Raw genomic sequence first — 56,195 nt, forward strand, 5'->3', positions numbered from 1 at the left:
ATGCTGGCTTCGAGCGCTATGTCGCCTCTGACATTGTTTCGCAAAAGTACAAATCCGTCCTTCCCGATTGCGACCTGATCGTGGGAACAGAAGAAGAAGTGCTGATCGCTTCGGGTGAGGCGGACCTGCTTTCCGCTCTTAAGACCATCCGGTCCGTCTCTTCGGCGACCATCGTCCTCAAGCGCGGACCCATGGGCTGCATCGTTTATGACGGCGCCATTCCGGACAATCTGGAAGACGGCATTGTCGGCAAGGGCTTTCCCATCGAGGTCTACAATGTCCTTGGCGCCGGCGACGCCTTCATGAGCGGCTGGCTGCGCGGCTGGCTCAAGGGCGAACCGCATGCCACCAGCGCCACCTGGGCCAATGCCTGCGGTGCGTTTGCCGTGTCGCGGCTCCTCTGTGCGCCGGAATATCCGAGCTGGACCGAGCTCAATCATTTCCTCCAAAAAGGGAGTCCCGAGAAGGCCTTGCGTCGGGATCCTGAACTTAATCATCTGCATTGGGCAACCAATCGGCGCCGGCAAATCCCGAGCCTCATGGCTCTCGCGATCGATCACCGCAGCCAGTTGGAAGAGCTCGCCAAGGGCGATGCCGCTGTCCTTGCACGAATTCCGGCCTTCAAGGCTCTGGCTGTCAAGGCGGCAACGCAGATCGCCAATGGTCGTCCAGGCTTTGGCATGCTGCTCGATGACAAATATGGACGCGATGCCCTGTTTGCTGCCGGTGCGGAGAAGGATTTCTGGATCGCACGGCCCATCGAGCTGCCGGGCTCGAGGCCCTTGCAGTTCGAATTTTCTCAAGACCTCGGCTCGCGTATCATCGATTGGCCGGTAGACCATTGCATCAAGGTGCTGTGCTTCTACCGTCCCGATGATGATGCCGAGCTCAAGCGCATGCAGATCGAAAAGCTGCGCGCAGCCTATGATGCAGCGCGCAAAGTGGGCCGAGATATCCTGATCGAGATCATCGCGGGCAAGCACGGCGATCTCGGCGACGACACAGTCAATCGTGCCCTGAGCGAAATCTACGATGCCGGGATCAAGCCGGATTGGTGGAAACTCGAGGCGCAACCCAGTGCAGCGGCTTGGCGCGAGATCGATGGGGTGATCGAAGCACGCGACCCGTTCTGCCGCGGCGTGGTATTGCTCGGGCTCGATGCGCCGCATGAAGTGCTCGAAGCTGGTTTCGCCAAGGCGCGGAGCGCGCGGACCGTGCGGGGCTTCGCTGTAGGACGGACAATCTTTGCCGACGCCGCCCGCAAATGGTTGGCCGGTGAAATGAACGATGAAGATGCCATAGCCGACATGGCGCGCCGCTTTGGCGCCCTGGTCGAGGTTTGGGAAAATCTGGGCAGGAACGCAATGGCCTGAGGGCCAGCCGACTTGCCCAAGAGGAGGATGCGGCGATGAGCCAGAAAACTGTTCGATTGACCATGGCGCAGGCTGTGGCGCGGTTCCTGACCATGCAGAAGACGGTCATCGATGAGCAAACCGTGCCGATTTTTGGCGGTGTGTTCGCCATTTTCGGCCATGGCAACGTGGCGGGTGTCGGCGAGGCGCTGCACGGGGTCAAGGACACGCTGCCGACCTATCGCGCGCAGAATGAGCAAGGCATGGCGCACGCTGCGATTGCCTATGCCAAGGCCAGCTTCCGCCGCCGCTTCATGGCATGCACCAGCTCCATCGGGCCGGGTGCGCTCAACATGGTCACAGCTGCCGCGCTGGCGCACGTCAACCGCATCCCTGTCCTCCTTTTGCCCGGCGATGTCTTTGCCAATCGGCTGCCCGATCCGGTTCTTCAGCAGGTGGAAGATTTCGGCGACGGCACGGTTTCGGCCAATGACTGCTTCCGCCCAGTCAGCCGCTACTTCGATCGCATCACTCGTCCCGAACAGATCATCCCAGCGCTGCGCCGCGCCATGCAAGTGCTGACCGATCCCGCCGAATGCGGGCCGGTGACGCTCAGCCTCTGCCAGGACGTTCAGGCCGAAGCCTATGATTATCCAGAGAGCTTTTTTGAGGAAAAGATCTGGCACGTCCGGCGCGTCATGCCCGATGCCGACGAATTCGCAGCGGCGGCAACCGCCCTGCTCCATGCCAAGAAGCCCGTGATCATCGCTGGCGGTGGCGTGCTTTATTCCGAAGCGAGCGCTGCCCTCATTCGCTTTGCCGAACGGTATGGCGTGCCGGTGATGGAAACTCAGGCCGGCAAATCCAGCCTGCCGCATGACCATCCGCTAAACATGGGTTCGGTTGGCGTTACCGGCTCGTCCGCTTCCAACCAATTGGCAGAAGAGGCCGACGTCGTGCTGGCAGTCGGCACGCGCCTTCAGGATTTCACCACTGGTTCGTGGGCGCTGTTCAAGAACGATGACTTGAAGATCATCGGGCTGAACGTGCAGCCGTTCGATGCACACAAGCATCAGGCGCTGCCGTTGGTGGCCGATGCGCGCGCCGGACTCGACGCCCTCAATACCGCGCTCACGGGCTGGCAGACTGATCCGGAATGGACGGAACGTGCCAGGGTCGGCAAGGAAGAATGGCTCGTGGCAGCCGATCGCGCCACAGCCTCGACCAATGCCGAACTGCCTTCGGACGCGCAGGTGATCGGCGCCGTGCAGCGTGCCCGCGAGAGCGCCACCCTGGTCTGCGCCTCGGGTGGCCTGCCAGGCGAGTTGCACAAGCTCTGGAAAGCCAGCGCGCCCGGCAGCTACCACATGGAATATGGCTTCTCGACCATGGGCTATGAGATCGCCGGGGGTCTCGGCGTCAAGCTCGCCAGACCAAATGACGATGTTGTCGTCATGGTTGGCGACGGTAGCTATTTGATGATGAACTCCGAGATCGTGAGTTCGATCATGATCGGCGCGAAGCTCACCATCGTCTTGCTGGACAATGCCGGCTTTGGCTGCATCAACCGGCTGCAGATGGCCACCGGCGGCGCCAACTTCAACAATCTGTTGAAGGACACCCACCATGTCACTCTGCCCGGAATCGATTTTGCGGCTCACGCGGCCTCCATGGGCGCCATTGCCCGCAAGGTTGGCTCCATCAGCGAGCTCGAAACCGCGCTGCAAGAGAGCGAGGGCAATGACCGCACGACGGTCATTGTCATCGATACTGACCCGTTGATCACCACCGAGGCAGGCGGTCACTGGTGGGACGTTGCCGTGCCCGAAGTCAGCGATCGTCCGCAGGTCAACGCCGCCCGCGAAGCCTATGTGAAAGCACTGCAGGCACAGCGGGCGGGTTGAGATTGCACCCCAAGGCGCAGGAGAACAGACTTTGAAAGCCAAACTCGGCATGTCGCCCATCGCGTGGTGGAACGACGATCTCGTGGAACTCAGCGATGACGTATCGCTCGAAGAATGCCTGCGCCAGTCGCGCTCGGCTGGTTTCACCGGCATGGAAAAGGGCCGCCGCTTCCCCGATGATCCAGAGATCATGCTGCCCATCCTGCGGGCAGCCGATGTGACGCTGTGCGGCGGGTGGTTCTCCGGCACGCTGGTGGACGAGGACATTTCGGTCAACAAGGACCGCATCGCGCCAATGATCGAGCTCTTCAAGGCCGTCAACGCGCCTTGCATCGTTTATGGCGAGGTCGGTCGCTCCATCCAGGGCAAGCGTGAGATCCCGCTGGCGCAAAAGCCGAAACTCTCGGATGACGAGATGAAAAGCTATGCCCGCAAGGTCACCGACTTCGGGGAATGGTGCGCCGAGCAGGGCATGCCTCTCTCCTACCACCACCACATGGCGGCCGTTGTCGAAACCGAGGCCGAACTCGACGCCTTCATGCGCAATTCGGGCCCCGGCATTCCGCTGCTGCTTGATGCCGGTCACTTGGCGTTTGCCGGTGGCGACGTGCTGCGCGCCATCGACAATCACCACGCTCGCATCAACCACGTCCACGTCAAGGACATCCGCCGCTCGGTGGTGGATGGGCTCGATCGCACCAAGCAGAGCTTCCTTGATGCCGTGGCGCTGGGAGCCTTCACTGTCCCCGGCGATGGCTCGCTCGATTTCGGCCCTATTGTGCAGCGCCTGGCCGATCATGGTTACGAAGGCTGGTTCGTGGTGGAAGCCGAGCAGGACCCAAAAGCCAACCCACCGCTGCGCATGGCGCAGGTCGGCCACAAGGAACTTATGCGCGTGATGACCGCCGCCGGCTACACTGTGGAAACGGAAGGCTTTCCCAAAGGGTGAGCTTTCCCCTACAAGGCGGGTCAGGTGCACGGAGGATAGCTGATTGGCCTTGAACAACAACGACGCGAGCTGGTTCCGCCCAATGTGGCGGCGCGTTTCCATTACGGTGTTTCTGGCGATCTGGCTCGCCTGGGAGATCGTCTGGAACCAGGACCAGTTCTGGGCCTTCCTGGTCGGGTTCGCCCTGCTCTACTCGCTCTACAACTTCTTCTATGCCTTTCCCAAGGAGGAGCCCAAGAATGGCGAACCAACAGAACCTGCGCCTGCGCCCCCAGGCGAAGACGGGCCTCGTCCATAACGTCACCCCGCAATCGGCCGGCTGGCGCTATGTCGGCTTCGCACTGCACAAGCTCGCTTCGGGGGAAGTGACCAGCGGCGAAGCAGGCGTCAACGAGCTCTGCCTCGTGCTGGTCAGCGGCAAGGCACGCATCTCTGTCGACGGCGTTGACATGGGCGAAATCGGCGAACGGATGAGCCCCTTCGAAGGGGCGCCCTGGGCGGTTTACGTGCCCATGGGAAGCGAGTGGGTTGCCGATGCTACCACGGATCTCGAACTCGCCGTCTGCGCGGCACCGGGCGGTGGCGACTACACGGCAAGGATCATCGCGCCCGGCACGCATCCGCGCATCACGCGGGGCAAAGGCGCCAATGTGCGCCATGTCTACAACATCATGCCCGAGGATGATGGCGCGGCCAATTCACTGCTCGTGGTGGAAGTCATCACTCCGCAGGGCAACACGTCGTCCTATCCGCCGCACAAGCATGACCAGGATAATCTGCCGCACGAGAGCGAGCTGGAGGAGACCTATTTCCACCGTCTGAACCCACCGCAAGGCTTTGCCATGCAGCGCGTTTATACCGATGATCGCAGCCTTGACGAGGCGCTGGTGATCGAAGATGGCGACGTGACGCTGGTGCCCCGTGGCTACCATCCTGTGGCGACCACCGCCGGCTATGATCTCTACTATCTCAACGTCATGGCCGGCCCCAAGCGCATCTGGAAATTCCACAACGCGCCAGAGCATGAGTGGTTGTTGACGTAAGCCGGAGCGCCCTGCTCTGTCCTCAAGCTGCCCCACCCTCGATGTCATCCCGGCCTTGAGCCGGGATCCATCTCGAGATCGTGTCACAGCCGCAAGGTGGCGGTATCTACACAAATCTCAGACGTTTCGACACCTCAGGATGGACCCCGGCTCAAGGCCGGGTGACACCGAGGGTGCGGCTAGCTCCGAGCAAGCCGGCGCAGCCTACCGCCCCTTGAACACACCCGCATCCGCAAGCCCGCCGGTGATCTCGCTCACCTTCACGGCCCGCCCCTCCTGCACCGACTTCACTGCCGCATCGGCTAGCGCCAGTGCAATCAATCCGTCCAAACCACTTGGCCTAGCGGGCGACTTGCTCTCTACCGCGTCGATGAACGTCGTGATCTCGCGGGCATAGGCTTCAGTGTAGCGCGTCATGAAGAAGTCGTGCAGCGGCGGGCGGGTATAGCCCGAAGCATTGGCGACCTCGATCGACACCGGCCGCTGGTTTTCGGCCGATACAGCGCCCTTGGAACCGTGCACCTCGATGCGCTGGTCATAGCCATAGGTGGCGCGGCGCGAATTGGAGATCGTGGCGTGCTTGCCCGACGCCGTCGAGAGCATGACAGACACCGAGTCGTAGTCACCCGCCTCCCCGATTGCTGGATCCACCAGCACGGAGGCCTGTGCGCTCACGCTGTCGATTTCTTCGCCCAGCATGAAGCGCGCCATGTCGAAATCATGGATGGTCATGTCGCGGAAAATGCCGCCCGAGCGCTTGATGTAGTCCACTGGCGGGGCACCGGGGTCGCGCGAAATGATGGTGACCATCTCCACATCGCCGATCTGGCCTTCGTCGATCGCCTTGCGCATGGCCATGAAATGCGGATCAAAGCGCCGGTTGAAACCAACCATCAGTGTGGCGCTTTCGGCATCCACCACCTTGAGGCAGGCCTTCACCCGCTCCACATCGAGGTCGATCGGCTTCTCGCAAAAAATCGCCTTGCCGGCGCGCGAGAACTGCTCGATCAGATCAGCATGAGTATCGGTCGGCGTGCAGATCACGACCGCGTCGATGTCGGCGGATTGGAGAATATTGTCCACGGTCCGGATTTCGCAGCCATATTGCCCGGCGAGGTCGCTCGCAGCTTTCTCGAAAGCATCCGCCACGGCAATAAGCCGAGCCTTTGGATTGGAGGTAATAGCCTTGGCGTGCACCTTGCCGATGCGGCCAGCGCCGAGCAGGCCGAAACGAACCGTCATTTGAGATCTCCGGATTGGATCCGGTGATGCAACATATCAACCAGCCGAATGTCAATGTGGAACGTTCATTCCAACACAGCTGAAGCAAGGCATTCTTGGAGCTATCAGGTTTCCCGCGCGCGTTCCAGGATGCGCTTGCATTCGAGCAGCTCCCGCAGGACGTCGGACAGCTTGTCCCGCGATTCCCGATCCAGCGCCGGACTGGCCAGCATCACGGCTTCTTCGATCTCCGCCTCATCGCCAACAGCCTCGGCTTCCTCGATCATGGGCAGGATGTCTTCAAGCGGCTTGCCTTCGCCGACGGCGATCACATAGCGGCTGCCCTGATCCTTGAGGATGCGCTGGACACCTTTGATGGTAAAGCCTTGATCATAAAGCAGGTGACGGATGCCGCGCAGCAGCATCACATCCTCGGGGCGGTAATAGCGACGCCCTCCACCGCGCTTGAGCGGCTTTATGGTGTTGAATCGCGTCTCCCAAAAGCGAAGCACGTGCTGGGGAAGGTCCAGCTCTTCGGCAGCTTCTGAAATCGTCCGGAATGCGTCTGGCGACTTGTCCACGGAGGCTGAGACTCGCTGGGATTGCTTATTTTCCAGCGTTGACCATAGATTTGTTGATCTTGGACTTCAACACATTGGAAGGTTTGAACACAAGAACCTGCCGCGGCAGGATCGGCACCTCTTCGCCCGTCTTGGGATTGCGCCCGATCCGCTCATTCTTGGAGCGGACCTGGAAGGACCCGAAGGAGGAAAGCTTCACATTGGCCCCCTCGATCAGCGCATCGGCGATGAGCTCCAGGACCCGCTCGACCAGTTCGGCCGATTCCGTGCGGGAGAGCCCAACCGTCCCATAAACTGCTTCGGCAAGGTCTGCTCGCGTTACGGTCTTTTGCGCCATTCGCACCCCCAAATTGCCTGAAGAATACCCTTCCGAACCGGCCTGCCCGCAACGCAAACCCGATCGGAACTGCTCTGGCCTTGTCCTTTGGAAAGGATAGGCCGCGCGTGGGAATTCTTCCCGTCGAGAGGCGCCCAAAACCGCGTCCAGCGGGATTGTGCCGCAAGGGGCTGGCGCCAGGTCCTCCACCCGAAACAGACACTAACGCCTTGATCCCACTAAGGTCAATGCGTCGGAGTGGCTTACCAGCGAATGAGCGAAGCGCCCCAGGTGAAGCCGCCGCCCATGGCCTCGAGCATCACCAGATCGCCGGACTTGATCCGTCCATCCGCAACCGCAACGCTGAGGGCCAGGGGAACGGAGGCCGCTGACGTATTGGCGTGAATGTCGACGGTCATCACCACTTTTTCAGAAGGCAGCCCGAGCTTGTTGCCGGCGCCTTCGATGATGCGCTTGTTGGCCTGGTGCGGCACGAACCAGTCGAGGTCCGCAACGGTGTAGCCAGCCTTGTCGAGCGTCGAATAAACCACATCGGTGATCTTGCCCACGGCATGGCGGAACACTTCGGGGCCCTGCATATGCACATGGCCGGCCGTGCCCGTGGTGGACGGTCCGCCATCAACATAGAGCTTGTCCCAATGATGCCCGTCCGAGCGCAAGGCCGATGCCAGAACGCCCTGCTCCGGCGCGTCGTCCGCCAGTTCGGCCTTCTCGATCACCATGGCGCCGGCGCCATCGCCAAACAGCACGCAGGTGGTGCGGTCGGTCCAGTCGATGATGCGCGAGAACGTTTCGGCGCCGATCACCAGAGCGCGCGTCGCGAGGCCGTTCTTGATGTAGCTGTCAGCCGTCGCCAGCGCATAAACAAAGCCCGAACACACTGCCTGGATGTCGAACGCCATGCCGTGGTGAATGCCCAGCTTCATCTGCACGATGGAGGCGGTCGAGGGGAAGGTGTAATCCGGTGTGGTCGTGGCCACGATGATAAGGTCGATATCGTCAGCCGATACGCCGGAGGCTTCGAGCGCCTTCTTGGCCGCTTCCAGCCCCAGATCGGAGGTGTATTGACCTTCGGCCGCGATATGGCGCTCCTTGATGCCAACGCGCTGTTGGATCCACTCATCGGAGGTATCGACCATGGCGGCCAGTTCCGCGTTGGTCAGTACCTTTTCAGGCAGGTAACCACCGACGCCGCGAATGATTGAACGCGTTTTTGTCACGCCGGTTTTGCCTCAGTTTCTGATTCTGGATTGGGTGCTACAGGCTTGACGGGAAAGCGCTTCATCGTGTCGCCGATCTTGTCCATCAGCTGAGAGTGGGCCATTTCATAGGACAGGTTCAAGGCGCTTTTAAAGCCGATCTCATCGGTGCCGCCGTGGGACTTGATGACGATGCCGTTCAGCCCCATGAACACGCCGCCATTGACGGTGCGCGGGTCCATGCGCTTCTGCAGGGTCTTGAGCGCCGACATGGCAAACAGCGCCCCGATGCGGCTCATCAGATTGGCTTTAAGTGCGTTGGACAGATACTTGCCAACCTGCCGGGCCGTTCCCTCGGCGGTCTTGAGCGCGATATTGCCCACAAAGCCTTCCGTCACCACGACATCCACAGTGCCCTTGCCGATGTCGTCTCCTTCAACGAACCCGTGGTACACAAAGCCCGCGCCGCTGGCATCAGCCAGGATCCGCCCGGCTTCCTTGATCGATTCGAGACCTTTGACTTCCTCGGTACCGACGTTCAGCAAGCCAACGGTGGGCGCCTCATGGCCAAACAGGCATCGCGCCAAGGCTGAGCCCAGAATAGCGTAATCAACCAACTGCTGGGCGTCGGCGCCGATGGTGGCACCCATGTCGAGCACAATGATGTCGCTGCGCAAGGTCGGCCAGATCGCGGCGATGCCGGGCCGCGCAATGCCGTCCATGGGACGCAAGCAAAAGGTGGACATAGCCATCAGGGCCCCCGTATTGCCGCCTGACACGGCTACATCGGCTTCGCCATCCTTGACCGATTGGACGGCCATCCACATGGAAGAAGTGCCCCGTCCCTTGCGCAGGGCCTGGCTTGGCTTTTCGTCCATCGCGATTACGGTTTCACAATGCCGGATTACCGAAACGGGCTTGAGCGCAGGAAATTCGTTGAGCAAGGGCGCAATCTGCTCCTCGCGCCCGTGAAAGATGAAGCGTGCGTTGGCATGGTCTTGCAGGGCAAGATGGGCGCCATGGATCACCGCCCTTGGGGCGTTGTCCCCGCCCATGGCATCCACTGATATTGTGATCGTGTCGGTCATTTCAGCTCGTTTTATGCCTTGGGGAAAGGCAAGCGCAAACATATTCCACACCCGAGCCTGTGCAAGCCCGGCCAAGGCGATGCGATGCGCCTATGTAGCATTGATGCGCCGAAATGACACCGCTCCTGGTGGATAATATGGCGATCACGCCTCTGGATCTTTTTCTTTTTTGAGCTTTGCCAACGCAGCAAACGGGCTAGGCTCTTCATCCTTGAGATTGACACCCAGGCTCTCGACGCTCTCTCCCCCGAGACGAGGATAGGGATCGATGGCCAGCGCAAGCGTTTCAATCAGCAGGGCACTGAGATCAACCTCGGGCCCGTCGATGTGATCGGGGAAGTCGTCGTCCTCGAGGTCAACAAAAATCTCAGAGCCAGGCGTGGGTTTGCGATCGGTTGGCTCGGGCAGGAACACCCGGTCGACGGGCTCATCGATATCCTGCGCGACGGGCTCGAAACTGACGACCGAAGGCTGGACGATACGCGCCTCAAGCCTACCCTGCGCCCGCAGCCCGCCCCGCAGTGGGGCGACCACGAGATTGGCTTCAAACCGCTCCACGGCGCTGATCTTGAGCAATTGGGCAAGTTCGGCGCGGGTCGGCTCGTCGAGCGAGACTTTCAGATCGCGTCCAGAGGCCGGAAGGCGATCGATGCGGACAATGGCATCAAACAGCGGGGCGTTCTCAGCTTTCACTTGGGGCCTCAAAAGCAATGCGGCCAGCAACGATGTCGCTAGCGGACTCTGTCAAAAGCGCACGATCCTGAAGCATCAGATATTGAGCAAGGGATTTCACGTGCTCGCCTGTGGCGCCATCAAAGATATTGCGCGACAGAACGGCCTGGAGCCCTTCGAGGTCGTCGCGATCCATGGGCTCGTTCAGCGCCGCCAGGAGCCCAAAGAAGATATTGCCCATTTTCTGGATGCGCTTGGGTACGCCCAGATCGCCAACGCCCATTTCGCGCAAGGAACGATCCATGTCACGAAAAAACAGGTCGAACACGGCCTGGCTGAAATCCTTGCGCCGACCGGTTTCGCTCCTCAGCCGGCGGAACAGGAGCGCCATATGGAGGCTGATCATGTCGAAACGGCCGGTGACCGTATCGGGAACCGACCATTCCGCGTAGAAAACAGGTTGCCGGGATTGCGCCACAATGGCGCTATAGACGGCCAAAACCGGTTCGGTTGCTGTGTTCTTGCGGAACAGGTTGAAGATCATGAAGTTGTGCTCAGCTTCGTGTTGGCCTCTTAGGCGGGCAAAACAGCTTGCTGAACTATTGCCAGCTTGCCAGACGGATATGTTGGCAGGTACACATTCCGCGCCCAACAAGGGCCGCCTCTTTGTTGTCGTGCCTATAGTCGTAAGCCATCGGGAAAGTCAAATTCATGCTCCTGCGTCACGTATCCGGTTCAGTCGCGCCGCTCGCGGCTGCCGCATTGCTGGCCCTGGTTGTGGCGGGCTGCTCCAGCAGCACATCGCTGATCAAGGCACGCACCCAAGGCTATGAAATTTCCGACAGCGCCATGGCGCAAATACGGCCGGGCCAGAGCGAGCAATTGGTGACGCTGGTGCTGGGCTCGCCGCAGACCACCAACACGTTCGGTGACCAGACTGCCTGGTACTACGTGGAAACCAAGGTCCGCCAGACCTCGTTCGGCATGACCATGGTCGATTCGCGCACCGTGCTTGCCGTGTATTTCGACAAGAACCGCAAAGTCGTCGACAAAGCCGTTTATGGCCTGCAGGACGGCAAGACGATCACCATCGAGACCCGCCGCACGCCATCCTTCGGCGAAGACCGCACCTTTGTGGATCAGATCCTGCAGTCGTTCTAACCAACCAACACAAAAGCCCCGCATCGACGGGGCTTTTCTTTTGGCCTATTTGGACTGAGCCAGATCCGTGCCTGCTTCGCGCGCAATCGCATCAAGCGAAGCGTTGACGAGCCCGGTCGCGTCGTCCTCGTAGAAAGCCTTGGCGACGTCCACATATTCGCTGATGACGACGCGCGGCGGGATGTCCTTGCGGCGCAGCAGCTCGAATGCGGCGGCGCGCAGGATGGCCCGCAAGGTGGCATCGATCCGTTCCACCGGCCAGCCTTCGGCCAGGGCACGATCCACCGCCGGATCAATTGCAATCTGGTGCTTGGCAACGCCCGAAACGATCTGGCGGAAGAAATCGGCGTCGGCGGGCAGGTATTGCTCGCCTTCGATCTCGCGGCCAAGATGGAAGCTGCCAAACTGGGCTAGCGTATCCTCAAGCGTCGCCCGGCCGACATCCATCTGGTATAGCGCCTGGACGGCCGCCAAGCGGGCTGCGCCACGCTGGTTGGCGGAGCGCTCGATATTGGGATTGCGTTTGGGGGCTTCAGCCATGGTGAATTCTCTCATTGGGCCGAAGCATCGGCAATAGGCAAGGGCTCACCCCCATACTGATGTCGGGGGCGAACTTCAACTCATTATGGCCGGAGCACAGGCATGCGCCCTGCGGTCAGTCGTCGCCGAGCGAAGGCCCCTGCCCCTCAGCCAGTGTCGCAAGGAAATTGCGGAAGTCGTCGGCAGCCGAGAAGTTCTTGTAGACCGAGGCAAAGCGAACAAAGGCCACGTCATCGAGGCTTTTAAGGCCATCCATGACATATTCACCGATCTGATCCGAGGTCACTTCAACATCGCCCTGGCTCTCGAGCTGGCGCACGATCCCCGAAATCATGCGCTCGATGCGGTCGGTTTCCACCGAGCGCTTGCGAAGCGCTGTGTAAACAGATCGTGCGAGCTTTTCGCGATCGAACGGCACCTTGCGGCCGCTCTTCTTCACCACGGTCAGCTCACGCAGCTGCACGCGCTCAAAGGTCGTAAAGCGGCCACCGCATCCATTGCAGACGCGGCGGCGGCGGATGGCGCCCGAATCTTCGGTCGGGCGGCTGTCCTTGACCTGCGTATCGTCATTGCCGCAATAGGGACAGCGCATCGAAAGCCCTATTGTGCGTAGATGGGGAAGCGATCGGTTAGAGCGCGAACCTTGTCGCGCACCTGGGCTTCCACAGCTTGATTGCCGTCCTCGCCATTGGCCTTGAGGCCATCGAGCACTTCGATGATGAGCTCACCCACGAGCTTGAACTCTGCCTCGGCGAAGCCGCGCGACGTGCCAGCAGGCGTGCCCAAGCGAACACCGGAGGTGATCGCCGGCTTTTCTGGATCAAACGGCACGGCATTCTTGTTGCAGGTGATGTGAGCCCGCCCCAGCGCCTGTTCGGTTGCCTTGCCAGTCAGGCCCTTGGGACGGAGATCCACCAACATCAGGTGGTTGTCCGTGCCACCGGTGACGATGTCCACGCCGCCCTTGACCAGGGTTTCGGCCAGCACCTTGGCGTTATCCACGACCTGCCGGGCATAGGACTTGAACTCTGGCTGCAGCGCTTCCTTGAAGGCGACCGCCTTTGCGGCGATCACATGCATCAGCGGCCCACCCTGGATGCCCGGGAAAATGGCCGAGTTGATCTTCTTGGCGATGTCCTCGTCATTGGTCAGGATCAAGCCGCCACGCGGACCACGCAGGGTCTTGTGCGTCGTGGTCGTCGCGACATGGGCGTGGGGGAACGGGCTGGGGTAAACGCCGCCGGCAACAAGCCCCGCAACATGGGCCATGTCGACAAACAGAATCGCTCCGACTTCATCGGCAATGGCGCGGAACTCTGCCCAGTCCATGATGCGTGAATAAGCGGAAAAACCTGCCACCAGCATCTTGGGCTTGTGCGTCCGAGCCAGCTCGCGCACCTGGTCAATGTCAACGCGCCCGTCCTGCTTGCGCACGCCATATTGAATGGCGTTGAACCACTTGCCCGATTGGTTCGGCTTGGCGCCATGGGTCAGATGCCCACCAGCGTCGAGGGACATGCCCAAAATCGTGTCGCCGGGCTGGATCAGTGCCTGGTAGACGCCCTGGTTCGCCTGCGAGCCCGAATTGGGCTGCACATTGGCATAGGCGACGCCAAACAGCTCCTTGGCACGCTCAATCGCCAGCGACTCGGCAATATCGACATATTGGCAGCCGCCATAATAGCGGCGCCCAGGATAGCCCTCGGCATATTTGTTGGTCAGCACGGAGCCTTGTGCTTCCAGCACGGCGCGCGACACAATATTCTCGGACGCAATCAGTTCGATCTCACCCTGCTGGCGACCAAGCTCCTGCTCGATGGCGCCTGCCAGTTCCGGATCGGTCTGACCGACGGAATTGGTAAAGAACGAGGGAAACAGCGGAACGGAAGTGGCTGCGCTCATGGGGCGTCCTCCAGGCAGTCCCAACATGTTGTGTCGGGAGGGTGATATGGGCGCAGCCTCTAGCACAAAGCATCGCGATAATCCAAGCGCTGCTGCACAGAGATATGAAGCCCACGCAACCAGAGCCCGCGATCTTGCATTAACACCCACAGACCAGACTTCCTGGCCGCGGGCGGCATTGGAGACAGAGATGAACATGAAACTCAAAGGGCTGACAGCAGCCGCAATCACCGGCCTCATGGCCATCAGCAGCGTTGTTCCAGCACAGGCCCAGATTCTGGCACCGAAGGGCTCGAGCGCCGACCGCGACCGGGTTGTGCAGAGCTATTGCGAGAGAAACCGTGGCGATCGTGACTGCCGCGACTTCCGTCGTGGACGTTGGAACGACAATGACTACAACCGCTTCTATCGCCGCAACCGCAGCGGCTTGGACAGCATCTCGTCCGGCCTTCTCGGCTTCGGCTTTGGGGCCCTTGTTGGTGGTGCGATCGCGAACTCGAACAACAATAATTACCGAGGCGGTGACCGCGTGATAGGTCGGGACTCCTACAGCGCCCATGTCGAGGCCTGCTATGCCCGCTACCGCTCCTATGACGAGCGCACCGACACGTTCCTGGGCTATGACGGCCGCCGTCACCGCTGCAACCTCTAGCAGCGCCAGAACCTGAATGCTTGGAGCGCCGTGCGGCTTTAAGGCTGCGCGGCGCTCAGTTTTTTGCGCAGCTTGGCCAGGGCGAGTTGCTGCATCTGGTGCTTGCTGGCCGAAACGGGCGCGATAATCACGACCTCCGTTCCGCTCACACTATCGATGGCAGCCACGCGCACCTGCTGCCCCATCTGCACGAACTCAAAAAGTACGTCGCCGTCGCTCATTGCGGCCCCTGCTCTCCCCAAAGAAAACGCCCTCCGCAGGGAGGGCGTTATCGCGATCATCTCAGGGAAAGCTTAAGCCTGTGCGAAGGAAACCTTGCCCTGCGCGTCGAACTGGTAGACGTCCTCGCGGAAGCTGACGGTTCCCTGCCGGTTAGCCCAGGCCGTGATGTAGGTCGTGTGGATCGGCACGCGGGCCTTGCACTCCACGTCCAGGCGCTGGAGCGACGCGAAGGTGGAATCCACCTTGTTCTGGTCCCAATCGCCATTGTCACGCAACAACCAGCTTACCAGCTGGTTCACGCCATCGACGCGCACGCAGCCCGAGGAATGGAAGCGAGCATTTTCGCCGAACAGCGCCTTGGAGGGCGTGTCATGCAGATAACAATCGTATGGATTGTAGAAGTTGATCTTGCAGTGACCCATGGAGTTGGCGGCTCCGGGCTCCTGCCGATACATGTAGTTGACTTCCCGGTCGCTGATATTGGCCCAGTTGATCGTGGACGGATCAACTTTGTTGGAGCCATCATAGATGTGGATGTTCTGTTCGGCCAGGTAGTTGGGGTTTTCCATCATGTACTTGGTCAGGTCCTTGCGGACCAGAGACTTGGGTACATGCCAATATGGATTGAAATTGATCTGGCTGATGTTGGACGCCATGATGGGGGTTGCGCGGTCCACCCGACCAACAACGGCCGTATGGCGCTGCTCGACCATGCCGTCATTGACCGCTTCAATTGTTGCAGCGGGGATGTTCACCACCACATAGCGGGGGGTCAGCTTGGCAGCCATGTTCTGAACCCGGGTAAAGTTCAGGTATAGCTGCTGCAAACGGTCCTGGGCCGGAACGTTCATGGCATACCAGGTTTGCTCGTCAACCTTCCCGTTCAGGACAAGGCCATGTCGCGCCTGGAACTTGCGGACACCCGCATCCGTGGCCGCATCGAACGTGTCGTTCACGTTTTCAACCAGCGGCATGTCGCCCGAGGAAATCAGGCGCCGCTTGAGCTGGATAACAGCCGGACGGCTGTTGCCCAGTGTGAGGCCATAAGCGTCCTGCGGGATTTGCTCCCAGCCGCCATTGGCAACAAAGGGTTCATACTGGGAGATGGCCAGCTGGAGATTGTAGAGCGTGTCATAGGACAGGATGGGCTCATTGGTCGCCACCAGAGCCTCGGCTGCCATGGTGTTCCCGCCCTGATCCGCCTCGCGTATGACGCGATTGTGCGAGAACATGTCGAAAATGGATCCGCCCTCTTGCGCGCGCAGCGCGCCAGGCAGCGCCAGCGATGCACCAGCAAGTGCCGAATACCGAAGAAGAGAACGTCGATTTAGCCGCATCAAGTCACCCGAAATTTCACCGCCTAAGCAGAGCCGGTTTTCACCAATGTCCTCAGCAGTCCACAGCGGCCAACTGCGCGTGAAGCTGTTCAGACTTTGCGAACCATAGATACTAGGGGAATGGTTTCTAACCACGTAACGAGCAGATCACTTTAGTTTGCGGCAGAAATGCGAACGTACTCAACGATAGGTTTCTTTGGAGCCACCGATGTTGCGGCTCTGCCACAAACATCTCGAGGCAAACGAAAAGGGGCGCCGAAGCGCCCCATAAAACATGCATCTGGTTTCGGCCTAGAGCTTGTAGAGGATCTGGTCGACCCAGAAGCGCTCGAGGCGAGCCAGGGCCTTGTTGAGACCGTCGAATTCGTCGTCGCCTAGGCCGCCGACCTTGTCGATCGACTTGAGGTGACGATCATAAAGCTCGTCAATAACTTCAGCGACTTCCTCGCCCTTGGGCGTCAGCTTGATGCGCACGGAGCGGCGGTCCGAACGGGAGCGCTCCTGGAAGATGTAGCCGGTCTCGACAAGCTTCTTGAGATTGTAGGAAACGTTGGAACCGAGATAGTAACCGCGCGAGCGCAGTTCGCCAGCGGTCAGTTCGGCGTCACCGATGTTGAACATCAAGAGAGCCTGAACGGGGTTGATGTCGTCCCAACCCATGCGGTCGAACTCGTCCTTGATCAGATCAAGCAAGCGCCGGTGCAGACGCTCAACCCGGGAAACCGCCTCGAGATAAAGCGGCTTCAGGCTCTGGGGACGGTCCGAAACGATGGCCTCGGCTGCGTTGGATTTGATCGCCATTTGTGCCTCACTGTTTGCTGCGTGTGCGATTTTTCGCATCTGATGGGGCCAAACTACGGCGCCCGAACTAAGATCAGCCTAAGCGGCGTGATTAAGAGCATCTTACTGGAAAGCAATGAGAATTTGGCTTTATTCTTCGTTACACCAGTAGAGAAAATTGTAACCTTACGGGTGTGTGAAGACGGCGCGGCCTCAATCGGCAGCCCTGGCGCGGTTGAGCCGCACGCTGAGTACGAAGATCACCAGGATGGATGCCAGCAACACCAGGCGCACCGCAAATCCAAAGGCGGACATGCGGATATCCGGGCTGCCGGAGAGATAGAGCGCCAGTTCGGCGGCGGTCGACCCGAGCAGCAGGACAGCACCCCAACTCGCCTTGATCCACAAGCCCACAGCTGCGCAGAGCCGGGCGGCAGCGAAGATGCCCAGATACACAAAGCCGGTCACGCCAAGAGTGGAGATTGGGCTGACGGCGCCTAGATTGACGCCGAGCAGGCGGCCGGCATCGTTGAGCCCTAGCATGAGGCTGATCAGGGCGACGATGCGAATATAGATGCCGATGGATGATGCGTTGAAGTCCATGCCGGTTTGTAGCCCCGGCATGCCGATGCGACAAGCGGGAGCTTGGACCAGCCGCCCGGCGCTGATAAACCGAGCGCAGATTGGAGAGTACGATGTCCGATAATTGGCACAAGCACGACATGGATTTTTTGGGTGGACGGCGGCTGCGTCGAGCGCGACGTACCGCCTGGAGCCGCGCCATGGTGCGCGAGACCGTGTTGACCCCCTCCGATTTGATTTGGCCGCTGTTCGTGATCGAGGGCCACAATGAAAAGACTCAGATCCGCACCATGCCCGGTGTCGAACGCCTCAGCGTCGACCTTTGCGTCGAGGCAGCCAAGGCCGCCCGCGACGTCGGCATCCCTGCCCTGGCGCTTTTTCCCAACACGCCCGATCACCTGCGCAGCGAAGATGGGCGGGAAGCCTACAACCCCGATAATCTGATGTGCCGTACCCTCAGCGCCATCAAAGACGCCGTTCCCGAGATTGGCCTCATCGCCGACGTAGCGCTTGATGAATATTCAAGCGACGGCCAGGACGGCTTAGTGCGGGACGGCGAGATCCTCAACGACGAAACCGTCGCCGTGATGGTTAAGTCGGCCCTGGTGCAAACCAAGGCGGGGGCCGACATCATCGCCCCATCCGACATGATGGACGGGCGAGTTGCGGCTCTGCGGGCTGCGCTTGACGGGGAAGGGTATGAGTCGACGCAGATCATGGCCTATGCGGCCAAGTACGCGTCCTATTTCTATGGGCCTTTCCGGGAGGCCGTGGGTTCGGGCAGTCGCCTCAAGGGCGACAAGCGCACCTACCAGATGGACTATGCCAATTCGGACGAGGCCTTGCGCGAGATCGAGCAGGACATCGCCGAAGGCGCCGACAGCATCATGGTCAAGCCTGGCCTGCCCTATCTCGATATTGTCCGCCGGGCCAAGGACAATTTCAACGTGCCCATCTATGCCTACCAGGTCAGCGGCGAGTACGCGATGATCGAGCTGGCCGCCGCTGCCGGGGCCATCGATCGCAAGGGGGCAATTCTGGAAAGCCTGTACGCGTTCAAGCGCGCCGGTGTTAACAGTGTGCTAACCTATTTCGCCCTCGAGCTAGCCCGAGACCTCGCTGGATAGGCCAATTCGGCCTCTCCCATCGCGGGAGAGGCCAAGCCTCTAAACCTGCGGCTTGCGCTTAGGCTTATGGTCCTTCGGCTTCTTCTTTTCAGCCTTGGGCGCCCCATCCGCAGCCTTGCCAGCCCACTTTGGCTTGCCCTTGTCCTTGCTCGGCGGAGCCTTGGAAACCTTGGGCACGCGCGGCTTGTCGAAGTCCGGCTTACTCGGTTTTTCAGTATTTGCAGCCGGGTCCCAGGCGCCCGTGGCAGGCGCTTCGAAATCGTCCGGACGCAGACCTGCCGAGCCATAGCGCTCCTTGCGGTCGGCACGCCCAGGTCTCGGTGCGTTGGGGTCGTACCGCTCGATGGGTCCCGGCGGACGACGCTGGGACGGCGGCGGACCGGCGCGACGCTCTCCCGGCCCATCCACAGGCGCAATGGTCACGCCGCGCTCGCCCGAACCGTTCTTCTCAATGCTTTTTGTAAAGGCATCAGCCTTTTGCGCTGCAACTTCGAAGATCGATTCCGTGTCGAAAATTCGGATCGAACCAATCGCCGTCTTGGTCACATTGCCGGCCTTGCACAGCATGGGCAGCAACCAGCGCGGCTCGGCCTTGTGCTTGCGCCCGACGGTGACCTTGAACCAAGTGCCGCCTTCGAACCGCTCGCGATTTCGGGGATCCTTGTCGCCCGGGCGATCCGGCACGGCGTTTTCCGTTACGTCTTCAGGTGCCGGCCGCGAGGCGAGTTGCTGGCGCAGGTAAGCAGCGGCAATGGCCTCGACTGAGTGCCTTTGCACCAACTCCGCAACCAGTTCCGCTTCGTCTTCGACAACAGGCCGCGTCAGGATCTCGGCCGACAGAATGCCCTCGCGATAGCGGGCTTCGATCTCGGCCGCGGTAGGCGCCGGCATCATCGACACATCGAGCTTGGCATTGTTGAGCATGCGCTGCGCGGCATTGCGACGATGCATAGGCGCAATAATCACGCAGGTGCCTTTGCGCCCTGCCCGGCCGGTGCGGCCCGACCTGTGCAGCAGCGTATCGGAATTGGTGGGAAGGTCGGCGTGAATAACAAGGTCCAGATTGGGAAGGTCAATGCCGCGGGCAGCCACGTCGGTCGCCACGCAGATGCGAGCACGGCCATCGCGCATCGACTGAAGGGCATTGGTGCGCTCGGCCTGGGACAACTCGCCCGACAGCGTCACCACATCGAAGCCGCGATTGTGCAGGCGTGCCGACAGGTGCTTTACGCCCTCACGAGTGGAGGCAAAAACGATCGTGTTGACGGCTTCAAAATAGAGCAACGTATTTATGATGGCATTTTCCCGCTCAGCGGCGGGAACCAGCATTAGCTTGTATTCGATGTCGGCGTGCTGCTCGTTGGCATTTGTCGCTGCGACGCGCAGGGCATCGCGCTGGAAGGTCTTGGCGAGCTGAGCAATGGGCCTGGGCACCGTAGCGGAAAACAGAAGCGTGCGCCGCTCTTCGGGTGCAGCGTCGAGGATGAACTCGAGATCTTCCCGGAAGCCAAGGTCAAGCATTTCATCGGCTTCATCGAGCACTACGGCTCGCAGCGCTGACATGTCCAGCGCGCCACGAGTGATGTGGTCGCGCAGGCGTCCGGGTGTGCCGACGACGATCTGTGCACCGCGTTCCAGCGCTCGGCGCTCGGTGCGCGCATCCATGCCACCGACGCAAGAGGCGATCTTGGCGCCGGTTTCGGCATAGAGCCATTCGAGTTCGCGCTGAACCTGGATGGCGAGTTCACGAGTTGGAGCGATCAGCAGCGCGAGCGGCGCACCAGCCTCGGTGAAATTTTCGGCATCGCCCAACAGCGTTGGCGCAATGGCCATGCCGAAGGCGACGGTCTTGCCGGAGCCGGTCTGGGCAGAGACCAGGAGATCCCGGCCGCTGGTCTCATCCTGAATGATGGCGGCCTGGACGGGGGTGAGTGTTCCATAGCCCTTGGCTACAAGGGCGCGGGCGAGCGGAGGCAGAATAGTTTCAGGCAGAGACATTTTGAGCTTTCTGGACGCCGCCAATCATTGGCGTCATGGCCGCAACAGCGGACCGGCATGGGAGGTTCCCGTCGTGTGCGGGATTGTTCTTGTGTTGATAACACAAGGAAAACAAAAGGCCGCCCGGCGGGCGGCCTCGACAACTACATAGTGCTAAAGCGCTTAGCCGACGAGTTCTTCATCCGAGAAGAAAAACTTGATTTCCTCGGCGGCAGTCTCGGGAGCATCCGAGCCGTGAACCGAATTTTCGCCGATCGAAAGGGCGAATTCCTTGCGGATCGTGCCTTCGGCGGCATTGGCAGGGTTGGTCGCACCCATGACTTCGCGGTTCTTGAGGATGGCGCCTTCGCCTTCCAGGACCTGGACGACGACGGGAGAAGCAATCATCTGCTCGACCAGTTCGCCAAAGAACGGACGCTCCTTGTGCACGGCATAGAAGCCTTCGGCCTGCTCGCGCGTCATGTGGATTTTCTTGAGGGCGATCGGACGCAGACCGGCTTCTTCGAACTTGGCGATGATCTTGCCGATGAGGTTGCGACGGACGGCATCGGGCTTGATGATGGAGAAGGTGCGTTCGAGCGCCATTGGATCGATCCCTTGGATGGAAACTGTTGGAAGATCGCGCCTTGTAGCGTCAGAGTTTGACGGAGGCAAGACTAGTGCTGCAGGGCAAGGCAGCCATATGGCAAAGCTGGTTGCCATGCGCGGCTGCAAACCTTATCCCATGTGCAACTTATATCGCCGTGCTGCCTGATGGCCCTTTCGCTGCCTGGGCACGGGCCCCTTTCCAAGATTGCCGCATTATGCTGACCATCAATAATCTTACCTATCGCATCCAGGGCCGCGGACTATTCGAGGACGCGTCGGTTGTGCTGCCGACGGGCTCCAAGACCGGTTTTGTGGGCAAGAATGGCACCGGCAAGACAACGCTGTTTCACCTTATCCAGGGTCATCTGGCAGCTGACTCAGGCAGTATTGAGCTGAACAAGAAGGCACGTATCGGTGCTGTGGCGCAGGAGGCTCCTGCGGGCGAGGAAAGCGTGCTCGATGTGGTGATGGCGGCCGACGAGGAGCGCACGGCTTTGATGGCAGAGGCCGAAACAGCGTCAGACCCGGACCGGATCGGCGAGATCTACATGCGCCTTGCCGATATCGATGCTCACACGGCTGAAGCTCGTGCATCCTCGATCCTAAAAGGGCTAGGTTTCGAACAGGACCGGCAGATGGCGCCCACGCGTGAGTTGTCAGGTGGCTGGCGCATGCGTGTTGCGCTTGCGGGTGTGTTGTTCAGCCAGCCGGATCTGCTGCTTCTGGACGAGCCGACCAACTACCTTGACCTTGAAGGCACGCTTTGGCTCGAGAAGTATCTGGCCACTTACCCCTACACCGTCTTCATGATCAGCCACGATCGAGATTTGCTGAACAAGGCCGTGAACTCGATCATCCATCTCGAGCACCGCAAGCTGACCTTCTACAAGGGTAATTACGACACCTTCGAGAACACGCGTCGCATGCAGATGGAGCTCAACAACAAGAGCCGCGAGAAGACGCTCGAGCAGATTGCGCATATGCAAAAGTTCGTGGATCGCTTCAAGGCCAAGGCCACCAAGGCCCGGCAGGCTCAGGCGCGCGTCAAGGCTATTGAGAAGCTCAAGCCACCAGCGGCCATGTTCGACGAATATGCAGCGCCATTCACGTTCCAGCAGCCAAAGGCCGAGCAGGCGACGCCAATGATCACGCTGGATGGAGTTTCAGCCGGCTATGGCAGCAAGACAATTCTGCGCAACATCAATATGCGGATCGATCCGGGTGATCGCATCGCGCTGATTGGCGTCAATGGCAACGGTAAGTCGACCTTTGCCAAGCTACTCGCAGGCGACATCAAGCCAATGGGCGGAAGCTTCGCCAAAGGCAAGAAGCTGGAAATTGCCCATTTCGCACAGCATCAGATGGATAAGCTCAAGCCCGAGTGGACGCCATTCGAGCATGTTGTCGACCTGATGCCGACCGAGAGTGAAGCGCGGCGTCGGTCGCGCCTGAGCCAAATGGGCCTGACGAAATCGCGCATGGACACCAAGGCCAAGAACCTTTCCGGTGGCGAGCGCGCGCGCCTGCTTATGGGTCTCATTACCTTTGGCGGCCCGGGCATGATGATTCTCGACGAGCCGACAAACCATCTCGACATCGACAGCCGTGACGCGCTGGTTCATGCGCTCAATAATTATGAAGGGGCCGTGCTGATCATCAGCCACGATCGCCATCTGATTGAAGCAACCTGTGACACGCTCTGGATTGCCGAAGGCGGTACCATCCGTGAGCTGGACGAGGATCTCGACAGCTACCAGCGCAGCATCACCTCCAGCAAGGACAACAAGAGCGGCGGCTCAAAGGCTGATCGGAAGGCTAGCAAGGCGGAGGCAGCCGCGCGCCGTGCCGAAGTCGCTCCGATCAAAAGTTCGATCAAGGACGCGGAAACAAAGATCTCCCGGCTTAAGAACGAGATCGCCAAGATCGACGCTCAGCTGGAAGATCCCAAGATCTACAATGGTCCAGCTGACCGGTTGATCGCCCTGGGCAAGGACAAGGCACGCTATGCCACGGACCTCGAAAAAAGCGAGGAAGAGTGGCTGGTGTTGAGCGCCCAACTGGAGGAGCTCGAGCGCGCATGAGCGAGCTGAGCGCCAGGGATGTGATCGCGAGACTTGGGCTTGAGCGTCATCCCGAAGGTGGCTGGTATCACCAGACCTTTGAGGATCAGGACAGGATAGATGGTCGTGCTCACTCCACCGCCATTTATTATTTGCTTGAAGCGGGTGATGTGTCGCACTGGCATCGCGTCGACGCCGTCGAGGTGTGGCACTTCTATGCCGGCGCTGCACTGACGCTCCGGGTTTCGGACGGAGGAAGCATCACGGAGCATCGTCTCGGACCTGAGATCGCGAGGGGCGACCGGCCGCAACTCATCGTGCCGCGGCATCATTGGCAATCGGCAGTCAGCACGGGCGCCTGGACATTGGTGGGCTGCACGGTTGCGCCCGGGTTTCAGTTCTCCGGCTTTGAACTTGCAGCACCCGACTGGGCGCCCGGGAAGCGGTAGGTGGCAGATCGTCCGGTTGACAGCCGGTGCGCTTCCATTCAGCTTTGACACCGCATGGGGTGGTTTCATTGATGATGCGTGTTTGGGGATTCAGGCTGGCATATGCTGCCATGCTCGGTTTGATCTGTTCAGCCCTGCCGGCACAGGCAGACGAATTTTCCAAACAGCACCGGGCGGAAATGCGTCGCTTTGCGGCGAACAACAGCCTGTTTGTCCTTTACCATGAAGTCGGACATCTCCTGTTTCACCAGCTCGAGTTGCCGGTTCTGGGGCGGGAGGAAGATGCGGCAGACAATGTCGCGACCTGGATATTGCTCAACAAGCGTTCAAAGCAAGCCGACCGCACGCTGGCTGACGCTGCGCGTGGCTGGATATATTCAGGCGTCGCCTACAAAAGCGGAGACAGCGAGAGCGACTATGCGACTGGGCATAGCCTGGACAAGCAGCGCGCCTATCAAATCGTGTGCCTCATGGTGGGCATGGATGAAAAGGCTTTCCGCCCGATTGCAGATGAGTACAGGATCGATGCGGCTCGCCAGGGTGCCTGCAACTGGGATTACAGCACGGTCAATCGTAGTCTGCGAGGATTGCTGAACCGCGGAGCCAATGCACCGACCGGCACGGAAGTGACCGTCACCTACCATGATCCAAATGGAGCCGAGGCGGCTGCGGATGCCTTCCAGTCCAGCGGCGTCTTCGATGAGGTGGCCGATTATGTCCGGCGCAATTACAGCCTGAGTGTACCCGTCGCTTTCAATGCGCGGAGCTGTGGCGAGGCGAATGCCTTCTATGATCCGAAAACCGTAGAAGTCATCTTCTGCTATGAGCTAATGGAAGAGTACATGAAGCTCTCCAAGGAGAATTTGGAGGCTGCCTCGGGGGTTGGCAGCGGCAAAAGCAAAATCCAGCGCTAGTGAGTGGATTTTAGCAGACGCGACAAGACCATCCCCACTCAACTGAAGCCGACATAGCGGCCGGGCTTGTGATTGAAGGCGATGATGAAGTTCAGCACCAAGGCGCCGGCGATCGAATACAGAACGCGATCAAATGGCAGGACGAACAGCGCTGCAACTAGGATCACGGCATCAACTGAAAGCTGGAAATAGCCGGCGCGTATGTTGAAATTGTCCTGCAGGTAGAGTGCAAGGATGTTGATGCCGCCGACACTGGCCTTGTGGCGGAACAGCGACAATATTCCGATCCCCATCAACCCACCACCGACTAGTGCAGCAAAGAGCGGGTTGATTTCCGAAACGGCCATCCAGGACGGTATGTTTGCTGTGAACAGGGACACCAGGCCAACACAGGCAAAGGTCTTGACGGCAAAGGGCCACCCCATGCGAAGCACGGCCAGAACATAGAACGGCAAGTTGATAGCAAAGAATAGCCAGCCAAAGGGGATTTGGGTGGCATATTGCAGCAAGAGAGCTAACCCCGCGGTGCTGCCAGTTGAGAGGGTCGCGTGGCTGTAGAGCGCCACTCCGAGCGAGACCATCATGGTGCCGATCAGCATAGCGAAGATATCTTCGTGCAGCTTATGCCGGCTCGGCGTCGACAGGTCTGGCGTCATGCTTTCTTGACCCAGCGGCCGTCCGCTTCTTGCTGCCAATAAGTGAGGGCGTTGCCTTCGCGCAGGGCTTTCCAAACCACGCGCGCTTCCGCAACAGCCTCAGGGTCGTGTCCTGAAAACATGTAGACGATGCGCTGATAACCATCGGTCGTCTGCGGAACGGCCCGATCAATGAAGAAACGGCATGCCGCTCCGTTGCGGTTTTCGGTACCCGTGGTGATCAGAATGGGCTGATGTTCTTCGCCCCCCTCTCCCTCCAACCCATGGGCAAGAAAGCTGTCGTCGCGATAGGTCCAAAGATGCGCATCGAGCGCTTCGGCGCGCTCGGTGGAGCCTACCTCGACAATGGCCCTCCAGCCGCGTTCAAGCGTTTTTTCCAGCAATTGGGGAAGCACCGCTTCAAGCGGGCGCGCTTCAAGATGGTAAAACAGAACTTCCGACACTTGCAGGCTCCCAAAGAACTAGGACTGATCCGCCGTTACCCCTCGTAGTAGTCGCGAACCAGTCGGTCGAGCAAGGCTACGCCGAAGCCCGGCGCCCAGGAGGTATTTGTCTCTCTGTTGCTCGCACCAAAAGCGGTGCCCGCTATGTCCAGATGTGCCCAGGGAATTTCATTGACGAAGCGCTGGAGGAACTGCGCGGCCGTTATGGAACCCGCTGGCCGGCCAACGGAATTGCGGATGTCGGCGAACTTGGATTCGATCAGCTTGTCGTAAGCGGGTGAAAGCGGCATACGCCAGAGCTTTTCGTTTGCGTTTAGACCGGCATTGAGAAGCTGTATGGCAAGTTCGTCATTGTTGGAGAAGAGGCCGGCATGCTCATGGCCTAGAGCCACAATGATAGCTCCGGTCAGCGTTGCCAGATTGATCATGAAGCGGGGTTTGAAACGGTCCTGCGTGTACCAAAGCGCATCGGCGAGCACGAGACGGCCTTCCGCGTCCGTGTTGATGACCTCGATGGTTGTGCCGCTCATGGCCTTGACGATATCGCCTGGGCGAACCGCGGTTGCAGACGGCATATTTTCGACAAGTCCGATCACGCCGATGGCGTTTACCGGTGCCTTTCGGCTGGCGAGGGTATGGATGAGACCCGTAACAGCTGCGGCGCCGCCCATGTCGCCCTTCATGTCCTCCATATTGCCGGCCGGCTTGATGGAGATGCCGCCAGTGTCAAAGACGACGCCCTTGCCAACAAACGCCAGCGGCTGATCGCCGTCCCTGCCCCCATGCCACTGCATGATCACCAGGCGCGGAGGCCGGGCGGATCCTTTGGCGACGCAAAGCATCGCGCCCATGCCGAGCTTTTCAAGCTCGTCCTGCTCAAGAACCTCAACCGACACGCCCAACTTCTCGAGCTCGCGCGTACGCTCAACGAACTCCAGTGTTCCTAAGGCATTAGCGGGTTCGTTGATCAGGTCACGGGCAAGAAGTGTGCCCTCCACCGTGGCAGCGCGGCCAGCAATGGCTCTATCCACTGCCTCGGGATCGGTCACGAGGAGCGTTACCGTTATGCTTCCAACAGCGTCATCTGCGCGGGCGGTTTTGTATTTGTCGAACTTGTAGCGACGCAGTCGTAATCCCGCGGCCAATTCGGCCAGGGCAGCCGGTGTGGCTGAGGGCTCGTCGACGACAACCGCGATGTCGGTCGCCCGAGTTGCAGCGAGCTTGGCCATGAGGGAGCCGCCGCGATCGGTCCAGCTTGTGAGCGAAGTATTGGCGCTTGAACTGCCGCTGCCCAGTATCAACTGACGCTTACCGCCGGGGAGCAGCACGTCCATGGTCTGGCCCTGCTTGCCGGTGAAACCAGACGCCGCAATGCTTTGCGACCAATCCAGCCCAGTTGCGGACCACAGAGTTTGGCCATAGCCGGATGGCTGAGCCCCCTCGGCTACATAGAACACGGTCAGGGCGGCATTGACCACACCGAGTGGCGCAGTGTGGATATTCAGAGCTTGGGACATGAATGGCCTTGGTGGCGGGCGAAAATGCAAGAAGAAGACGGCAAGCATTGGTCGCTTTGGCTCGCGCGTCAATCCCGCAACAGCTTGCGAACAAAACCTTACACCGGCGTTTGCTGGCTTGCCTCGTTTCCTTGCACGATCGATAAGCGGGCACGATGAAGCGGCTGACAGCTTATCTTTCGCGCCTGTTTGTGACGGATGCCCTTATCCTATTCGGGGTGGTCTGTGTTTTGCTGTGGCTGGTCAACTGCCTACGCTCGTTTGACGTGGTGTCCTTAAAGGGCCAGGGCCTGGCGACGCTTGCACTCCAGGCGCTGCTAACCATGCCGCCCCTCATCAACACGTTCTTTTATGTATGCGTCGGCATAGGCATGGTCCGGGCGCTACAGGCCCTGCAAGCCAATAAGGAACTCCATATCGTTCATACCAGCCGCGGGCTGCGCTCCCTTTGGGCCGCTACTGGGCTTGTTGCTGCGTCAGGGATGGTCATCATTCTGCTGCTGACCAATTTCGTCGAGCCATCTGCCAATCGCCGCCTCAACCTCCTTTCGGCCAGCGTCGCTGCTGATCTGGTCAGCGCTACCCTCAAGCCGAAGCGGTTTACGCAGGTCACGCCGGGCGTCATCCTTCTGATCGGCGGTCGCTCGCGCGACGGTGAAATCCAGGAGTTCTTCGCTGACGACCGTCGCGATCCCCTGACCCGGCGCACCTATGTGGCCGAGTCTGCAAGGGTATCCACAGACGGCGAAAACTACATCATCGAATTACGCGACGGATCCCTGCAGTACACTGAAGCCAATGGGCGCTTTTCGGAAATTTCCTTTGCGCGCTACGACATCAATGTCGATCTGCTGACCCAGGATGGCTATGCCGCTGATTCAATGAAGGAGACCAACAGTGTCTCGCTGGTGCAAAACGCCCTGGCGAGCGGGGAATGGTCGCCGAGCCTCATCCAACTGCTGTCCAATCGCATGAGTGAGGGGCTTAGAGTGGCCGGCATCTGCCTAGCCGTCTTGGCTCTAGCCGGCTTTCCAAGTGGCCGACGGAGCCGGATTGCGGTTCCGCTCGAAGCAGTTGTGCTGCTGATGGCCTTCGCCGAACGCGGCGTCAGCGCTTATAGTCCGCTCGGCCCATCCACCGGGGCCTTCCTGATGATCGGTGTTGCGGGCATCGGGCTGGCGCAACGGACCTGGCCGAGACACCCCCGCCTCATGGTTGCGCCATGAACCGGATTGATTGGCTTGTGCTGAACCGCTTGGGTAGCCGGATCGGCGTGACCGTGTTTGTGTTCTATGGCCTTATCGCACTTGTCGAGTCTCTGGACACTTGGCGGTTCAACTATGTTGCCGAGACGCAAGGTATTTTGCTTGCGATCGTCATGGTTGCGATGAGCGCGGTCAAATGGACCATTAAGACCTTGCCCGTTACAGTATTGCTCGGCGCCATTCTGGGGTTCATGGACCTCAAGGCCCGACATGAGCTTACAGTCATACATTCGAGCGGAATCTCCATCTGGAAAGCCGTCCGCGCGCCAACACTTGCCTTGATTGCGCTCAGTCTATTGATTGCTCTAGGCGCAGAAACGATCAGCACGCAGGCGAACCGCTTGCTCGACCCGCGACCGCCGGGGCAAAGCTCGCTGCTAGTTCCAGGCGGCGATGTCTGGCTTGAAGAAAACAACGGCCGTGAACATTACATCATGATGGCTTCAGGCCTTCAGCCAAGCGGAACCGGTTTGATCGATGTCACCGTATTTGGACTTTCCCCTGGGCTGGATGAGCGGGTTGAAGCCAGCGAAGCCAGTCTTGAAGATGGCAGGTGGCGGTTCACTGATGTGGTGGTGAGAAGCCCCGAAACGCCCGCGCGTTTCGTGCCCCACTACACCCTGCCCTCAAGCTCCACCAAGGCCGAACTCTCGCTGCGCACCAGCTCCACTGAAGACATGACATTTTTCGAGCTCGCCGGACTGTTGCAGGCGGGCGTAAGCGATCCGGCTGTCCGCAGCGCGGCGCTGATGCGGTTCCTTAAATTGCTCGCCTTGCCAATGGTTCTGACAGGCTCGCTGTTCATTGCTTTTGCGTTTACCGCAGGTTATCGAAGAGGCTCTAATTATGGTCCCGCGGTTCTATACGGGGTCGTGCTTGGGTTCGTGGTGTTCGTGATAACGGAAATGGCCGACCGTGGCGGGTCTACCGGCGTTCTGGATCCCACGTTTGCCGCGGTTGGGCCTGCGTTTGTGGCGATCGTCATAGGCGTAACGGTTCTGCTGCACAAGGAAGACGGACGCGCGTGAGAGTACCGAGTAAAGGCGCATGGACGAAACCGATGCTGCGTCTGGCTGGTGCCAGTGCGCTCGCGATCCTTGTGTCCGCTAATGGCGCTGCGGCTCAGACGGGCGGCCTTGTCCCCATTGATCTGTTCAACGCCCCCATCAATCCGCAATCGCCGGTCGCCGTGGAGGCGGATAGCCTGGTTTTCGAGGCCAGCACCAGCACTATTACCGCCAGCGGAAACGTGGTTGTTCGGCAGGATGGCTATACTGTCAGCGGCGAGAGCCTGGTGTTCAACCGCCAGACAAATGCCGTGCGGTTTCAGGGCGCAGTACGGATTGTCGATCCTTCCGGAAATATCGCCGACACGGTTGACCTGGAACTCACCGGTGGCCTCAAGCAGGCTTTTCTGCAGTCCATCACCATCACTACCTATGATGGTGCTCGCATCACGGCTGACAGCGCGAACTATGATGACGCTCTGCAAACGCTCCTGGAAAATGCCAGCTATTCTCCCTGCGGCGATTGCATCGACGACAAAGGCCGTCGGATCGGCTGGTCCATGCGGGCTGACCGGATCACCTATAATGCCGAAGATGGCTCGGTTTACCTGGAGCAGCCAAGCCTGGCCCTGCTCGGCGTGCCGGTTGCCTGGCTTCCCTTTTTGTACCTGCCGGACACAAGCGACTCGGCTCTGTCTCGTGTGCCACGCCCGATTTTTTCCTATAGTGACGAAGTTGGCGCGCAGATCGGTTTTGAAGTATCGGCATATTCCAGCCAGTGGACCGATGTGATTTTCACACCACGCCTGATGAGCCGCCAGGGGCTGCTTCTTGGTGCGGAATGGATCCAGCGGTTCGATAACGGCTCATTCCAGATCAAGGGCTCGGGCGTCTACCAGCTGGACAAGGAAGCCTTCTCGTTTTCCGAGGCTCAGCGTGACTGGCGTGGCGCCGTCCAAACGTCCGGTACATTCAAGCCGGTTTCCGACTGGACCGTCGGCTGGAGCTATACGGCTTTCACTGATGCCGCTTTTTTCGAGGATTATGATCTCTCGACGGCGACTTCATCGGTCAACGAAGTCTATGCGACGCAACTCACCCAGGACAGCTATTTCGACGCTCGCGTTCAGCAGTTCAATCTGCTTGGCGACGTGCTTCCGGTAACGCAGGACCGGCAGGGACAGGCGCTTCCCGCTGTCCGTTTCGAGCACATGCTTGAGCTCGCCGAAGGGGCCGGCCGTGTAGAGATTAGCGGACGATTGCTGGGCGTTCACCGGGAGCGCGACGCTGCAGCTACGATCAACGGCGTACCCTATAGTTTTGGGTATGCGGGCAACAAGCAGCACGCAACGTTCCAGACGGGGTGGCAAAATCAGTACATTGGCGCGGGCGGTTTCGTGGCCACGCCCTATTTGGGAGGACGCGCCGACGTTGCTTATTACGATGGCACGAGCGGCCTACAGGACGCTCCGGGCGAAACAACGCTCTGGAGCGCCACGCCTATTGCAGCCATGGACGTACGCTTTCCTGTTTCTGCAAAAGATGGCTCTACAGTCCATTTGGTGGAGCCCATTGGGCAATTGGTTTATCGGGGCTCCAGCGCCACAGCTGTTGGCATCACCAATGACAATGCGCAGAGCTTCGTCTTCGACGACACCAATCTCTTCAGCTACAATCGCTTCTCCGGTACTGACCGGCAGGAAACTGGGCTGCGCGTCAATCTTGGCGGTCGCTACCAAGCCAACTTCGTAGACGGCAGCTATCTGGAGGTCATCGCAGGGCAGTCCTTTCAGCTCGCAGGGGAAAACGCCTTTGCTAGTGCGGATGCTGCCCAGACCGGCATAGGCAGCGGTTTGCAGACGGATGCGTCCTATGCGGTTCTTGGCGCTTACGGCTCGTTTGTGCCGGGCCTCATGGTTGGCGGCAAACTGCAGGTCGACACCGACGAGCCGCGCCTCACCCGTGCATCAGTGGGCGCGAACTACGCTAATGCAGGCTATAGCGCCGGGCTGGACTATACCTATATAGCCGCCAACCCCGATCTCGGGCAGCTCATTGATCAGCAGGAAATTGGCGTTAGCGCTGGTGTGCCCATCGCGGACTACTGGTCGGTGAAGGCGAGAACCTCCTGGGACATCACGGCGAACAGCTTCCTCCTTGCCGGCGCAGGGCTGCAGTATGACGATGGATACCTGCTGATGGGTGCCGATGTAAGCCGCACTGGGGAAACGCACACAAGCCCCAATGACACGCGCATCACTGCCAGCTTCCGGATCAAGGCACCCGCGGGCTTGAACGCGGGCTTCGACTATTAGCGCAAGGCGGCCGGTACCGGATTTTGGCCGCATTGTTGCGCAATTGACAGACAGCATTTCCCCCCGCATTGAGAGCGGGTTCCTTTATGTTGCAGAGCGGATACTACGCCATGGCGAACACTTCCTGGGGGCGCTTCGCAAGCGCCATGATCATCGGTGCAATGCTGACCGTTTCCGCAGCCTTGCCGGCAATGGCCCAGAGCGTGCGCGTGACCGTTAACGGCACGCCAATTACCGACGTGCAGATATCCCAGCGCGTAAAGCTGTTCGCACTGGAAGGAAATCCCGGCGGGCAGAAGGGCGCGACGGAGCAATTGATCACCGAGGCTATCCAGCTTTCGGAAGCCAAGCGGCTCGGCATCACCGTTTCCAATGCTCAGATCGACGAGGCCTTTCTGCAGATCGCGCGCAACATCAACGTGAGCCAGGAACGCTTGCAACAGATGTTGCAGCAGGGTGGCATTAACATGGACACCTTGCGCGATCGACTGCGCGCAGCGATCGCCTGGAATGGCGTGACCGAGGCTGCGATCGTTCCCAATGTGCAGATCTCAGATCTGGAGCTTGATCAACAGGCTCAAAGCAAGCTGCAGGCCTATCAGAACTTCGATTACATCCTCAAAGAAATCCTCTTCGTTGGACAGGGTTCGAGCGGCCGGAGCGGCCAGGCAAACAATTATCGTTCCAAATTTTCGGGCTGCGACACGGCAGTTGATCTTTCCCTCGGATATACTGACGCCGCCGTGATCGATGTCGGCCGGCGCCATGCCACGCAGATGCCCGAGGCTATTGCCAAGGAATTGGCTGGTCTGAATGTCGGAGGCATCACCAAGCCGCGCGTCGTAGAGAATGGCGTGTCCATGCTGGCCGTTTGCGAGAAAGCTCAGGCAGAAGACCTGACCTTCATCAAGGGCAATCTGCGCGAAGAGACTGGTAACGACCGGCTCAAAGGGGAGGTCGGCAACTACCTCGACAAGCTGCGCCAGCAGGCAAAGATCATCTACAACTAAGACGGGAGGCTCGACTCGGAGCCTTTTACTGTCCATGCATCGCCAGAGGTAGACATGAACAAACCGCTGGCGATCAGCATGGGTGAACCGGCCGGCGTGGGCCCAGACATCCTGCTTGATCTCTATGCGCGGCGAGAGGAGTTCCTCCTTCCGCCGTTCTGCGTTTTTGGGCATATCGATTTTTTGCGCGTTCGTGCCAAGCGGTTGGGGCTGGATATCCAACTCATCGAGAGCACTCCCGAGGAAGCTTTGTCGGCTTTCAGCCAGGCGCTGCCTGTCGTCCATGTCGAGGGGCTTGTGCCCGACCAGCCTGGAACAACATCGCCCCTATCTGGGGGCGTCGTTATTGCAGCCATAGAGCAGGCAACAGCGGCAACGCTTTCGGGCTATTGCCGGGCGCTTGTCACGGCCCCCATCCACAAGGGTGCGCTTTATCTCGCAGGCTTCACTCACCCGGGTCATACCGAGTTCCTGGCGGAACTCTGCGGGCAAGGCGCTACTCCGAAGTTGCCAGTGATGATGTTGGCGCATGGTGGCTTTAGAGCAGTGCCCGTGACCATTCATGTTCCAATCAAGGATGTGCCGCCGCTCCTCAGCCGGGAACTTATTGTTGAGACCGGGCGGATTGTGGCGCACGATTTGCAACAGAGATTTGGCATCGAGGACCCAAAGCTTGCCGTTGCAGGCTTGAATCCTCATGCCAGTGAAGGCGGCGCAATCGGCCGGGAAGATCTGGAGATCGTCGGACCGGCTGTGATGCAGCTCCAGGCCGAAGGCGTTTCGGCTCATGGCCCCCTGCCCGCCGACACGCTCTTTTATCCCGCGCGCTGGTCCGAGTTTGATGCTGTGATTGCTATGTACCATGATCAGGCGCTGATCCCCATCAAAACGCTTGCCTTCGAAGATGCCGTGAATGTCACCCTCGGTCTGCCGATCGTGCGGACCTCACCCGATCATGGTACCGCGTTTGACCTCGCCGGCACCGGCCGAGCCTCTTCGCGGAGTTTTCTTGCTGCCATCAGGATGGCCGACGAAATGACGACTGCTTCATGAGTCAGATCGATGACTTGCCCCCCTTGCGTGAAGTTATTGCGGAACATGGTCTTCGCGCGAAAAAGGAACTCGGGCAAAACTTCCTGCTGGACCTGAATCTCACCGCCCGGATTGCCCGGGTTGGTGGATCCCTTGAGGGTGTGCGGGTTATCGAGGTTGGACCCGGACCAGGTGGGCTCACTCGAGCCCTGCTGGCCGAAGGCGCGCGGGAGGTCATCGCAATCGAACGAGATGCCCGTGCGCTGCCCGCTTTAGCCCAGATCGCCCAAGCTTATCCAGGCAGGCTCACTGTTATCAGCGGCGATGCTATGGAGATTGACTACCAGCTCCTTGCTGAGGGCCGCACGCGGATCATTGCAAATTTACCTTACAATATCGCGACTCCGCTTCTGACGGGTTGGTTGACGCTGGATCCATGGCCTCCGTTCTTTGAGAGCCTGACGCTAATGTTCCAGCGCGAGGTGGCGGAACGAATCTGTGCTAAGCCGGGTGAGGATCCTTATGGCCGACTTGGCGTGCTCGCCGGCTGGCGCACCGATGCGCGGATCGCCTTCAATGTTGGTCGGCAGGCCTTTGTGCCGCCACCTAATGTCACCTCCGCTGTGGTCCATCTCGTTCCCAAAGCTGTTTCGGACGACGTCGTCGTGCGGGATCTGGAACAAGTTACCCGGGCAGCGTTTGGCCAGCGCCGCAAAATGGTGCGGCAAAGCCTGAAGGCGACCGGAGCGCCGGTCGAAGGGCTTCTAGCGGCTGCAGAGCTGGAGGGGAATGAACGGGCAGAAGATTTGCCCGTAGAGGCATTCCTGGCGATGGCCAAGGCGCTGCCGATCGTCCGGCAGCGTTAGGCGCCTCACCAGATAGAATCGATTTGGCTCTGCAAGTCCTGCACAAAGCTCGTTAAATTGAGCTGACGCTCACGCTCGAGCCGCGCAGAAACGAGGATCGAACGGACCCGCTGAGTGGACGCCTCGAGGTCTTCATTGACGATAACATAGTCGTATTCGCTGAAGTGCTCCATCTCAAGGCGCGCATTACGCAGGCGCTTCTCAATAGTGCCCACACTGTCCTGAGCACGCCGTTCCAGGCGGGCGCGTAGTTCCTTGATGGAAGGCGGCAGAATAAAGACGGTGACCATGTCCTTGCGACTGTTGCGGTACAGCTGCAGAGTGCCTTGGTAATCGATGTCGAACAGGATGTCGTTGCCAGCTGCGAGTTGCTCCTCGACCCTAGCGCGCGGCGTGCCATAGAAATTTCCGTGCACTTCTGCAGATTCGAGCAATTCGCCATCGGCCTGCATACGCTTGAAGGTAGGCACGTCGATGAAGTGGTAGTGCTTGCCATCCACTTCGTCCGTGCGCCGGGCGCGGGTGGTTACGGAAACAGAAAGCTTGATGTTGGGATCTGCACCGAAAAGGGCGCGGGAGATTGACGACTTCCCAGCACCGGATGGCGAGGCAATAACCAGCATGACGCCGCGGCGCTGAAACTCCACCAGCATGTTCCTATTCGATGTTCTGCACGTGCCCGCGTAATTGATCCATCGCCGCCCCGAGGTCAAGGGCGATCAGGGCGGGTTCCACTGCCCCACTCGCACCAGATGCACGGTTGCAGTTCTAAGGCTGAGCCGGAGCGTCACCCGCCTCTTCGCCTTGCTCGGTTTCGAGCGCCTGACGGGCAGCTTCCGCTTCGGCTTCGCTTGCGATTTGCCTGTAGCGGGCGACGTTCTGCCGGTGCTCCGCATAGGTCTCGGCAAATACGTGGCCTTCGCTCGGCGAAGCGCCTTTGGCGACGAAGTAGAGGTAATCGTGCGTGTCAGGATTGGCAACCGCCCTCAGTGCCTCAACACCTGGATTGGCGATCGGCGTCGGCGGCAGACCATCGATCTGGTAGGTGTTGTAATCAGTTTTCTCTTCAATTTCGGAGCGGCGTATTCCGCGGTCCAGCGGCGCCTGCCCCTTGGTAATGCCGTAGATGATCGTCGGATCGGACTGCAGACGCATGCCCTCGCGCAGCCGATTGACGAATACGGCAGCCACTTGAGGGCGTTCCGTTCCTACGCCTGTTTCCTTTTCAACTATCGAGGCGAGTGTCAGGAGTTGCTCAGGAGATTCGAGCGGAAGATCCGGCTCGCGGCTTTCCCAAATCTCGGCGAGCGCGGTTTCCATGGCAGACTGCATCTTGTCCAGCACGGACTGGCGCGTATCGCCGGGAACATAATCATAACTGCCCGGCAGGATCGAACCTTCCGGCGGAAGAGCGGCCACCTCGCCCTGCAGATCACTTGTGCCCTCGAGCCTTTGCACGACCTGCCAAACCGTCCAGCCCTCGGGGATGGTGACCGCATAGCGAACCGGATTGCCTTGGGTAAGTTCCCGGAAGATGTCCGACATGCTAGCGCCTGCCGGAATACGGAAATCTCCCGCTTTGATCGGCGCGTTGGACTCTATGCGTTGGGCCACCTGGCGGAAAATGAAAGCATTGCTGATCAGACCTTGATCTTCGAGCCTGGCAGCAGCAGTGGATAACGTGTTGCCTGCCTCTACGCGAAAGGTGGTCTCGGCCGTTGATGGGCCGGCGCTATAATATTGCGAGAAGAGATACAGCAGGGCACCACCGGCAAGAACAAGGCCGATGATGAAAAGCGTGAGCACTCCGTTGAGAACGTCGATGAAGCCGTTTCTGGAACGACGGCGCGCGCGCCGAGCCTTGCGATCATTCATCTTGTGTCATCCTCGAGCCTAGGTCGCCATCGCGTTAGCCGCTGATCTTGTCATCATCTCGGCACGGAGCAGGAATCGGCACTTGTTGCATGCGATGAGGCAAGAACAAGGGCACACTGCGCCGCAGCGCAATGTGCCCCAAAAACTTGCAGAGACTCAGCTGGCCTTGCGCATCACGAGCGTAGCGTTGGTGCCGCCGAAGCCGAAGCTGTTGGAAAGCGCCACATTCACTTCCTTCTTGATCGCAACCTTTGGCACCAAATTGATTGGGGTTTCGACGGATGGATTATCAAGGTTTAGCGTTGGAGGCACGATGCCGTCGCGCATGGCAAGAAGACAGAAGATCGCTTCAACGGAACCCGCAGCGCCCAGCAGATGCCCGATTGCCGACTTAGTAGAGCTCATGAAAGCTTTACCGGCGGAGTCACCAAGCACCCGGGTCACTGCTCCGAGTTCTATCTCGTCGCCGAGCGGCGTCGAAGTGCCATGAGCATTGATATAATCGATGTCGGACGGCTGAATGCCAGCGCGTTTCACGGCAGCGCTCATGCCGCGGAAGCCACCATCACCATCGGGCGACGGGGCCGTGATGTGATAGGCGTCGCCGGAGAGACCATAGCCGATTATTTCGCCATAGATCTTGGCTCCGCGAGCCTTGGCGCGTTCGTAATCTTCAAGGACGACAATGCCGGCACCCTCGCCCATCACAAAGCCGTCCCGATCCTTGTCATAGGGACGAGATGCAGCTTCGGGATTGTCGTTGTATCCGGTTGACAGGGCCCTGGCTGCAGCGAAACCTGCCAATGCAAGCCGGTTGACGCAGCTTTCCGCACCCCCGGCGATCATGACATCTGCGTCGCCTAAGGCAATCAGACGAGCCGCATCGCCGATTGCATGGGCACCCGTGGAACATGCCGTCACCACTGAGTGGTTTGGCCCCTTGAGGCCGAACCGAATAGAGACATAGCCTGACGCGAGATTGATAAGCCGGCCCGGGATAAAGAAGGGGCTGATGCGACGCGGTCCCTTTTCGTGCAGGGTAACGGAAGCATCATAGATGCCGCCGACACCACCAATGCCCGAACCGATCAAGACGCCGGTGCGCTCCGCATCTTCCTGGGTCTTTGGCTCGACCCCGGCATCATCGATCGCTTGCTTGGAAGCAGCCATGGCATAAACGATGAAAGGATCAACCTTGCGCTGTTCCTTGGTGTCCATCCACTCATCAGGATTGTACTTGCCGTCGGCGGAGTCGCCGAGCGGCAAGCGATGAGCGATCTGACAAGCAATGTCATCGACCTGGAAATCGTCGATTCGTTTGGCGCCACTTTTGCCAGCCAAAATATTGGCCCAAGTAGCTTCAACTCCGCAGCCGAGGGGCGTTACCAAGCCCAACCCGGTTACGACGACGCGGCGTAATTCCATGGTCAAGATGTCTTTCTCTCGGCGTTAGCCGACAGCCTTGGTGAGGAAGGAAACGGCATCGCCGAACGTCTGGATCTGCTCGGCAGCATCGTCCGGGATCTCAACGGAGAATTCTTCTTCAAAGGCCATCACCAGTTCAACCTGGTCGAGGGAGTCAGCACCCAGATCGTCGATGAAGCTTGCCTTTTCGACAACCTTCTCGGCATCCACATTGAGGTGTTCCACAACGATCTTGCGGACCCGATCAGCGACATCGCTCATATTGACTTCCCTTTTTAGAAATCGAGGTTTCGTTTTGTTTCTTATTGGCGCGGCGCCAATTCTTCAAGCACCGTTGGCTGACTGAAGGTAATGTAGGCGCGCTTTGAGACGCCCGCAAGCCAGTCTGCCGGGCCTACAGCGGCGGCGAGTATCACACTTGCTGCGCAATGGCCATAAGCTCAACCTGTGCTTATCCCCGGCTTTAGATCATTGCCATGCCACCATTGACGTTCAGCGTATGGCCAGTGATGTAGGCTGCCGCATCACTAGCCAGGAAAACCGCACAACCCGCAACTTCCTGGGCGGTTCCGAGCCGGTTGGCTGGTATGGTCGACAGGATCTGTTCGCGTTGCTTGTCGTTGAGCTCGTCGGTCATGGCCGAAGCGATGAAGCCAGGGGCAATTGAATTGACCGTAATACCACGCGAGGCGACTTCATGTGCGAGGGCCTTGTTCATACCAATCAGCCCCGCCTTGGAAGCAGCATAGTTCCCCTGCCCTGGATTTCCCATAACGCCAACAACCGATGAGATGCCGATAATCCGGCCGAAGCGTTGCTTCATCATCGGGCGCAGGACAGCGCGATTGAGATGGAACGCCGCCGTCAGATTGACCGCGATCACCTCGTCCCATTCTTCGTCCTTCATGCGCATGAAGATATTGTCACGCGTCATGCCAGCATTGTTCACCAGGATGTCGATACCGCCCAGAGCCGCTTCGGCCGACGGAACCAGCTTATCGACCTCGTCCAGCTTGGATAGGTTACAGGGAAGGATGGGGCTATTTTCCCCGATCTCCCTGGCCGTGTCCTCCAAGGCTCCGACGCGAGTGCCGCTCAGCGCTACAGTGGCGCCGGCTGCCGCTAAGGATTTCGCAATTTCGCGGCCGATGCCGCCGCTTGCGCCGGTTACCAATGCACGCTTACCAGAAAGATCAAACATTTAGCGCTCCCAACGGAGATTTCGATTCATGTCGCTGCCGGTGCTACCGACTGGCTAGGCGGAGAGTTGAGCTACAAAGGCGTCAATGTCAGCGGAGGTCCCGATGGCCGCGGTGGTGGCATCGGCGTTGATGCGCTTGGCCAGGCCGCTCAGCACCTTTCCCGTACCAAGTTCCGCCAAATGGGTTACCCCGCCTTCGCCAGTCAGCCACTCAATGCTTTCGGTCCAGCGAACCACGCCGGTTACCTGTCGAACAAGGCTCTGCCGGATCTCATCAGGGTCTGTCAGGCTCGAGGCGGTGACGTTCGCAATCAGCGGAACGGACGGAGCCTGCATGTCGACTTCAGACAATGCCTGAGCCATGGCCTCAGAAGCTGGCTGCATCAACGAGCAGTGGAAGGGCGCGCTCACCGGGAGCAGCAGCGCACGCTTGGCGCCCTTTGCCTTGGCAATATCCAGCGCCCTTTCAATAGCGGGGGTAGCGCCTGAAATAACAACTTGCCCGGGGGCATTGTCGTTCGCGACCTCGCAAACATCGCCCTGCCCGGCTTCCGTCGCGACCTCCCGCGCCGCTTCCAAATCCAACCCGATCAGCGCCGCCATTGCGCCATGGCCGACAGGAACCGCTTTCTGCATGGCTTGGCCACGGGTCTTGAGGAGACGCGCTGTGTCTGCAAGGGAGAAGGTACCTGCCGCGCAAAGCGCGGAGTACTCGCCCAATGAGTGGCCGGCGACATAAGCCGCATGTTCCGAAAGGCTTATGCCTTTGCTTGCCAGAACACGGACCACGGCAACGCTGGCTGCCATTAGCGCCGGCTGTGCATTTTCCGTAAGGCGCAGGACGTCATCGGGACCTTCGAACATGATAGCCGACAAATTTTGGCCCAGTGCCTCATCGACTTCCTCGAATACGGCGCGCGCTTCGGGGAAAGCGTCGGCCAAATCCTTGCCCATACCAACAGCCTGGCTGCCCTGACCCGGGAAGGTGAATGCGCGCTTGATCATGTAAGGTCCCTCTCCTGCATCACTTTGACAACCGTTCGGCGCCGTGTCCAGTTGCGCGGCGTGTGCCCAACGGGTGTGGCGGAGTCAAGGCACATGACGCGAGCGGGCGGGCGCAAGCGTTTGCTGGCGCCATCACAAACACCTCAATGGCTTGCTTTTGCGGCCATGCTGCCCTATACGCCGGCCAGCAATTCGTTTGGCCGGGGGCTGAACGGAGGGTTTGTCGTTGAACGCAACGGCAGATAGGGCGTAGCCCGGCCTCCCGTGTTCCCGCTCTTTGCAAGACTGCTTTGATGCCCTTTCCGGCTTCAAGGAGGCTCCGCGCCAGACAATGCTGTGTTGCAACCACAAAGGAAGGCGCATCAATGGCCCTTTACGAGCATATTTTCCTGGCCCGCCAGGACGTATCGCAGCAGCAGGTTGAAGAGCTCACCGCTGCCCTGACCGAAGTTCTCGCCAATGGCGGCGGCAAGGTCACCAAGAACGAATATTGGGGCCTCAAGGGTCTCTCCTACCGCATCCGCAAGAACCGCAAGGCTCACTATACCCTGCTCAACATCGAGGCAGCGCCGCAGGCCGTTGCCGAAATGGAGCGCCAGATGCGCATCAATGAAGACATTCTGCGCTTCATGACAGTGCGTGTAGACGAGCTGGAAGAAGGCCCGTCGGCAATGATGCAAAAGCGCGACCGTGACGATGGTGACCGCGCAGGTGGCCGTCCCGATCGCGGCGGTGATCGCGGTGGCTTTGGCGGCGAACGCCGTCCACGCCGTTTCTAATCAAAGGACTGTTTAAGCTATGGCAATCAAAGACCTTACCACCGCCCAGGCCCGCCGTCCGTTCCAGCGCCGCCGCAAGACCTGCCCGTTCTCGGGTGAAGGCGCGCCAAAGATCGACTACAAGGACGTGCGTCTGCTGTCGCGCTATGTTTCCGAGCGCGGCAAGATCGTTCCCAGCCGTATCACGGCCGTTTCCGCCAAGAAGCAGCGTGAACTCGCCCAGGCGATCAAGCGCGCCCGCTTCATCGGCATCATGCCCTACGCCGTCCAGTAAGTTCGGCCAATCGGCATATCGCTGGGGTTCCGGATGGTCCGGAACTCCTAACCGTTCATAGGGACGGGACAGCTACAAGGATTTTTCCAATGAAAGTTATTCTGCTCGAGCGCGTGGGCCGCACCGGCTCCATCGGCGACGAAGTTACGGTGAAGGACGGCTTTGCCCGTAACTTCCTCCTGCCTCAGGGCAAGGCACTTCGTGCTACTGCCGCCAACCGCCAGAAGTTCGAAGGCGAGCGCGCTCACATCGAAAAGCGCAACGAAGACCGTCGCAATGCCGCTGCTGGCATTGCAGAGGGCCTGAATGGGCGCACTGTCGTCATCATCCGTCAGGCTGGTGAAACCGGTCAGCTCTACGGTTCGGTTGCATCGCGCGACATCGTCGAGGCACTGGCTGTCGACGGCTTCACGATCCAGCGTTCGCAGGTTGATCTTGCAGACCCTATCAAGTCGGTCGGCGTACATTCCGTTTCGCTGAACCTGCATGCCGAAGTGGCCGTGTCGATCAACGTTAACGTCGCTCGTTCGGAAGACGAAGCCACTCGCCAGTCGGCTGGTGAAGACGTAACCGTCACCCATTATGATGATGACACCGAAGGCGATTTCGCTGCTGGCCAGCGTGACGCAATGCAGGACGACCGGTTCGACGACGAAGTCTAAGCACCAGTTGGATTACGCTATCAAGCCGGGCTTAGCGCCCGGCTTTTTTATTGCGGTTACGCTAGCTGCGACTCATCTTGTTCACGCCTTGTTCTCGTGCAATAAACACCTTTGGCTTTCCCCGTTGTTCACAGTGTCCACAGCATGGTTCTCCGCGCATTAACCTTTGCGGGTTACTCCGAGACTCTTGCCCACCGCACGTGGTTAAGAAAGGTTAACACTTCCCGAGGCACATCATGGCAGAGATCGCACGACTACATCCGGTCGAGGAGAAATCCTTCCGCGTCGCCCCGCACAACATCGAGGCCGAACAGGCTTTGCTGGGCGCTATCCTGATCAACAATGATGCGTTCTACCGTGTTTCGGACTTCCTCAATCCCGAGCACTTCTATGAGCCAATTCATCGGGACATCTATGAGCTCGCGGGCAAGATCATCCGCGCCGGCAAATCGGCTGATCCGACGACCATAAAGACGCACCTTCCGGACCAGCTGCTGCCCGACGTCACAATGGCGCAATATCTTGCGCGTCTGGCTGCTGAAGCAACGACCGTGCTGAACGCCGCTGACTACGGGCAGGCGATCTATGACCTGGCTATTCGCCGCAATCTGATCCTCGTCGGCGAGGAAATGGTGCAAGTCGCCTACGAATCGGACGTCGAAATGACGCCCAACAAGCAGATCGAGAAAGTCGAGGGCGAGCTGTTCCAGCTGGCTGAAAAAGGTCGGTATGACGGTGGGTTCCAGAATTTCGGCAGCGCACTCAGTGCATCCATCCAGATGGCTGGTGAAGCTTATCAGCGTGATGGCGGCCTTTCGGGTATTGCAACTCTCCTTGATGACCTCGACCGCCAGATGGGCGGATTGCAGCGCTCGGACTTGATCATCCTTGCGGGTCGCCCGGCGATGGGCAAGACTTCGCTCGTGACCAACATCGCTTTCAATGTCGCCAAATCCTATCAGGGCGAAGTGCAAGCGGATGGCAATATGAAGACGATCAATGGCGGCGTGGTGGGCTTCTTCAGCCTGGAAATGAGCTCGGAACAGCTCGCGACACGTATTCTCGCGGAGCAGGCTGAAGTATCGTCGTCCGACATTCGGCGTGGCCGCATCCACGATTCTCAGTTTTCCAAGCTCGTCGACGTCTCCAACATGATGAGCAAGCTGCCGCTCTATATCGATGACACCGGCGGTATCAGCGTAGCGCAGTTGGCGGCCCGTGCGCGACGTCTCAAGCGGCAAAAGGGGCTTGATTGCTTGATCGTCGACTATTTGCAGCTGCTGTCTGGCTCAAGCAAAGCATCGAGCCAGAATCGCGTGCAAGAGCTGACAGAGATTACCACCACGCTCAAGGCGCTAGCCAAGGAACTCGAAGTGCCGATCATTGCGCTTAGCCAGCTGTCCCGTCAGGTGGAAGCGCGTGATGATAAACATCCCCAGCTAGCGGATCTGCGCGAATCGGGTTCTATCGAGCAGGATGCCGACGTGGTGCTGTTCGTTTATCGCGAAGAGTATTATCTCAAGAACAAGGAGCCCAAAGAGGGCACGCCAGAGCACATCGCTTGGCAAGGGGAGATGGAAAAGGTGCACGGCAAGGCCGAAGTTATTATCGCCAAGCAGCGCCACGGGCCCACCGGTACCGTGCAGCTCAGCTTCGAGGCGCAGTTCACGCGCTTCGGCAATTTGGCGCGCGCCGAATATCTCCCTGAGCGCATGGAATAATTCATGGCGCTGACGTCTGGCCTCGGCGGGCAGTTGAGCATCGATCTTGGGGCTTTGGCCCGGAACTGGCGCGCGCTTGATAAGGTGAGCGCCGGTTCTCTAACGGCTGCTGTGGTGAAGGCTGACGCCTATGGCACCGGGGTTACCATGGCGAGCAGAGCGCTCTTTGCTGCAGGTGCTCGCTTTTTCTTTGTGGCGACGCCTGACGAAGGTATGGCCGTACGCGCAGCAGTTCCGCAGGCGCATATCTTTGTTTTGAACGGCCTCTATCCTGGCGCTGCCAATCTCTACATCCGGCAAAATCTTATGCCGGTGCTTGCCTCTGTCGCGATGCTGGAAGAATGGCTGGCCAAGTGCCTGGAGCGCAACGAAGCTTACCCTGCTGCGCTGCACTTCGACACCGGCCTTAATCGCTTTGGCTTCAGGCTCAACGAAGCCCCTCATGTGCGCGATCGCATCCAGGCGTTAGGCTATGCGCCGCAAATGATCATGAGCCATCTCGCCTGTGCCGATGTGCCCAATCACGAGAAGAACCGCACCCAACTTGCGCTGTTCGGTTCTGTCATGAACCTATTCCCGGGCATTCCGGCATCCCTCTCGAATTCAGCAGGGCTGATGACCGGGCGCGACTACCATTTTCAGATGGTGCGGCCCGGCATTGCGCTTTATGGCGGTCGCGCGGTCACCGGCCGGAAAAATCCCATGGCGCCAGTTGTTACGCTGCATGTGCCGATCCTGCAGATCAAGGAAGCACGGACCGGGGAAAGCGTCGGCTATGGCGCGAGCTATTCGCTATCGCGCGACAGCCGGTTGGCGATTCTCGGCCACGGTTATGCCGACGGCTTCTTCCGCTCGCTCTCCGGTACCAACACCCGACCAGGCGGCAAGGTGGTGATCCGGGGCAAGATATGCCCGGTGATAGGCCGAGTATCTATGGATCAAATGACGGTCGATATCACTGAGCTCGGGCCGGACCTTCCCAACCCCGGCGAAGGAGCAGAGGTTCTCGGGAACATCGTGGGGATTGATGACCAGGCCGATGCCGCGGGGACTATCGGCTATGAAGTGCTGACATCTCTTAAAGGACGCTATCACAGGAACTATGTCGGCGATGGCAATCTGCCCGTCGAAGCCACCGAGTAGTTCACTCTTTGTTCTTGCCATCGAGCTGTTCCCATCCTAGATATTGGTTGAGAAATGTTCCAGGGCGGGGGTTGAACTTGGCTGTATTCGTCGTGCTGCTGCGCGCCATTGGACCGATCACGCACAAGATCATGTCCATGGCTCGGTGGCGGGATGCAGTGAGCAGAACAGGTTTTAAAGAACCGCAAACTTACTTGGCTACTGGGAACATGATCGTTGAGGCAAGCGGCTCGCTTCACGAGATCACCCAATCAATGAACGCCATTGTGCGAGACCTGGGTCTACCGGAAAGCAATCGGGCCATCGTAAGGAATGCCGAGCAAGTCAGGACTGTGTACGAAGCCAATCCCCTGCCTGAGGCTGCAATCTCCCGTCCCTCTCAAATGGGCGTCTATTTCTTCGCCGCCGATCGTCCTGAGTTCGGGTGGATAAAGGAATACAAGGGACCCGAAGAGTTACGCGTTGTTGGACAGCACCTGATTGTTGATTACGGCGGTGGTGTTTCGCAGTCCAAACTTCCAAGCATGATTGAAAGATGGAGCGGACTGGCGACTGCCCGCAACTGGAACACTTTACGCGGGCTGGTCGAACGCTCAACGAACCAACAGAACAGGCAAGGACTATAGGTTTGGCAAAATCCCGATCCACTTTCGTGTGCCAAGCCTGTGGTGCCGTCACCAGCCGTTGGCAGGGCCGCTGTGATGCCTGCGGCGAGTGGAACACCATTGTCGAGGAGATAACCGACTCTGGAGTCGGCGCTGGCCCGAAATCGGCCAAGGCTGGTGGACGCCCGACCAATCTGGTGCCGCTGTCCGGAGAGACCGAGAGTGCCGCCCGAGTTGTAACCGGGATAGGCGAACTCGATCGGGTCACCGGCGGTGGGTTCGTCAAAGGTTCGGCATTGCTGGTCGGTGGTGACCCGGGAATTGGCAAGTCCACGCTGTTGCTGCAATCGGCAGCGTCCTTGGCGAACCAAGGCAAGCGTGTGGTTTATGTGTCGGGTGAAGAAGCCGTTGCGCAGGTTCGGCTGCGTGCCCAACGCTTGGGTCTGGGAGAAGCGCCGGTTCTGCTGGCAGCTGAAACAAATGTCGAGATTATCCTCGCGACACTGGAAAACGGCGCGGCGCCCGACCTCGTCATTATTGACTCGATCCAGACGCTTTGGACTGATCGAGTGGACAGCGCGCCGGGAACGGTGACGCAGGTGCGCACCTCCGCACAGGCGCTGACGCGATTTGCTAAAAAGAGTGGCGCCGCCGTAGTTTTGGTCGGCCATGTCACCAAGGACGGACAAATTGCGGGGCCGCGCGTTGTCGAGCACATGGTCGACGCAGTGCTCTATTTCGAAGGCGATACCAGTCACACCTTCCGCATCCTGCGCGGCGTCAAGAATCGCTATGGTGCTACGGATGAGATTGGCGTTTTCGCTATGACCGAGCTTGGTCTCGAGCAAGTTGCCAATCCTTCGGCTTTGTTCCTGGACCAGCGCGACGAAGGTGCTGCCGGCTCCGCTGTTTTTGCCGGCATGGAAGGCACGCGCCCTATCCTTATCGAGATTCAGGCGCTAGTGGCCCCTTCCCCGCTCGGCACGCCGCGTCGGGCGGTAGTTGGATGGGACTCGTCCCGGCTTTCGATGATTCTAGCGGTTCTCGAGACGCGGTGCGGTGTGCGCATCGGTGCAAATGACATTTACCTGAACGTGGCGGGTGGCATGCGCATCAGCGAGCCAGCTGCCGATCTGGCGGTGGCTGCGGCCCTGATTTCTTCCCTTACAAGTTCACCGCTTCCTTCGGACTCCGTTTACTTCGGGGAGGTGTCGCTTGCTGGTGGCGTTCGACCCGTCGTGCACGGATCGTTGCGGTTGCGGGAAGCGCAAAAGCTTGGGTTCAAGTCCGTCTCTACTGGGCGCATCGGCAATGCCGATCGCAACACTGGGCTTGAGGTTTCGGAGTTCAGCGCCCTGGCCGAACTGGTGGGTCGGATCGCCGCCAATGGCAAGCCACGCGAAGCGCAGCGGGACGAGTGGTAGGCTCGTCACCATTTCTGGGTAGATCGCCTTGCAAGATGCCGGCAAGCCTTGGCATTGCTGCGTAAAGTCGTTAAACGAAGCCAACACAGCCGGGGCGGCTATTGGAGCTAAGCGAACAAATATGCTGACAGCGTTCGACGTTGGTGTGGGTGTGCTGGTGCTGATCTCGGCAATTCTAGCCACTGCGCGCGGGCTGACCCGTGAAGTACTATCCTTGGCCACATGGGCGGGCTCTGCGGCGATTGCCATCTATATGTGGCAGTATCATCCCGAGATTGCCCGGCAATATATCGATGAGGCGCTCGTTGCCGACATCGCTACTGTCGTCGTGACGTTTATCGTCTCGCTGATCGTGCTGCATCTGCTGACTATGCGTATCGCCGATTTCGTGGTCGACAGTCGCGTAGGTCCAATCGACCGCACCCTTGGCTTTGTGTTTGGCGTGCTGCGCGGCATCTTGATCGCCATCGTCGTGACCATATTCGGCACCTGGCTTCTGCCCAATAATCTTCCGCCATGGGCTGCCGAGTCGCAGTCCTTGCCGCATCTGCAAAGCATGGGCAACACGCTGATCTCGATGCTTCCAGAAGGCCTGGAACAACAGGTTACTGAAATTCTGAAGGGCGGCACCGGTATTACCGAAGATACAGATGTACCCAATACACCTGTTGACGAAGGTACTGACGCGACGGAAGACAGCACTGTCACCGACTCTGATCCCGCGCCAGCGGCACCTGTTTGATAACCAAGAGGTGAGCGCCCGGCGTTCATCACAAGGCTGACCGCCCGGGATGAGTAGTGGTCTGGCTGAGCGTTTTGGGCTATGGGTGCGGTACAACCCACATCCTGGCCTTGGCCGCACCTTGCGGCGCCCGCCCTGCGGTTAAGGCAGCACTGGCATGGAGAGCCCGGTGAACCGTCCAAGCGATGACGCTTTCGATCTTGATGGCGATACGCTGCATGAAGAGTGCGGCGTCTTTGGTATTCTGGGGCATCCCGATGCGCCTACCCTAACGGCGCTGGGCTTGCATGCCCTGCAGCATCGCGGACAAGAAGCGGCTGGGATCGTGACCTTTGATGGGCGCCAGTTCCATTCAGAGCGTCAGTTGGGCCTTGTCGGCGACCATTTCACCGATCCTGCCACGCTCAAGCGCATCCCGGGCAACATGGCCATGGGTCATGTGCGCTATTCGACAACGGGCGAAACCATTCTGCGCAATGTTCAGCCGCTGTTTGCCGAACTTGAAGTTGGCGGGATTGCGATTGCTCATAACGGCAATCTCACAAACGGGCTGACGCTGCGCCGCCGGCTCATCGCGCAGGGAGCTATCTGCCAGTCGACATCGGACACCGAAGTCGTTCTGCATCTGATCGCCCGCTCCCAGCGCTCGTCATCGTCCGACCGCTTTGTTGACGCGATCGGGGCTGTGGAAGGCGCCTATGCCATGGTGGCCATGACACGCACCAAGCTGATCGGGGCGCGGGACCCTAACGGCATTCGTCCGCTCGTTCTGGGCGATCTCGACGGCAAGCCGATCTTTGCTTCGGAGTCGTGTGCACTCGACATCATCGGCGCCAAATTTGTGCGCGATGTTGAAAACGGGGAGGTCGTGGTCTGCGAACTACAGGCGGACGGATCGATAACGATCGAATCGCTCCGCCCTTTCCCGGCGCGGCGCGAGCGCATGTGCCTCTTTGAGTATGTCTACTTCGCGCGGCCTGATTCGGTTGTTGCCGGGCGGAGTGTTTATGGTGCTCGCAAGCGCATGGGTATGAACTTGGCCAGGGAAGCCCCGGTCGAAGCCGATGTGGTGGTGCCGGTACCCGACGGCGGTACGCCGGCGGCGATCGGCTTTGCCCAGGCCAGCGGAATACCGTTCGAGCTCGGCATCATCCGCAATCATTATGTCGGGCGCACCTTTATCGAGCCGACGCAGTCCATTCGCGCTTTCGGAGTGAAGCTAAAACATTCCGCGAACCGCCACGAGATCGCCGGCAAGCGTGTGGTGTTGATTGACGATTCAATTGTCCGCGGCACGACATCGGTGAAAATTGTGCAGATGATGCGCGATGCAGGTGCAACCGAGGTGCATATCCGGGTCGCCAGCCCCATGATCCATTTTTCTGATTATTACGGCATCGACACGCCCGATCCAGACAAGCTCCTGGCCAACCAGCACAAAGATCTGGCCTCCATGTGCAAGTTCATCGGGGCCGACTCGCTGGAATTCCTCTCGATCGACGGTCTTTACGATGCAGTGGGTGGGGAGCCGCGGAACAATGCGGCGCCGCAATTTACCGACCATTATTTCACCGGCGACTATCCCACGCAGTTGACCGACCTTAACGGCCGCTCCAAGAACGAGCCGAAACAGATTTCTCTTCTCAAGGAAGCGGGCTAATGGCGCAGACGACGACGGACCTCGCAGGCAAGGTCATTTTGGTGACGGGTGCTTCGCGGGGTATCGGCTATGCGGCTGGTCTCGAAGCTGCACGGCGAGGCGCTCATGTTGTCGCTGTTGCGCGAACTGTTGGCGGGTTGGAAGAACTGGACGATGAGATCCAGGACCTTGGCTCATCGGCAACGCTGGTGCCGCTTGATCTGCGCGATGGCGATGCGATCGACCGGCTCGGCGCTGCGATATTCGAGCGTTGGGGCGCACTGGATGGATTGATTGCCAATGCCGGCCAATTGGGCGTGCTGAGCCCCCTGCCTCATGTGAAGCCTGAAGACTTCGAAAAGGTGATGGCGGTAAACGTTGCCGCCAATTACCGGCTGTTGCGCTCTACCGACCTTTTGTTGCGCCAGTCTGATGCCGGTCGTGCTGTATTCGTTTCCTCATCTGCGGCGCGGTCAGCGCGCCCGTTCTGGGGGTTATATGCCGCCAGCAAGGCTGCCGTGGACGCCATGGTCAAATCCTATGCCGGGGAGACCGCCCAGACCAAGGTGAAGGTGAACGTTGTTTACCCCGGCGCGGTGCGCACCGCCATGCGCGCCAAGGCCATGCCGGGAGAAGATCCTGCGACCTTGCCGACGCCGGCCGATATCGCTCCTCGGATCGTTGATCTCCTCAGCCCACAGTTGCAGGAAACAGGCAAATTGTTCGACGTGCCGACAGGCTCTTTTTCCGAACTCTAGGACGGCGTCATGGTCAATCTGCGTGCTGTGCGACCTGACGATCTGCCCATGCTCTACCAAATTTGCCTTGTGACAGGAGCGGCGGGGCAAGATGCTTCCCGGTTGCACAATGATCCGGATCTGATCGGTCACATTTATGCGGCGCCTTATGCGGTGCTGGAGCCCGCACAGGCGCTGGTGGCAGAAGACGAGCAGGGCGTCGCCGGCTATCTGGTGGGCACCTTCGACACCGACCGGTTTGCTGAGCAGCTGGAGCAGCACTGGTGGCCTGCTCTCCGCGAGCGCTATGCCGATCCGACGCGCAAGCTGACCGAAGCTGATCGTGCCCGTGTTGAATCTATCATGCAGCCAGAGCGCAATCCCGCGGACCTCGTGGAGACTTATCCCGCCCACATCCATATGAATTTGCTGCCGCGGCTGCGGGGCAAAGGAATCGGACGCGCGCTGGTGCAGAAGTGGGTGGTACAGGCGCGTGGCGCAGAAGTGCGTGGCATTCACCTTGGAGCGAGCGCCGGCAATGCAGGGGGCATTGCCTTCTGGCAGAAGGTTGGCTTCACGCCAGTCAAGCGTACGGACCGGACCGCCTGGTTCGGGATGGCGCTCGCCTAGCAGCCTGGATCAGGCTGCCGCATTCTGCTCGAGCTGAGTCATCATGATCTTGTCGATGCGCCGGCCATCGAGGTCCAGAACCTCGAACTTCCAGCCATTGTGCTCAAAGGTTTCGCCAACGCTTGGCAGGCGGTTGATGATGGACAGCACGTAACCAGCAACAGTTTCGTACTTGGCATCGCGCGGTATGGCGAGCTTGAGCTTTTCACCGAACTCGTCCACGGGCATCCAGCCGGCAACGAGGTAGGAGCCATCTTCGCGTTTAACGATGGCCGGGTCGTCGCCCGTTTCCTCCTGGAAGACGCCAGTGATGACCTCAAGGATATCACCCGAAGTAACGATGCCCTCGAAGTGGCCGTATTCATCTACCACCAGAGCCATGTGCACGGTGGAGTTGCGGATGGCGCGAACGACGTCCAGGGCGTCGGCGTGATCCATGACCACAGGTACGGGCTGGACGAATTTGCGCAAGTCCAACGGCTGACCATTGGCGAAGACGCCGATGATGTCCTTGATGGCGACCACACCGATGATGGAGTCAGAATCGCCGTCCTGCACAAGCAAGCGAGAGCGATGGGTGTCGAGGATCGTACGGCGAATTTCGTCGCCATCGTCAGCCAGATCGACCACGTCGACATCAAGGCGCGGCGTCATCAGGCCACGCGCGGACCGGTCGGCGAGGCGCATCACACCCGAGATCATCGAGTGCTCGTCGCTTTCGATAACGCCGGCCGTCGTGGCTTCGGCAATAATGGTTTTAACTTCTTCTTCGGTGACCGTTTCCTCGGTTTCACCCCCCTGCCCCAGCAAGGTCAAAACGGCCTTGCCCGATATGTCGAGCAGCCAGACGAGAGGAGAGCCGATTGCCGCGATGGTTTTCATCGCGGGAGCAACTCGAGCGGCTACGCCCTCGGCGTCTCGTAGGGCGATCTGCTTGGGCACGAGTTCGCCGATGATCAGCGAAATATAGGTGATCAGGACCACCACGATGCCTACGCCCAGCACGTCGGCCAGATTAGCGGCCATGCCGATGGACTTGAACCAGTCCGTCAGACGCAGGCCCAGCGTGGCGCCGGAGAATGCACCGGACAGAACGCCAACAAGTGTAATGCCGATCTGAACCGAGGAGAGGAACTTTCCGGGATCTTCAGCCAGCTTGATGGCCGTCGCTGCCCCTCTGTTGCCCTGGTCAGCCATGTTGCGCAGCCGGGCGGGCCGCGCAGAAACCACTGCCAATTCTGACATTGCCAACAAGCCGTTGACGACGGTCAGAACCACGACGATCAAAATTTCAGCGAACACTATTTTTCATTTGGATGCGGCCCCGCACTCAGCATCGGGTCGCTTAAGCCGGCTGAATATAGGTGAGCGGCAGCCGCTTCGCCATGGCCATGCGCAGAAATTTGCGCCTAGCCCAGACGACGCTTTTGTTTGTCGTTGTAGGGGTTTTCGCTGCCGCCACGAACCCATAGGCGAATCGGGGTACCCTTGATGTCAAAGGCTTCACGGATGCCGTTGATCAGGTAACGCTGATAGGCCATGGGCAGGACCTCCGGCCGAGACGCGAAGAGGATGAAGCTTGGCGGCCTGGTCTTGGCCTGCGTCATATAGCGCAGCTTGAGCCGGCGGCCGGACACGGCCGGAGGTGGATGGCTCTCGACCATGCCAGCGAGCCAGCGATTGAGGCGCGCCGTCGAAACGTGGGAATTCCAGGAGCGTTCGATCTTGAAGATCGCGTCCATCAGCTTGTCGATGTTCTTGCCTGTGAGACCCGAAAGGGTCACGAGAGGCACACCGCGCAGCTGTGGCAAGAGGCGCTCGCATTCTTCGCGCAAGGCTGAAAGCGCTGCGTTTTTGTCTTCGATCAGGTCCCATTTGTTGAGCGCGATGACGAGAGCACGGCCCTCGCGTTCCACAAGATCGGCTAGGGCCAGATCCTGCTTCTCGAATGGGATTGTCGCATCGAGCATCAGCACAACGACTTCGGCGTACTGGATCGAGCGCAGGCTGTCGCCAACGGCGAGCTTTTCGAGCTTTTCGGTGACGCGGGAGCGGCGACGGATACCGGCAGTGTCAACCAGATTGATGACGCGGCCTTCCCATTCCCAGGGCACAAGGATCGAATCGCGCGTGATGCCCGCCTCGGGGCCGACCAGGACGCGGTCCTCGCCCACCATGCGATTGATAAGGGTGGATTTGCCCGCATTGGGACGACCCACGATCGCCACATTCAGGTAGCGCTTGGGGTTCCAGCGCAGGGTTGCTTCTTCACCCTCGCCCTCGAGCATGTCCTCGGTGATGTCGACATCCACCTCGGGCATCTGGTCGAGGTCGGCAAACCCTTGGTCCTGCTGTTCAGCGGCGGCCTTGTCGATGGCGGCCGAGACGATGGAGTAGAGCTCCGACAAGCCAAGTCCATGTTCGGCAGAAAGCGGGATGGCTTCGCCGAAACCGAGCTTGAAAGCTTCAACAAGGCCCGCTTCGGCAGCGCCGCTTTCGGCCTTGTTACCGACGAGGTGGACATCCTTGCCAGCCTTGCGCAGCACTTGGGCGAAGCGCTGGTCGAGCGGCACCACGCCTGCGCGCGCGTCGATCATAAAGAGGATGATGTCGGCTTCCCTGATCGCGATCTCGGTCTGCTGGCGCATGCGATCTTCAAGGCTGCCGTCCTTGACGTCTTCATAGCCAGCCGTGTCGAGCACCCGGAAGGTCAGATCGGCAATCCGGCCTTCGGCTTCCCGGCGGTCCCGGGTGACGCCGGGCGTATCGTCCACAAGGGCTATCTTGCGGCCAACGAGGCGGTTGAAGAGCGTTGACTTACCAACATTCGGGCGACCGACAATGGCGAGTGTGACGGTCATGCTGAATCAATCTTTCGGTCAGTCAGAGGCAAGTGGAAATTATTGTGCGGCAGGTGCAGGCTCCGGCGCAAGCGGCGCGGCTTCTGCCGGAGGAGCCACAGCCTCCGGCTCAGCTTCTGCGGCAGCTTCCTCGTCAAGGGGAGCGCCTTCTGCGAGCAGCTGGCCAAGGTAATAGCCCATGCGATTGCGCGTGGTGCCATTGGTGTATGGATCGTTGACCACGGCTTCGAAGCTTGCCTGAGCGGCGGCGAGATCGCCAGCCTTGTATTGGGCAAGGCCCAAGGCTTCACGAGCAGAATTGCGCAGCGGATTGCCGTCGGCAGCAATTGTACCCACGCGGGCCTCGACATCAGCCAGCGTCCCCGTATCAACCAGCAATGTGCCGGCTAGCACCAGTGCCAGTTCCCGCAGGCGGGCGTCCGATTGTGTGTTGGCCAGGCTATCATAAGCTGCCACGGCTTCTGCCGTCTTACCTTCACGGGCGAGAACACCAGCCTTGCGGAACTCCGCCAGCACCGGGTAGCTGCCGGAACCATTGGCGATCACAGCGTCGAGCTGCGTCGTAGCGCCCGCGAGGTCGCCGGCCTCGATCAGGTCGAAAGCCTTGTAGAGCTCGTCGGAAGAAGCTGCGGCATTGTTGGAATGGTACCAGGTCCAGCCTTCATTGACCGCCACCAGAGCCACGACAGCAATTGCAGCCCCAATGACATAAGGCGCAAAACGACGCCACAAAGCACGCATGCGATCGCTGCGCAGCTCCTCGTCGACTTCGCGGAAGATATTGTCCTGGGACATGGCCTGCCTAAAACTGGGTAGATGGATGGGGCGCACGTTTAGCACGCCACCGGGGGAATGCAAACGAAGGGGTGAAGCCAGCGCCGCTGCGCCCGACTATTCCCACTCGATCGTACCCGGGGGCTTGCTGGTCACATCATAAACGACGCGGTTGATGCCGCGCACTTCGTTGATAATACGGGTGGCTGTGCGGCCCAGGAAGTTGAGGTCGAACTGGTAGAAGTCCGCCGTCATGCCATCAACTGACGTGACGGCGCGCAGGGCGCAAACGAACTCATAAGTGCGACCATCGCCCATGACACCGACGGTTTGAACCGGCAACAGCACGGCAAAGGCCTGCCAGATCTTGTCGTACTGGCCGGACTTGCGGATTTCGTCGAGATAGATCGCGTCTGCCTTACGCAGGATGTCGAGCTTTTCAGGCGTGATGCCGCCCGGGCAGCGGATTGCGAGGCCTGGGCCAGGGAATGGATGCCGGCCGATGAAGCTCTCGGGTAAACCGAGTTCGCGGCCAAGCACGCGAACTTCGTCCTTGAACAGTTCGCGCAAGGGCTCGACCAGCTGCATGTTCATGCGCTCCGGCAGGCCGCCCACATTGTGGTGCGACTTGATGGTGACTGACGGACCGCCGGTGAACGAGACGGATTCGATCACGTCGGGATAAAGCGTGCCCTGGGCCAGGAATTCTGCCCCGCCAAGCTTTTTGGCTTCTTCCTCAAAGGTTTCGATGAAGAGGCGACCAATGATCTTGCGCTTGGTTTCGGGATCGGACTGACCATCAAGTTCGCGCAGGAAGCGTTCGGATGCATCCACGTGAACCAGCGGGATATTGTACTCGTCGCGGAACATGGTGACGACCTGTTCGCTCTCGTTGAGCCGCATCAGGCCGTGATCCACATAGATGCAGGTCAGCTGATCACCGATTGCCTCATGGATCAGGACCGCTGCGACAGAGGAATCAACACCGCCAGAAAGGCCGCAAATGACCTTGCCCGTGCCCACTTGGTCACGGATCTTCTCGATCATCTTGTTGCGGTAGGCGGACATGGTCCAATTAGATGGTATGCCGCAGATGTGGTGCACGAAATTGGCATAGAGCTTCGCGCCATCGGGCGTGTGCACCACTTCGGGGTGGAACTGCACGGCCCAGATGCGGCGCTCTTCATTAGCGATCATGGCGAAGGGCGCATTTGCCGAGATGCCGACGACTTCAAAGCCTTCAGGCAATTCGACGACGCGATCACCATGGCTCATCCAGACCTGGTGCTCGCTGTCCAGATCCCAAACGCCCTCAGTGAGGCTCGACGGTTTCTTGACGGCCAGTTCAGCGCGGCCATATTCGCGATGGTGTCCGGCCTCGACCTTGCCGCCCAAGGCCATGCAAAGGGCCTGCTGGCCGTAGCAGATCCCCAGGATCGGCAGATTGGCTTCCAGGATAGCGGGATCAATCGTGGGCGCGTTTTCGTCCAGCGTCGATGCCGGGCTGCCCGACAAGACGATCCCCTTGGGCTGCATGGCCTTGAGGGCCGCGGCTGCATGCTGAAAGGGATGAATCTCGCAATACACGCCGGCTTCACGGATGCGGCGCGCAATCAGCTGCGTGACTTGCGATCCGAAGTCGACAATGAGGATGGATTGCGGATGATCGAGAATGTCTGGGCTTTGCATGGCGAGGGATTAGCTCCGCGGCGGATTTTACGCAAGGTGGAAGGCGGCATGGCCGCCTTGCGAATTTCCCGGTCGCGTGCGATCCCCCTTGGGATTGCTTGCAGCAGGAATTCAGTGTGACCGAACAGAGATTGCTTGGCGCCGATTTTCTGCGCGCTGACGCCTGCATGATGGTGCTTCTGCATCATTTGGCCTATCGCATGCCCGCCGACAAGGTGCCGGCTCCATTCACGGGCCTGC

Annotated in this window: 58 protein-coding genes (2 of these 58 running past the window's edge); 29 read left to right on the plus strand and 29 right to left on the minus strand. The window is 59.5% G+C overall.

All coding sequences use genetic code 11. The annotated features are described in order from the left end of the window. The 5 genes in view from DDE77_RS12330 to iolB are tightly spaced (at most 43 nt apart) and all read left to right on the plus strand, a layout consistent with a single transcriptional unit that may run on beyond the window. Positions 1-1,373, plus strand: the 3' portion of a protein-coding gene (locus DDE77_RS12330) for a bifunctional 5-dehydro-2-deoxygluconokinase/5-dehydro-2-deoxyphosphogluconate aldolase (RefSeq protein WP_245895241.1). Its footprint begins 559 nt before the window's first position; the window shows 1,373 of its 1,932 coding nt (coding positions 560-1,932); its start codon lies off the left edge, out of view; the stop codon is at positions 1,371-1,373. Positions 1,374-1,408: 35 nt separating this feature from the next. Then, positions 1,409-3,256 carry a 3D-(3,5/4)-trihydroxycyclohexane-1,2-dione acylhydrolase (decyclizing) gene (gene iolD, locus DDE77_RS12335; protein ID WP_108397758.1) on the plus strand — a complete coding sequence of 616 codons (1,848 nt, stop codon included), beginning with the start codon at positions 1,409-1,411 and terminating at the stop codon, positions 3,254-3,256. A gap of 31 nt (positions 3,257-3,287) precedes the next feature. Continuing rightward, positions 3,288-4,205, plus strand: a complete 918-nt coding sequence (iolE, locus tag DDE77_RS12340) for a myo-inosose-2 dehydratase (RefSeq protein WP_108397759.1) — start codon at positions 3,288-3,290, stop codon at positions 4,203-4,205. Between the two features lie 43 nt (positions 4,206-4,248). Next, on the plus strand, positions 4,249-4,503 hold the full coding sequence (locus DDE77_RS12345; protein WP_157959807.1) for a hypothetical protein: 255 nt from the start codon (positions 4,249-4,251) through the stop codon (positions 4,501-4,503). Continuing rightward, positions 4,445-5,248, plus strand: a complete 804-nt coding sequence (iolB, locus tag DDE77_RS12350) for a 5-deoxy-glucuronate isomerase (protein WP_108397761.1) — start codon at positions 4,445-4,447, stop codon at positions 5,246-5,248. Before DDE77_RS12345 ends, iolB begins: the two co-directional genes overlap by 59 nt. Positions 5,249-5,452: 204 nt before the next feature. Here the strand turns inward: iolB and iolG are convergent, their stop codons facing one another. The 7 genes from iolG to DDE77_RS12385 form a co-directional block, all read right to left on the minus strand. Beyond that, complete coding sequence (iolG, locus tag DDE77_RS12355; RefSeq protein ID WP_108397762.1) at positions 5,453-6,490, minus strand: inositol 2-dehydrogenase; 1,038 nt, start codon at positions 6,488-6,490, stop codon at positions 5,453-5,455. Between the two features lie 104 nt (positions 6,491-6,594). Beyond that, complete coding sequence (locus DDE77_RS12360; protein WP_108397763.1) at positions 6,595-7,050, minus strand: MerR family transcriptional regulator; 456 nt, start codon at positions 7,048-7,050, stop codon at positions 6,595-6,597. A gap of 25 nt (positions 7,051-7,075) precedes the next feature. Continuing rightward, positions 7,076-7,387, minus strand: a complete 312-nt coding sequence (locus DDE77_RS12365) for an integration host factor subunit alpha (protein ID WP_108397764.1) — start codon at positions 7,385-7,387, stop codon at positions 7,076-7,078. Between the two features lie 242 nt (positions 7,388-7,629). Next, positions 7,630-8,607 carry a beta-ketoacyl-ACP synthase III gene (locus tag DDE77_RS12370; RefSeq protein WP_108397765.1) on the minus strand — a complete coding sequence of 326 codons (978 nt, stop codon included), beginning with the start codon at positions 8,605-8,607 and terminating at the stop codon, positions 7,630-7,632. Further along, positions 8,604-9,674 (minus strand): phosphate acyltransferase PlsX, encoded by a 1,071-nt coding sequence (gene plsX, locus DDE77_RS12375; protein WP_108397842.1) that lies wholly within the window; start codon positions 9,672-9,674, stop codon positions 8,604-8,606. Before plsX ends, DDE77_RS12370 begins: the two co-directional genes overlap by 4 nt. A 144-nt stretch (positions 9,675-9,818) precedes the next feature. After that, positions 9,819-10,367, minus strand: a complete 549-nt coding sequence (locus tag DDE77_RS12380; protein WP_157959808.1) for a YceD family protein — start codon at positions 10,365-10,367, stop codon at positions 9,819-9,821. Then, a complete protein-coding gene (locus DDE77_RS12385) occupies positions 10,357-10,890 on the minus strand; it encodes a ubiquinol-cytochrome C chaperone family protein (RefSeq protein ID WP_108397767.1) in 534 nt (177 codons plus the stop codon). The genes DDE77_RS12380 and DDE77_RS12385 overlap by 11 nt, the downstream gene beginning before the upstream one ends. A gap of 167 nt (positions 10,891-11,057) precedes the next feature. On the opposite strand from DDE77_RS12385, the gene DDE77_RS12390 reads away from it, so the two are divergent. Continuing rightward, a complete protein-coding gene (locus tag DDE77_RS12390) occupies positions 11,058-11,507 on the plus strand; it encodes an outer membrane protein assembly factor BamE (protein ID WP_108397768.1) in 450 nt (149 codons plus the stop codon). Between the two features lie 45 nt (positions 11,508-11,552). Here DDE77_RS12390 and nusB read toward each other — a convergent pair whose 3' ends face one another. The 3 genes from nusB to glyA all read right to left on the minus strand — a co-directional run bounded on the left by nusB (position 11,553) and on the right by glyA (position 13,949). After that, entirely contained in the window at positions 11,553-12,047 is a 495-nt protein-coding gene (gene nusB / locus DDE77_RS12395; protein WP_108397769.1) for a transcription antitermination factor NusB, read from the minus strand. A 115-nt stretch (positions 12,048-12,162) separates the two neighbouring features. Next, entirely contained in the window at positions 12,163-12,639 is a 477-nt protein-coding gene (nrdR, locus tag DDE77_RS12400; RefSeq protein WP_108397770.1) for a transcriptional regulator NrdR, read from the minus strand. Positions 12,640-12,647: 8 nt separating this feature from the next. Further along, positions 12,648-13,949: a serine hydroxymethyltransferase gene (glyA, locus tag DDE77_RS12405; protein WP_108397771.1), complete on the minus strand. Its 1,302-nt coding sequence runs from the start codon at positions 13,947-13,949 to the stop codon at positions 12,648-12,650. 190 nt (positions 13,950-14,139) lie between these two features. On the opposite strand from glyA, the gene DDE77_RS12410 reads away from it, so the two are divergent. Next, the gene (locus tag DDE77_RS12410; protein WP_245895220.1) at positions 14,140-14,601 is read left to right on the plus strand and encodes a BA14K family protein; all 462 of its coding nucleotides are present in this window, start codon (positions 14,140-14,142) and stop codon (positions 14,599-14,601) included. Positions 14,602-14,639: 38 nt separating this feature from the next. Here the strand turns inward: DDE77_RS12410 and DDE77_RS12415 are convergent, their stop codons facing one another. From DDE77_RS12415 to DDE77_RS12430, 4 genes are all read right to left on the minus strand, one after another. Further along, the gene (locus DDE77_RS12415; protein WP_108397772.1) at positions 14,640-14,822 is read right to left on the minus strand and encodes a DUF6898 family protein; all 183 of its coding nucleotides are present in this window, start codon (positions 14,820-14,822) and stop codon (positions 14,640-14,642) included. A gap of 72 nt (positions 14,823-14,894) precedes the next feature. Further along, on the minus strand, positions 14,895-16,160 hold the full coding sequence (locus tag DDE77_RS12420; protein WP_108397773.1) for a L,D-transpeptidase family protein: 1,266 nt from the start codon (positions 16,158-16,160) through the stop codon (positions 14,895-14,897). Between the two features lie 291 nt (positions 16,161-16,451). Beyond that, positions 16,452-16,961 (minus strand): transcriptional regulator LdtR, encoded by a 510-nt coding sequence (ldtR, locus tag DDE77_RS12425; RefSeq protein ID WP_108397774.1) that lies wholly within the window; start codon positions 16,959-16,961, stop codon positions 16,452-16,454. 192 nt (positions 16,962-17,153) lie between these two features. After that, positions 17,154-17,543 carry a DUF6163 family protein gene (locus DDE77_RS12430; protein ID WP_108397775.1) on the minus strand — a complete coding sequence of 130 codons (390 nt, stop codon included), beginning with the start codon at positions 17,541-17,543 and terminating at the stop codon, positions 17,154-17,156. Between the two features lie 92 nt (positions 17,544-17,635). On the opposite strand from DDE77_RS12430, the gene hemB reads away from it, so the two are divergent. Further along, a complete protein-coding gene (hemB, locus tag DDE77_RS12435) occupies positions 17,636-18,649 on the plus strand; it encodes a porphobilinogen synthase (RefSeq protein WP_210204385.1) in 1,014 nt (337 codons plus the stop codon). Between the two features lie 39 nt (positions 18,650-18,688). Here hemB and DDE77_RS12440 read toward each other — a convergent pair whose 3' ends face one another. Together DDE77_RS12440 and ndk are read right to left on the minus strand one after the other, a co-directional pair. Beyond that, positions 18,689-20,647, minus strand: a complete 1,959-nt coding sequence (locus tag DDE77_RS12440) for a DEAD/DEAH box helicase (protein ID WP_108397776.1) — start codon at positions 20,645-20,647, stop codon at positions 18,689-18,691. Between the two features lie 162 nt (positions 20,648-20,809). Further along, positions 20,810-21,232, minus strand: coding sequence for a nucleoside-diphosphate kinase (gene ndk, locus DDE77_RS12445; protein ID WP_108397777.1), 423 nt, complete (start codon positions 21,230-21,232; stop codon positions 20,810-20,812). A gap of 218 nt (positions 21,233-21,450) precedes the next feature. Here ndk and DDE77_RS12450 point away from each other — a divergent pair, with 218 nt between their 5' ends. The 3 genes from DDE77_RS12450 (at position 21,451) to DDE77_RS12460 (ending at position 24,658) form a co-directional block, all read left to right on the plus strand. Continuing rightward, on the plus strand, positions 21,451-23,316 hold the full coding sequence (locus DDE77_RS12450) for an ABC-F family ATP-binding cassette domain-containing protein (protein WP_108397778.1): 1,866 nt from the start codon (positions 21,451-21,453) through the stop codon (positions 23,314-23,316). Then, complete coding sequence (locus tag DDE77_RS12455; protein WP_108397779.1) at positions 23,313-23,744, plus strand: cupin domain-containing protein; 432 nt, start codon at positions 23,313-23,315, stop codon at positions 23,742-23,744. The genes DDE77_RS12450 and DDE77_RS12455 overlap by 4 nt, the downstream gene beginning before the upstream one ends. Before the next feature lie 110 nt (positions 23,745-23,854). Next, positions 23,855-24,658 carry a DUF4344 domain-containing metallopeptidase gene (locus DDE77_RS12460; protein WP_170116517.1) on the plus strand — a complete coding sequence of 268 codons (804 nt, stop codon included), beginning with the start codon at positions 23,855-23,857 and terminating at the stop codon, positions 24,656-24,658. Positions 24,659-24,696: 38 nt separating this feature from the next. Here DDE77_RS12460 and DDE77_RS12465 read toward each other — a convergent pair whose 3' ends face one another. From DDE77_RS12465 to DDE77_RS12475, 3 genes are read right to left on the minus strand one after another with little or no spacing between them, the layout of a single operon-like run. Continuing rightward, a complete protein-coding gene (locus DDE77_RS12465; RefSeq protein ID WP_108397781.1) occupies positions 24,697-25,314 on the minus strand; it encodes a YitT family protein in 618 nt (205 codons plus the stop codon). Next, positions 25,311-25,757 (minus strand): DNA polymerase III subunit chi, encoded by a 447-nt coding sequence (locus DDE77_RS12470; RefSeq protein ID WP_108397782.1) that lies wholly within the window; start codon positions 25,755-25,757, stop codon positions 25,311-25,313. The genes DDE77_RS12465 and DDE77_RS12470 overlap by 4 nt, the downstream gene beginning before the upstream one ends. 35 nt (positions 25,758-25,792) lie before the next feature. Further along, a complete protein-coding gene (locus tag DDE77_RS12475; RefSeq protein ID WP_425430749.1) occupies positions 25,793-27,322 on the minus strand; it encodes a leucyl aminopeptidase in 1,530 nt (509 codons plus the stop codon). A gap of 107 nt (positions 27,323-27,429) precedes the next feature. Here DDE77_RS12475 and DDE77_RS12480 point away from each other — a divergent pair, with 107 nt between their 5' ends. The 6 genes from DDE77_RS12480 to rsmA all read left to right on the plus strand — a co-directional run bounded on the left by DDE77_RS12480 (position 27,430) and on the right by rsmA (position 34,769). After that, positions 27,430-28,500 carry an LptF/LptG family permease gene (locus DDE77_RS12480; RefSeq protein ID WP_108397783.1) on the plus strand — a complete coding sequence of 357 codons (1,071 nt, stop codon included), beginning with the start codon at positions 27,430-27,432 and terminating at the stop codon, positions 28,498-28,500. Beyond that, positions 28,497-29,567 (plus strand): LptF/LptG family permease, encoded by a 1,071-nt coding sequence (locus DDE77_RS12485; RefSeq protein ID WP_108397784.1) that lies wholly within the window; start codon positions 28,497-28,499, stop codon positions 29,565-29,567. The genes DDE77_RS12480 and DDE77_RS12485 overlap by 4 nt, the downstream gene beginning before the upstream one ends. Before the next feature lie 32 nt (positions 29,568-29,599). Beyond that, positions 29,600-31,861 carry an LPS-assembly protein LptD gene (locus DDE77_RS12490; protein WP_108397785.1) on the plus strand — a complete coding sequence of 754 codons (2,262 nt, stop codon included), beginning with the start codon at positions 29,600-29,602 and terminating at the stop codon, positions 31,859-31,861. A gap of 110 nt (positions 31,862-31,971) precedes the next feature. Further along, a complete protein-coding gene (locus DDE77_RS12495; protein WP_157959810.1) occupies positions 31,972-32,871 on the plus strand; it encodes a SurA N-terminal domain-containing protein in 900 nt (299 codons plus the stop codon). 54 nt (positions 32,872-32,925) lie between these two features. Continuing rightward, on the plus strand, positions 32,926-33,924 hold the full coding sequence (gene pdxA, locus DDE77_RS12500; protein WP_108397787.1) for a 4-hydroxythreonine-4-phosphate dehydrogenase PdxA: 999 nt from the start codon (positions 32,926-32,928) through the stop codon (positions 33,922-33,924). Then, the gene (rsmA, locus tag DDE77_RS12505) at positions 33,921-34,769 is read left to right on the plus strand and encodes a 16S rRNA (adenine(1518)-N(6)/adenine(1519)-N(6))-dimethyltransferase RsmA (RefSeq protein WP_108397788.1); all 849 of its coding nucleotides are present in this window, start codon (positions 33,921-33,923) and stop codon (positions 34,767-34,769) included. Before pdxA ends, rsmA begins: the two co-directional genes overlap by 4 nt. 5 nt (positions 34,770-34,774) lie before the next feature. Here the strand turns inward: rsmA and gmk are convergent, their stop codons facing one another. From gmk to fabD, 6 genes are all read right to left on the minus strand, one after another. Then, positions 34,775-35,422, minus strand: a complete 648-nt coding sequence (gene gmk, locus DDE77_RS12510) for a guanylate kinase (protein WP_108397789.1) — start codon at positions 35,420-35,422, stop codon at positions 34,775-34,777. Between the two features lie 115 nt (positions 35,423-35,537). After that, positions 35,538-36,644, minus strand: coding sequence for an endolytic transglycosylase MltG (mltG, locus tag DDE77_RS12515; protein ID WP_108397790.1), 1,107 nt, complete (start codon positions 36,642-36,644; stop codon positions 35,538-35,540). Positions 36,645-36,800: 156 nt separating this feature from the next. Further along, entirely contained in the window at positions 36,801-38,069 is a 1,269-nt protein-coding gene (fabF, locus tag DDE77_RS12520; protein WP_108397791.1) for a beta-ketoacyl-ACP synthase II, read from the minus strand. 24 nt (positions 38,070-38,093) lie between these two features. After that, a complete protein-coding gene (locus DDE77_RS12525; RefSeq protein WP_108397792.1) occupies positions 38,094-38,330 on the minus strand; it encodes an acyl carrier protein in 237 nt (78 codons plus the stop codon). Between the two features lie 202 nt (positions 38,331-38,532). Further along, on the minus strand, positions 38,533-39,270 hold the full coding sequence (gene fabG, locus DDE77_RS12530) for a 3-oxoacyl-[acyl-carrier-protein] reductase (RefSeq protein ID WP_108397793.1): 738 nt from the start codon (positions 39,268-39,270) through the stop codon (positions 38,533-38,535). A gap of 54 nt (positions 39,271-39,324) precedes the next feature. Continuing rightward, on the minus strand, positions 39,325-40,272 hold the full coding sequence (gene fabD / locus DDE77_RS12535) for an ACP S-malonyltransferase (protein WP_108397846.1): 948 nt from the start codon (positions 40,270-40,272) through the stop codon (positions 39,325-39,327). A 368-nt stretch (positions 40,273-40,640) separates the two neighbouring features. On the opposite strand from fabD, the gene rpsF reads away from it, so the two are divergent. The 11 genes from rpsF (at position 40,641) to DDE77_RS12590 (ending at position 50,631) form a co-directional block, all read left to right on the plus strand. Continuing rightward, positions 40,641-41,054, plus strand: coding sequence for a 30S ribosomal protein S6 (gene rpsF / locus DDE77_RS12540; protein WP_108397794.1), 414 nt, complete (start codon positions 40,641-40,643; stop codon positions 41,052-41,054). A 19-nt stretch (positions 41,055-41,073) separates the two neighbouring features. Beyond that, positions 41,074-41,328: a 30S ribosomal protein S18 gene (gene rpsR, locus DDE77_RS12545; RefSeq protein WP_046169334.1), complete on the plus strand. Its 255-nt coding sequence runs from the start codon at positions 41,074-41,076 to the stop codon at positions 41,326-41,328. An 89-nt stretch (positions 41,329-41,417) separates the two neighbouring features. Continuing rightward, positions 41,418-41,990, plus strand: coding sequence for a 50S ribosomal protein L9 (gene rplI, locus DDE77_RS12550; protein ID WP_108397795.1), 573 nt, complete (start codon positions 41,418-41,420; stop codon positions 41,988-41,990). Between the two features lie 236 nt (positions 41,991-42,226). Beyond that, positions 42,227-43,711, plus strand: a complete 1,485-nt coding sequence (locus DDE77_RS12555; protein ID WP_108397796.1) for a replicative DNA helicase — start codon at positions 42,227-42,229, stop codon at positions 43,709-43,711. Positions 43,712-43,714: 3 nt separating this feature from the next. Further along, the gene (alr, locus tag DDE77_RS12560) at positions 43,715-44,854 is read left to right on the plus strand and encodes an alanine racemase (RefSeq protein WP_108397797.1); all 1,140 of its coding nucleotides are present in this window, start codon (positions 43,715-43,717) and stop codon (positions 44,852-44,854) included. Between the two features lie 77 nt (positions 44,855-44,931). Continuing rightward, positions 44,932-45,480: a DUF1697 domain-containing protein gene (locus tag DDE77_RS12565; RefSeq protein WP_157959811.1), complete on the plus strand. Its 549-nt coding sequence runs from the start codon at positions 44,932-44,934 to the stop codon at positions 45,478-45,480. A gap of 2 nt (positions 45,481-45,482) precedes the next feature. Beyond that, positions 45,483-46,883, plus strand: coding sequence for a DNA repair protein RadA (radA, locus tag DDE77_RS12570; protein ID WP_108397799.1), 1,401 nt, complete (start codon positions 45,483-45,485; stop codon positions 46,881-46,883). 121 nt (positions 46,884-47,004) lie between these two features. Beyond that, positions 47,005-47,625, plus strand: a complete 621-nt coding sequence (locus DDE77_RS12575) for a CvpA family protein (RefSeq protein WP_108397800.1) — start codon at positions 47,005-47,007, stop codon at positions 47,623-47,625. Positions 47,626-47,794: 169 nt separating this feature from the next. Beyond that, a complete protein-coding gene (purF, locus tag DDE77_RS12580; protein ID WP_245895222.1) occupies positions 47,795-49,285 on the plus strand; it encodes an amidophosphoribosyltransferase in 1,491 nt (496 codons plus the stop codon). Then, the gene (locus DDE77_RS12585; protein ID WP_108397802.1) at positions 49,285-50,022 is read left to right on the plus strand and encodes an SDR family NAD(P)-dependent oxidoreductase; all 738 of its coding nucleotides are present in this window, start codon (positions 49,285-49,287) and stop codon (positions 50,020-50,022) included. Before purF ends, DDE77_RS12585 begins: the two co-directional genes overlap by 1 nt. Before the next feature lie 9 nt (positions 50,023-50,031). Continuing rightward, positions 50,032-50,631, plus strand: coding sequence for a GNAT family N-acetyltransferase (locus DDE77_RS12590; RefSeq protein ID WP_108397803.1), 600 nt, complete (start codon positions 50,032-50,034; stop codon positions 50,629-50,631). 9 nt (positions 50,632-50,640) lie between these two features. Here DDE77_RS12590 and DDE77_RS12595 read toward each other — a convergent pair whose 3' ends face one another. From DDE77_RS12595 to guaA, 4 genes are all read right to left on the minus strand, one after another. Further along, positions 50,641-51,918 carry a hemolysin family protein gene (locus DDE77_RS12595; RefSeq protein ID WP_170116519.1) on the minus strand — a complete coding sequence of 426 codons (1,278 nt, stop codon included), beginning with the start codon at positions 51,916-51,918 and terminating at the stop codon, positions 50,641-50,643. A gap of 122 nt (positions 51,919-52,040) precedes the next feature. Then, a complete protein-coding gene (gene der, locus DDE77_RS12600) occupies positions 52,041-53,492 on the minus strand; it encodes a ribosome biogenesis GTPase Der (protein WP_108397805.1) in 1,452 nt (483 codons plus the stop codon). A gap of 39 nt (positions 53,493-53,531) precedes the next feature. After that, the gene (locus DDE77_RS12605; protein WP_108397806.1) at positions 53,532-54,287 is read right to left on the minus strand and encodes a tetratricopeptide repeat protein; all 756 of its coding nucleotides are present in this window, start codon (positions 54,285-54,287) and stop codon (positions 53,532-53,534) included. Between the two features lie 96 nt (positions 54,288-54,383). Further along, the gene (guaA, locus tag DDE77_RS12610) at positions 54,384-55,955 is read right to left on the minus strand and encodes a glutamine-hydrolyzing GMP synthase (protein WP_108397807.1); all 1,572 of its coding nucleotides are present in this window, start codon (positions 55,953-55,955) and stop codon (positions 54,384-54,386) included. Between the two features lie 116 nt (positions 55,956-56,071). On the opposite strand from guaA, the gene DDE77_RS12615 reads away from it, so the two are divergent. Further along, positions 56,072-56,195: the beginning of an acyltransferase family protein gene (locus tag DDE77_RS12615; RefSeq protein ID WP_245895225.1), read on the plus strand. It continues 1,091 nt past the right edge of the window; only the first 124 of its 1,215 coding nucleotides appear in the window; the start codon lies at positions 56,072-56,074; its stop codon lies off the right edge, out of view.

Origin of the sequence: Devosia submarina (genome assembly GCF_003056345.1) — a bacterium.
In the GTDB taxonomy this organism is placed as follows: Bacteria; Pseudomonadota; Alphaproteobacteria; order Rhizobiales; family Devosiaceae; genus Devosia; species Devosia submarina.

What these genes read in the sequence shown, in the direction of transcription:
- iolD (WP_108397758.1), top strand. Translation starts at nt 1,409, where the DNA reads ATGAGCCAGAAAACTGTTCGATTGACCATGGCGCAGGCTGTGGCGCGG.
- iolB (WP_108397761.1), top strand. Translation starts at nt 4,445, where the DNA reads ATGGCGAACCAACAGAACCTGCGCCTGCGCCCCCAGGCGAAGACGGGC.
- iolG (WP_108397762.1), bottom strand. Translation starts at nt 6,490, where the DNA reads ATGACGGTTCGTTTCGGCCTGCTCGGCGCTGGCCGCATCGGCAAGGTG.
- DDE77_RS12365 (WP_108397764.1), bottom strand. Translation starts at nt 7,387, where the DNA reads ATGGCGCAAAAGACCGTAACGCGAGCAGACCTTGCCGAAGCAGTTTAT.
- plsX (WP_108397842.1), bottom strand. Translation starts at nt 9,674, where the DNA reads ATGACCGACACGATCACAATATCAGTGGATGCCATGGGCGGGGACAAC.
- DDE77_RS12385 (WP_108397767.1), bottom strand. Translation starts at nt 10,890, where the DNA reads ATGATCTTCAACCTGTTCCGCAAGAACACAGCAACCGAACCGGTTTTG.
- DDE77_RS12390 (WP_108397768.1), top strand. Translation starts at nt 11,058, where the DNA reads ATGCTCCTGCGTCACGTATCCGGTTCAGTCGCGCCGCTCGCGGCTGCC.
- nusB (WP_108397769.1), bottom strand. Translation starts at nt 12,047, where the DNA reads ATGGCTGAAGCCCCCAAACGCAATCCCAATATCGAGCGCTCCGCCAAC.
- nrdR (WP_108397770.1), bottom strand. Translation starts at nt 12,639, where the DNA reads ATGCGCTGTCCCTATTGCGGCAATGACGATACGCAGGTCAAGGACAGC.
- glyA (WP_108397771.1), bottom strand. Translation starts at nt 13,949, where the DNA reads ATGAGCGCAGCCACTTCCGTTCCGCTGTTTCCCTCGTTCTTTACCAAT.
- DDE77_RS12410 (WP_245895220.1), top strand. Translation starts at nt 14,140, where the DNA reads ATGAACATGAAACTCAAAGGGCTGACAGCAGCCGCAATCACCGGCCTC.
- DDE77_RS12415 (WP_108397772.1), bottom strand. Translation starts at nt 14,822, where the DNA reads ATGAGCGACGGCGACGTACTTTTTGAGTTCGTGCAGATGGGGCAGCAG.
- DDE77_RS12420 (WP_108397773.1), bottom strand. Translation starts at nt 16,160, where the DNA reads ATGCGGCTAAATCGACGTTCTCTTCTTCGGTATTCGGCACTTGCTGGT.
- ldtR (WP_108397774.1), bottom strand. Translation starts at nt 16,961, where the DNA reads ATGGCGATCAAATCCAACGCAGCCGAGGCCATCGTTTCGGACCGTCCC.
- DDE77_RS12430 (WP_108397775.1), bottom strand. Translation starts at nt 17,543, where the DNA reads ATGGACTTCAACGCATCATCCATCGGCATCTATATTCGCATCGTCGCC.
- hemB (WP_210204385.1), top strand. Translation starts at nt 17,636, where the DNA reads ATGTCCGATAATTGGCACAAGCACGACATGGATTTTTTGGGTGGACGG.
- DDE77_RS12440 (WP_108397776.1), bottom strand. Translation starts at nt 20,647, where the DNA reads ATGTCTCTGCCTGAAACTATTCTGCCTCCGCTCGCCCGCGCCCTTGTA.
- ndk (WP_108397777.1), bottom strand. Translation starts at nt 21,232, where the DNA reads ATGGCGCTCGAACGCACCTTCTCCATCATCAAGCCCGATGCCGTCCGT.
- DDE77_RS12450 (WP_108397778.1), top strand. Translation starts at nt 21,451, where the DNA reads ATGCTGACCATCAATAATCTTACCTATCGCATCCAGGGCCGCGGACTA.
- DDE77_RS12455 (WP_108397779.1), top strand. Translation starts at nt 23,313, where the DNA reads ATGAGCGAGCTGAGCGCCAGGGATGTGATCGCGAGACTTGGGCTTGAG.
- DDE77_RS12460 (WP_170116517.1), top strand. Translation starts at nt 23,855, where the DNA reads ATGCTCGGTTTGATCTGTTCAGCCCTGCCGGCACAGGCAGACGAATTT.
- DDE77_RS12465 (WP_108397781.1), bottom strand. Translation starts at nt 25,314, where the DNA reads ATGACGCCAGACCTGTCGACGCCGAGCCGGCATAAGCTGCACGAAGAT.
- DDE77_RS12475 (WP_425430749.1), bottom strand. Translation starts at nt 27,322, where the DNA reads ATGCTTGCCGTCTTCTTCTTGCATTTTCGCCCGCCACCAAGGCCATTC.
- DDE77_RS12480 (WP_108397783.1), top strand. Translation starts at nt 27,430, where the DNA reads ATGAAGCGGCTGACAGCTTATCTTTCGCGCCTGTTTGTGACGGATGCC.
- DDE77_RS12485 (WP_108397784.1), top strand. Translation starts at nt 28,497, where the DNA reads ATGAACCGGATTGATTGGCTTGTGCTGAACCGCTTGGGTAGCCGGATC.
- DDE77_RS12490 (WP_108397785.1), top strand. Translation starts at nt 29,600, where the DNA reads ATGCTGCGTCTGGCTGGTGCCAGTGCGCTCGCGATCCTTGTGTCCGCT.
- DDE77_RS12495 (WP_157959810.1), top strand. Translation starts at nt 31,972, where the DNA reads ATGGCGAACACTTCCTGGGGGCGCTTCGCAAGCGCCATGATCATCGGT.
- pdxA (WP_108397787.1), top strand. Translation starts at nt 32,926, where the DNA reads ATGAACAAACCGCTGGCGATCAGCATGGGTGAACCGGCCGGCGTGGGC.
- rsmA (WP_108397788.1), top strand. Translation starts at nt 33,921, where the DNA reads ATGAGTCAGATCGATGACTTGCCCCCCTTGCGTGAAGTTATTGCGGAA.
- gmk (WP_108397789.1), bottom strand. Translation starts at nt 35,422, where the DNA reads ATGCTGGTGGAGTTTCAGCGCCGCGGCGTCATGCTGGTTATTGCCTCG.
- mltG (WP_108397790.1), bottom strand. Translation starts at nt 36,644, where the DNA reads ATGAATGATCGCAAGGCTCGGCGCGCGCGCCGTCGTTCCAGAAACGGC.
- fabF (WP_108397791.1), bottom strand. Translation starts at nt 38,069, where the DNA reads ATGGAATTACGCCGCGTCGTCGTAACCGGGTTGGGCTTGGTAACGCCC.
- DDE77_RS12525 (WP_108397792.1), bottom strand. Translation starts at nt 38,330, where the DNA reads ATGAGCGATGTCGCTGATCGGGTCCGCAAGATCGTTGTGGAACACCTC.
- fabG (WP_108397793.1), bottom strand. Translation starts at nt 39,270, where the DNA reads ATGTTTGATCTTTCTGGTAAGCGTGCATTGGTAACCGGCGCAAGCGGC.
- rpsF (WP_108397794.1), top strand. Translation starts at nt 40,641, where the DNA reads ATGGCCCTTTACGAGCATATTTTCCTGGCCCGCCAGGACGTATCGCAG.
- rpsR (WP_046169334.1), top strand. Translation starts at nt 41,074, where the DNA reads ATGGCAATCAAAGACCTTACCACCGCCCAGGCCCGCCGTCCGTTCCAG.
- rplI (WP_108397795.1), top strand. Translation starts at nt 41,418, where the DNA reads ATGAAAGTTATTCTGCTCGAGCGCGTGGGCCGCACCGGCTCCATCGGC.
- DDE77_RS12555 (WP_108397796.1), top strand. Translation starts at nt 42,227, where the DNA reads ATGGCAGAGATCGCACGACTACATCCGGTCGAGGAGAAATCCTTCCGC.
- alr (WP_108397797.1), top strand. Translation starts at nt 43,715, where the DNA reads ATGGCGCTGACGTCTGGCCTCGGCGGGCAGTTGAGCATCGATCTTGGG.
- DDE77_RS12575 (WP_108397800.1), top strand. Translation starts at nt 47,005, where the DNA reads ATGCTGACAGCGTTCGACGTTGGTGTGGGTGTGCTGGTGCTGATCTCG.
- DDE77_RS12585 (WP_108397802.1), top strand. Translation starts at nt 49,285, where the DNA reads ATGGCGCAGACGACGACGGACCTCGCAGGCAAGGTCATTTTGGTGACG.
- DDE77_RS12590 (WP_108397803.1), top strand. Translation starts at nt 50,032, where the DNA reads ATGGTCAATCTGCGTGCTGTGCGACCTGACGATCTGCCCATGCTCTAC.
- der (WP_108397805.1), bottom strand. Translation starts at nt 53,492, where the DNA reads ATGACCGTCACACTCGCCATTGTCGGTCGCCCGAATGTTGGTAAGTCA.
- DDE77_RS12605 (WP_108397806.1), bottom strand. Translation starts at nt 54,287, where the DNA reads ATGTCCCAGGACAATATCTTCCGCGAAGTCGACGAGGAGCTGCGCAGC.
- guaA (WP_108397807.1), bottom strand. Translation starts at nt 55,955, where the DNA reads ATGCAAAGCCCAGACATTCTCGATCATCCGCAATCCATCCTCATTGTC.